This window comes from Hydrocarboniphaga sp. (assembly GCF_028291725.1).
Taxonomy (GTDB): domain Bacteria; phylum Pseudomonadota; class Gammaproteobacteria; order Nevskiales; family Nevskiaceae; genus Hydrocarboniphaga.
The window spans coordinates 57,672-113,986 of sequence record NZ_JAQGNT010000007.1 but is presented as its reverse complement, the minus strand read 5'-3'; the positions used below and the strand labels follow the sequence as shown (position 1 = coordinate 113,986).

At 65.0% G+C, this 56,315-nt stretch carries 53 protein-coding genes and 1 pseudogene (1 of these 54 only partly in view); 33 read left to right on the top strand and 21 right to left on the bottom strand.

What is annotated here, in order from left to right:
- Window positions 1–2,585, top strand: partial view of an EAL domain-containing protein gene (locus JWQ90_RS02040; protein WP_299688596.1) — the 3' portion only. The gene continues 292 nt to the left of window position 1, outside the view; 2,585 of the gene's 2,877 nt are visible here — the last part of the coding sequence; its start codon lies off the left edge, out of view; it ends in the stop codon at window positions 2,583–2,585.
- Between the two features lie 56 nt (window positions 2,586–2,641).
- Complete coding sequence (locus JWQ90_RS02035; RefSeq protein WP_299688593.1) at window positions 2,642–3,649, top strand: SPOR domain-containing protein; 1,008 nt, start codon at window positions 2,642–2,644, stop codon at window positions 3,647–3,649.
- Between the two features lie 98 nt (window positions 3,650–3,747).
- On the opposite strand, the gene JWQ90_RS02030 is transcribed toward JWQ90_RS02035, so the two are convergent.
- Entirely contained in the window at window positions 3,748–4,671 is a 924-nt protein-coding gene (locus JWQ90_RS02030) for a hypothetical protein (protein ID WP_299688589.1), read from the bottom strand.
- A gap of 286 nt (window positions 4,672–4,957) precedes the next feature.
- Here JWQ90_RS02030 and JWQ90_RS02025 point away from each other — a divergent pair, with 286 nt between their 5' ends.
- The 8 genes from JWQ90_RS02025 to JWQ90_RS01990 all read left to right on the top strand — a co-directional run bounded on the left by JWQ90_RS02025 (window position 4,958) and on the right by JWQ90_RS01990 (window position 10,046).
- Window positions 4,958–5,101, top strand: coding sequence for a DUF1674 domain-containing protein (locus JWQ90_RS02025; protein WP_366919412.1), 144 nt, complete (start codon window positions 4,958–4,960; stop codon window positions 5,099–5,101).
- A 96-nt stretch (window positions 5,102–5,197) separates the two neighbouring features.
- On the top strand, window positions 5,198–5,611 hold the full coding sequence (sdhC, locus tag JWQ90_RS02020) for a succinate dehydrogenase, cytochrome b556 subunit (protein ID WP_299688583.1): 414 nt from the start codon (window positions 5,198–5,200) through the stop codon (window positions 5,609–5,611).
- A 20-nt stretch (window positions 5,612–5,631) separates the two neighbouring features.
- A complete protein-coding gene (gene sdhD, locus JWQ90_RS02015) occupies window positions 5,632–6,009 on the top strand; it encodes a succinate dehydrogenase, hydrophobic membrane anchor protein (protein ID WP_299688580.1) in 378 nt (125 codons plus the stop codon).
- A 33-nt stretch (window positions 6,010–6,042) separates the two neighbouring features.
- Window positions 6,043–7,860, top strand: coding sequence for a succinate dehydrogenase flavoprotein subunit (sdhA, locus tag JWQ90_RS02010; protein ID WP_299688577.1), 1,818 nt, complete (start codon window positions 6,043–6,045; stop codon window positions 7,858–7,860).
- A 10-nt stretch (window positions 7,861–7,870) separates the two neighbouring features.
- On the top strand, window positions 7,871–8,419 hold the full coding sequence (locus tag JWQ90_RS02005) for a DUF2939 domain-containing protein (RefSeq protein ID WP_299688574.1): 549 nt from the start codon (window positions 7,871–7,873) through the stop codon (window positions 8,417–8,419).
- A gap of 30 nt (window positions 8,420–8,449) precedes the next feature.
- Window positions 8,450–9,235, top strand: a complete 786-nt coding sequence (locus tag JWQ90_RS02000) for a succinate dehydrogenase iron-sulfur subunit (RefSeq protein WP_299688571.1) — start codon at window positions 8,450–8,452, stop codon at window positions 9,233–9,235.
- Window positions 9,236–9,343: 108 nt separating this feature from the next.
- Entirely contained in the window at window positions 9,344–9,589 is a 246-nt protein-coding gene (locus tag JWQ90_RS01995; RefSeq protein WP_299688568.1) for a succinate dehydrogenase assembly factor 2, read from the top strand.
- Complete coding sequence (locus tag JWQ90_RS01990; protein ID WP_299688565.1) at window positions 9,558–10,046, top strand: protein YgfX; 489 nt, start codon at window positions 9,558–9,560, stop codon at window positions 10,044–10,046. Before JWQ90_RS01995 ends, JWQ90_RS01990 begins: the two co-directional genes overlap by 32 nt.
- A 47-nt stretch (window positions 10,047–10,093) precedes the next feature.
- Here the strand turns inward: JWQ90_RS01990 and JWQ90_RS01985 are convergent, their stop codons facing one another.
- The gene (locus tag JWQ90_RS01985; protein ID WP_299688562.1) at window positions 10,094–11,005 is read right to left on the bottom strand and encodes a TIGR01777 family oxidoreductase; all 912 of its coding nucleotides are present in this window, start codon (window positions 11,003–11,005) and stop codon (window positions 10,094–10,096) included.
- Window positions 11,006–11,008: 3 nt separating this feature from the next.
- The gene (nadB, locus tag JWQ90_RS01980) at window positions 11,009–12,679 is read right to left on the bottom strand and encodes an L-aspartate oxidase (protein ID WP_299688559.1); all 1,671 of its coding nucleotides are present in this window, start codon (window positions 12,677–12,679) and stop codon (window positions 11,009–11,011) included.
- 99 nt (window positions 12,680–12,778) lie between these two features.
- On the opposite strand from nadB, the gene rpoE reads away from it, so the two are divergent.
- The 10 genes from rpoE (at window position 12,779) to recO (ending at window position 22,076) form a co-directional block, all read left to right on the top strand.
- A complete protein-coding gene (rpoE, locus tag JWQ90_RS01975) occupies window positions 12,779–13,351 on the top strand; it encodes an RNA polymerase sigma factor RpoE (protein ID WP_299688556.1) in 573 nt (190 codons plus the stop codon).
- Between the two features lie 156 nt (window positions 13,352–13,507).
- A complete protein-coding gene (locus JWQ90_RS01970; protein WP_299688553.1) occupies window positions 13,508–14,143 on the top strand; it encodes a sigma-E factor negative regulatory protein in 636 nt (211 codons plus the stop codon).
- Between the two features lie 381 nt (window positions 14,144–14,524).
- Complete coding sequence (locus JWQ90_RS01965) at window positions 14,525–16,087, top strand: Do family serine endopeptidase (RefSeq protein WP_299688550.1); 1,563 nt, start codon at window positions 14,525–14,527, stop codon at window positions 16,085–16,087.
- 2 nt (window positions 16,088–16,089) lie between these two features.
- Window positions 16,090–16,338, top strand: coding sequence for a glutaredoxin family protein (locus JWQ90_RS01960; protein WP_299688548.1), 249 nt, complete (start codon window positions 16,090–16,092; stop codon window positions 16,336–16,338).
- A gap of 149 nt (window positions 16,339–16,487) precedes the next feature.
- Entirely contained in the window at window positions 16,488–18,302 is a 1,815-nt protein-coding gene (lepA, locus tag JWQ90_RS01955) for a translation elongation factor 4 (RefSeq protein ID WP_299688545.1), read from the top strand.
- A gap of 38 nt (window positions 18,303–18,340) precedes the next feature.
- Window positions 18,341–19,174, top strand: a complete 834-nt coding sequence (gene lepB, locus JWQ90_RS01950; protein WP_299688542.1) for a signal peptidase I — start codon at window positions 18,341–18,343, stop codon at window positions 19,172–19,174.
- Window positions 19,175–19,179: 5 nt separating this feature from the next.
- Window positions 19,180–19,563, top strand: coding sequence for a DUF4845 domain-containing protein (locus JWQ90_RS01945; protein WP_299688539.1), 384 nt, complete (start codon window positions 19,180–19,182; stop codon window positions 19,561–19,563).
- A 12-nt stretch (window positions 19,564–19,575) separates the two neighbouring features.
- Window positions 19,576–20,259 (top strand): ribonuclease III, encoded by a 684-nt coding sequence (gene rnc / locus JWQ90_RS01940; RefSeq protein ID WP_299688536.1) that lies wholly within the window; start codon window positions 19,576–19,578, stop codon window positions 20,257–20,259.
- Between the two features lie 204 nt (window positions 20,260–20,463).
- Complete coding sequence (era, locus tag JWQ90_RS01935) at window positions 20,464–21,348, top strand: GTPase Era (RefSeq protein ID WP_299688533.1); 885 nt, start codon at window positions 20,464–20,466, stop codon at window positions 21,346–21,348.
- Between the two features lie 23 nt (window positions 21,349–21,371).
- Window positions 21,372–22,076: a DNA repair protein RecO gene (gene recO / locus JWQ90_RS01930; protein ID WP_299688530.1), complete on the top strand. Its 705-nt coding sequence runs from the start codon at window positions 21,372–21,374 to the stop codon at window positions 22,074–22,076.
- 229 nt (window positions 22,077–22,305) lie between these two features.
- Here recO and JWQ90_RS01925 read toward each other — a convergent pair whose 3' ends face one another.
- A complete protein-coding gene (locus tag JWQ90_RS01925) occupies window positions 22,306–22,983 on the bottom strand; it encodes a hypothetical protein (protein ID WP_299688527.1) in 678 nt (225 codons plus the stop codon).
- 88 nt (window positions 22,984–23,071) lie between these two features.
- On the opposite strand from JWQ90_RS01925, the gene JWQ90_RS01920 reads away from it, so the two are divergent.
- A complete protein-coding gene (locus tag JWQ90_RS01920) occupies window positions 23,072–25,993 on the top strand; it encodes a tetratricopeptide repeat protein (RefSeq protein ID WP_299688524.1) in 2,922 nt (973 codons plus the stop codon).
- A gap of 36 nt (window positions 25,994–26,029) precedes the next feature.
- The gene (locus tag JWQ90_RS01915) at window positions 26,030–26,716 is read left to right on the top strand and encodes a hypothetical protein (RefSeq protein ID WP_299688521.1); all 687 of its coding nucleotides are present in this window, start codon (window positions 26,030–26,032) and stop codon (window positions 26,714–26,716) included.
- Between the two features lie 757 nt (window positions 26,717–27,473).
- Here the strand turns inward: JWQ90_RS01915 and JWQ90_RS01910 are convergent.
- The 9 genes and pseudogenes from JWQ90_RS01910 to JWQ90_RS01870 all read right to left on the bottom strand — a co-directional run.
- Window positions 27,474–27,854, bottom strand: a pseudogene (locus tag JWQ90_RS01910) (HlyD family efflux transporter periplasmic adaptor subunit); the annotation flags it as partial.
- Between the two features lie 129 nt (window positions 27,855–27,983).
- Window positions 27,984–28,409: a hypothetical protein gene (locus tag JWQ90_RS01905; protein ID WP_299688518.1), complete on the bottom strand. Its 426-nt coding sequence runs from the start codon at window positions 28,407–28,409 to the stop codon at window positions 27,984–27,986.
- A gap of 410 nt (window positions 28,410–28,819) precedes the next feature.
- Window positions 28,820–30,277, bottom strand: a complete 1,458-nt coding sequence (locus tag JWQ90_RS01900) for a hypothetical protein (RefSeq protein WP_299688515.1) — start codon at window positions 30,275–30,277, stop codon at window positions 28,820–28,822.
- Between the two features lie 37 nt (window positions 30,278–30,314).
- Window positions 30,315–31,106: an outer membrane lipoprotein-sorting protein gene (locus tag JWQ90_RS01895; protein WP_299688512.1), complete on the bottom strand. Its 792-nt coding sequence runs from the start codon at window positions 31,104–31,106 to the stop codon at window positions 30,315–30,317.
- On the bottom strand, window positions 31,096–33,393 hold the full coding sequence (locus tag JWQ90_RS01890; RefSeq protein ID WP_299688509.1) for an MMPL family transporter: 2,298 nt from the start codon (window positions 33,391–33,393) through the stop codon (window positions 31,096–31,098). Before JWQ90_RS01890 ends, JWQ90_RS01895 begins: the two co-directional genes overlap by 11 nt.
- A 28-nt stretch (window positions 33,394–33,421) precedes the next feature.
- Window positions 33,422–34,279, bottom strand: a complete 858-nt coding sequence (locus JWQ90_RS01885; protein ID WP_299688506.1) for a lipase family protein — start codon at window positions 34,277–34,279, stop codon at window positions 33,422–33,424.
- Entirely contained in the window at window positions 34,276–35,613 is a 1,338-nt protein-coding gene (locus JWQ90_RS01880; protein WP_299688503.1) for a hypothetical protein, read from the bottom strand. The genes JWQ90_RS01885 and JWQ90_RS01880 overlap by 4 nt, the downstream gene beginning before the upstream one ends.
- Window positions 35,541–36,893 (bottom strand): aminotransferase class I/II-fold pyridoxal phosphate-dependent enzyme, encoded by a 1,353-nt coding sequence (locus JWQ90_RS01875; RefSeq protein ID WP_299688500.1) that lies wholly within the window; start codon window positions 36,891–36,893, stop codon window positions 35,541–35,543. Before JWQ90_RS01875 ends, JWQ90_RS01880 begins: the two co-directional genes overlap by 73 nt.
- Before the next feature lie 261 nt (window positions 36,894–37,154).
- Window positions 37,155–38,618, bottom strand: a complete 1,464-nt coding sequence (locus JWQ90_RS01870; RefSeq protein WP_299688497.1) for a hypothetical protein — start codon at window positions 38,616–38,618, stop codon at window positions 37,155–37,157.
- Between the two features lie 212 nt (window positions 38,619–38,830).
- Here JWQ90_RS01870 and JWQ90_RS01865 point away from each other — a divergent pair, with 212 nt between their 5' ends.
- Together JWQ90_RS01865 and acpS are read left to right on the top strand one after the other, a co-directional pair.
- Complete coding sequence (locus JWQ90_RS01865) at window positions 38,831–39,565, top strand: pyridoxine 5'-phosphate synthase (protein WP_299688494.1); 735 nt, start codon at window positions 38,831–38,833, stop codon at window positions 39,563–39,565.
- Between the two features lie 7 nt (window positions 39,566–39,572).
- Complete coding sequence (gene acpS, locus JWQ90_RS01860; RefSeq protein ID WP_299688490.1) at window positions 39,573–40,037, top strand: holo-ACP synthase; 465 nt, start codon at window positions 39,573–39,575, stop codon at window positions 40,035–40,037.
- Window positions 40,038–40,108: 71 nt separating this feature from the next.
- Here acpS and JWQ90_RS01855 read toward each other — a convergent pair whose 3' ends face one another.
- Window positions 40,109–42,409 carry an ATP-binding protein gene (locus tag JWQ90_RS01855; protein ID WP_299688487.1) on the bottom strand — a complete coding sequence of 767 codons (2,301 nt, stop codon included), beginning with the start codon at window positions 42,407–42,409 and terminating at the stop codon, window positions 40,109–40,111.
- A 66-nt stretch (window positions 42,410–42,475) separates the two neighbouring features.
- Between JWQ90_RS01855 and cysM the strand changes: the two genes are divergently transcribed.
- The 9 genes from cysM to JWQ90_RS01810 all read left to right on the top strand — a co-directional run bounded on the left by cysM (window position 42,476) and on the right by JWQ90_RS01810 (window position 49,780).
- Window positions 42,476–43,366, top strand: a complete 891-nt coding sequence (gene cysM / locus JWQ90_RS01850) for a cysteine synthase CysM (protein WP_299688484.1) — start codon at window positions 42,476–42,478, stop codon at window positions 43,364–43,366.
- A 203-nt stretch (window positions 43,367–43,569) separates the two neighbouring features.
- Entirely contained in the window at window positions 43,570–44,358 is a 789-nt protein-coding gene (locus JWQ90_RS01845) for a 3'-5' exonuclease (RefSeq protein WP_366919406.1), read from the top strand.
- A 12-nt stretch (window positions 44,359–44,370) separates the two neighbouring features.
- Window positions 44,371–45,693, top strand: coding sequence for a 23S rRNA (uracil(1939)-C(5))-methyltransferase RlmD (rlmD, locus tag JWQ90_RS01840; protein WP_299688479.1), 1,323 nt, complete (start codon window positions 44,371–44,373; stop codon window positions 45,691–45,693).
- Between the two features lie 176 nt (window positions 45,694–45,869).
- On the top strand, window positions 45,870–46,343 hold the full coding sequence (locus JWQ90_RS01835) for a CYTH domain-containing protein (RefSeq protein WP_299688476.1): 474 nt from the start codon (window positions 45,870–45,872) through the stop codon (window positions 46,341–46,343).
- Window positions 46,324–46,815 carry a L,D-transpeptidase gene (locus JWQ90_RS01830; protein WP_299688473.1) on the top strand — a complete coding sequence of 164 codons (492 nt, stop codon included), beginning with the start codon at window positions 46,324–46,326 and terminating at the stop codon, window positions 46,813–46,815. The genes JWQ90_RS01835 and JWQ90_RS01830 overlap by 20 nt, the downstream gene beginning before the upstream one ends.
- Before the next feature lie 34 nt (window positions 46,816–46,849).
- The gene (gene nagZ / locus JWQ90_RS01825; protein WP_299688470.1) at window positions 46,850–47,833 is read left to right on the top strand and encodes a beta-N-acetylhexosaminidase; all 984 of its coding nucleotides are present in this window, start codon (window positions 46,850–46,852) and stop codon (window positions 47,831–47,833) included.
- Entirely contained in the window at window positions 47,830–48,426 is a 597-nt protein-coding gene (locus tag JWQ90_RS01820; RefSeq protein WP_299688467.1) for a hypoxanthine-guanine phosphoribosyltransferase, read from the top strand. The genes nagZ and JWQ90_RS01820 overlap by 4 nt, the downstream gene beginning before the upstream one ends.
- A 119-nt stretch (window positions 48,427–48,545) precedes the next feature.
- Window positions 48,546–49,319, top strand: a complete 774-nt coding sequence (locus JWQ90_RS01815) for an S-methyl-5'-thioinosine phosphorylase (protein WP_299688464.1) — start codon at window positions 48,546–48,548, stop codon at window positions 49,317–49,319.
- Window positions 49,319–49,780, top strand: a complete 462-nt coding sequence (locus JWQ90_RS01810) for a nuclear transport factor 2 family protein (protein ID WP_299688462.1) — start codon at window positions 49,319–49,321, stop codon at window positions 49,778–49,780. The genes JWQ90_RS01815 and JWQ90_RS01810 overlap by 1 nt, the downstream gene beginning before the upstream one ends.
- Before the next feature lie 118 nt (window positions 49,781–49,898).
- On the opposite strand, the gene JWQ90_RS01805 is transcribed toward JWQ90_RS01810, so the two are convergent.
- The 7 genes from JWQ90_RS01805 to JWQ90_RS01775 all read right to left on the bottom strand — a co-directional run bounded on the left by JWQ90_RS01805 (window position 49,899) and on the right by JWQ90_RS01775 (window position 56,044).
- Window positions 49,899–50,693, bottom strand: coding sequence for a general secretion pathway protein GspB (locus JWQ90_RS01805; protein ID WP_299688459.1), 795 nt, complete (start codon window positions 50,691–50,693; stop codon window positions 49,899–49,901).
- On the bottom strand, window positions 50,690–52,570 hold the full coding sequence (locus tag JWQ90_RS01800) for an ExeA family protein (RefSeq protein ID WP_299688456.1): 1,881 nt from the start codon (window positions 52,568–52,570) through the stop codon (window positions 50,690–50,692). Before JWQ90_RS01800 ends, JWQ90_RS01805 begins: the two co-directional genes overlap by 4 nt.
- Window positions 52,571–52,707: 137 nt before the next feature.
- Window positions 52,708–52,872: a hypothetical protein gene (locus tag JWQ90_RS01795; RefSeq protein ID WP_299688454.1), complete on the bottom strand. Its 165-nt coding sequence runs from the start codon at window positions 52,870–52,872 to the stop codon at window positions 52,708–52,710.
- Entirely contained in the window at window positions 52,869–53,120 is a 252-nt protein-coding gene (locus JWQ90_RS01790; RefSeq protein WP_299688451.1) for an AbrB/MazE/SpoVT family DNA-binding domain-containing protein, read from the bottom strand. The genes JWQ90_RS01795 and JWQ90_RS01790 overlap by 4 nt, the downstream gene beginning before the upstream one ends.
- A gap of 62 nt (window positions 53,121–53,182) precedes the next feature.
- Window positions 53,183–53,659: a GNAT family N-acetyltransferase gene (locus tag JWQ90_RS01785; protein WP_299688449.1), complete on the bottom strand. Its 477-nt coding sequence runs from the start codon at window positions 53,657–53,659 to the stop codon at window positions 53,183–53,185.
- Window positions 53,660–53,705: 46 nt separating this feature from the next.
- Window positions 53,706–55,040: an N-succinylarginine dihydrolase gene (astB, locus tag JWQ90_RS01780; protein ID WP_299688446.1), complete on the bottom strand. Its 1,335-nt coding sequence runs from the start codon at window positions 55,038–55,040 to the stop codon at window positions 53,706–53,708.
- A 164-nt stretch (window positions 55,041–55,204) separates the two neighbouring features.
- On the bottom strand, window positions 55,205–56,044 hold the full coding sequence (locus JWQ90_RS01775) for a DNA ligase (RefSeq protein ID WP_299688443.1): 840 nt from the start codon (window positions 56,042–56,044) through the stop codon (window positions 55,205–55,207).
- Window positions 56,045–56,315: the final 271 nt, after the last annotated feature.

Sequence of the window (56,315 nt, the reverse complement as noted above, 5' to 3'; positions counted from 1 at the left end):
TGCTGCCCTATCTGCTCGATGTTTCGCCGGCACCGCGGATCTGGGTGCCTTGCTGCGCCAGCGGCGGCGATGTTTATTCGATCGCGATGCTGCTGGCCGAGGCGCAGGCGGCGCTGGAGGCACCGGAAAGCTTCGAGATTCTCGGCACCGACATCGATGCGCAGATGCTCGCCGCCGCCGGCAGTGGCGGTTTCAGCGCCAGCGATGCGCAGCAGGTGCCGGCGCATCTGCGCGAGCGCTACCTGAGCTTTGTCGACGGCGAATGCCGGGTGATTCCGCGGCTGGCGGCGCGCTGCGAATTCCGGCTCCGCGACGTGACCAGGGAGTTGCCGGTCGGCGGCTTCGATCTGGTCGATTGCCGCAACCTGATCGGGTCGCTGCAACTGCCGGTGCAGCGCAGCGCGCTGGAGCATTTCCGTGCGGCGCTGCGGCCCGGCGGCCTGTTGCTGGTCGGCCGCGGCGAGCTGATGGCCGCGCATGTCGATTTGTTCAGGCGCGTTGCTCCGCTGCCCGGCCTCTACCAGCGCGTCGAGCCGCAGGCCAGGCCCAGCGATCCGCCGTCCGAGGCGTATCGCACGGCACTGCTGAGTTCGACCACACCGGGCGCAGTGCTCGACGCCCAGGGGGGGCTGATCGAGATCAACCCGACGCTGCTGCGCCTGAGCGGACGCCCCGCTCCGGAACTGCTCGGCCAATCCGGCGCGGTGTTGCTGCAGGCAGCCGATGAAACCGCATTCGATGAGACGATCGCCCTGCTCGCCGATGGTCAGAAGCACGAGATCGCCGTGCCGCTGCGTACACCGACCGCGCTGCTGCCGGCGCGGCTGATGCTGAGCCGCTGGCAGTCCGGCGAGGCCGCCTTCGTGCTCGCCGAATGGCGGCTCGAGGCCTTGCCGGCGGATAACCTGGCCGCGCAGGCGGCGACGCTGCTCGCCGCGAGCCTGCGGCTGATGAGCGAGAGCCTGATCGTCACCGACACCCACGGCCGCATCGTCGAGTTCAATCGCAGTGCCGAGCGGCTGACCGGCTGGCCGCGCGCGCAGGCGATCGGTCTGGGGCACGAGAGCGTGCTGCGCCTGATCGGCGCGGCCGGAGCGGTCGAGACCAGCCCGGTATCGCTGTGCCTGCGCGATCCCAATGCGATCCGGCGCGGCGAGGAGCATCAGCTGCTCAGCCGCGACGGCCGCCGTCTGCGCGTGCGTCTGAGCTATTCGCCGCTGATCGGCGATGGCGAGATCAGCGGTGTGATCCTGATGCTGGAAGACACCACCGAACAGACGCTGCTCGCCGACGAGCTCGAGTACCGCAGCTCGCACGATGCGCTGACCGGCCTGTTCAATCGCGGCGAGTTCGAGCGCCGCGTGTCGGCGGCGCTCACCGAAGCGCGCGCCGGCGCCGCGCCGCAGATGCTGTGCTACATCGACGTCGACCAGTTCAAGGTGATCAACGACACCCTCGGCCACTATGCCGGCGACGAGCTGCTGCGTGATCTGGCGACGCTGCTGCGAGCGCATCTGCGCCCGGACGATGCGCTCGCGCGGCTCGGCGGCGACGAGTACGGCGTACTGTTGAAGGATCTCGAAGGCGAGGCCGGGCGTGCGCTGGTCGAGACGCTGCTGGCCGCAGTACGCGGCTTCCGCTTCCAGTGGGAAGCCAAGACCTACGCGATCACGGTCAGCATCGGCGTCGTCGAAATCGACCGCCGCAGCGGCGACATCGTCAGCACGCTCGCCGACGCCGACGCCGCCTGTTACGCGGCCAAGGACGGCGGCCGTGATCGCGCGCGCTGGGTGTCCGACGGCCACGATGAAATCCGTGCGCGGCATGCCGAGATGACGATGGTCGGGCGCATCGGCAAGGCGCTGGACGAGGGCCTGTTCCTGCTGTTCTACGAGGACGTGGTTGCGACCACCGCGACCACCCAGGTGTGCTACCGCGAGCTGCTGGTGCGGATGCGCGGCGACGACGGCCGGCTGGTGCAGCCGGGCGGCTTCATCGCCGCCGCCGAGCGCTACTACCTGATGGCCGCGCTAGACCGCTGGGTGCTCAGCACTGCGTTCGCCGGTATCGCCAGTTTGCCGGCCGACGGCATCATTTACGCGGTCAACGTCTCCGGCATGTCGCTGTCGGACGATCAGTTCCTGAACTACGTGGTCCGCGCGATCGAGCGCACCGGCGTCGCTCCGGAACGCATCTGCTTCGAGATCACCGAGACTTCCGCGATCTCGCATTTGTCCGAGGCGGTGCGTTTCATCAGCCACCTGGCCGAGCTCGGTTGCCGCTTCGCGCTCGACGATTTCGGCGCCGGCATGGCCTCGTTCTCGTACTTGAAAAATCTGCCGGTGCAGTTCGTCAAGATCGACGGCAGCTTCGTCCGCAACATGCAGGGCAGCACCGTGGATCGAGGCATGGTCGAGGCGATCAACCGCATCGGCCACGACATGGGTCTGTGCACGATCGCCGAGCATGTCGAGGATGCCAGCGCGCTGCAGATGCTCGCCGCGATCGGCGTCGACTGGGTGCAGGGCACGGTGATCGGCGAGGGCCGGCCGTTCGACGAGCTGCTGGCCCACGCCAACTCCTGAGTCCGTTCAGTGGTCGAGCCTCTACACTGTTGGCGTCCCAGGCTATCGCCGATCGCATGAAACGTTTTGCTGAACCCGCTCTGTTGACGATGCTGATCGCGCTGCTGCCTGCAGTCGCGGGCGCGCAGATGCTGCGGCTGGACAGCCAGCAGGGCAGTGTCGAACTGACACGCGGCAAGGAGCATCCGCTGCTGAAGGCCGATACCGCGATCCTGGCCGACGACGTGATCAAGGTCGGCGCCGATTCGTCCCTGTCGCTGCATCTGGGGCGTCACGGCATTCTTGAGATGGGGCCGGGCAGCGAACTCGAAGTCGAGCGCCTGCCGTTCGCCAGCTATGCCGACGATCTGCGCACGGTGCTGCGGCTGCGCCGCGGTTTTCTGCGCGTGATCTGGAAGCAGCCGCCGCTCGACATCAGCTGGCCGCTGTTCGTCTACATGGACAGCGACCGTGCCAGCCTGGCGACCGGCGAGTATTTCTTCGAGCTCGGTACCGAGATCAACGCGATCTGCGTGGCCGAAGGCGAACTCGCCCTGGCCGGCGGCGGCCGCGACGATGCGCAGCTGCTGCAGGCCGACACCTGCTATCGACTGGTCGCCGGCATTCCGCCGCAGCCGCGCGATCAGCAGCCGGACGACTGGATCGCGGTGCGCGAACATCTCGCGCTGGATCGCGGCATGTGGGGGGCGCCGAAAGCCGCAGCGCCGGCGGTCGTGGCCGCTGCTGCGCCGAAAGTGGACAAGGCAGCCAAACCGGCACCGACGACGCCCAATCCGGCAGAAAAGCCCGCCGTGGTTCGTGCGCCGCCGCCTGAAACCGCTGTCGCCCGCGCTGGCGCCTGGACCTTGAACCTGGCCTCGTTCCCCGACCAGGCCTCAGCCGACAAGGAACTGGCGCGGCTGAAGAAGGCCGGGTTCCCCGGCGTCGTGCAGCCGGCAGACGTCAAGGGTCGCAACTGGTACCGCGTGCAGATCCAGGGCCTGGCCAGCAAAGAGGAAGCGCAGGGCATGAGCGGGCAGCTGAAGGCCGCCGGCTTCATGCAGGCCTGGATCATGAAGCCGTAAACCGCGGCGTAGGTTGGGGTGAGCGCAGCGATCCCCAACAGTCGTCCGCGCTGATGTTGGGGATCGCTGCGCTCACCCCAACCTACGACCGCCCCGGATCAGTACTCGTAGCTCTGCGGCACACTCAACGCGGTATCGCCGACCCGCAGTGTCGCCGATTGCGACTGGCTGATCTGCAGCACCACCGCCGCCGCGAAGCCCGCGCCGTCCGCCGCCGACAGCGCCACTTCGCCAACCGCCTGGCCTTCTCCGCCGTCGTGCACCGCCGTGCCCGGCTCCGGCGGCGCACCGGTGCCGCGGCACAGGAACATGCGCCGCTTCAGCTGGCCGAGGTAATGCAGCCGCGCGACGATTTCCTGGCCGGTGTAGCAGCCCTTGTCGAAACTGATGCCGCCGAGGCGGTCGAGATTCGCCATCTGTGCGACGAAGTGGTCCTGGGTCTGCGGCAGCACCGTGGTGACGCCGGCGATCACATCGTCCAGCCGCCAGGCATCCGCGCCCAGGCGTTCGGCCGTGGCCCAGACCCTGAGCAAGGCGTCGAGCCGCTCACGTGGGGCCTGCAGCGTGTAGCGGGGCAGAACGCCGAAACGGCGCAGCACGCGCACACCGTCGGCCTCGGCCGCCTCCATCGGCTGCTGCGGCGCGGGCAGGCCGGCCGCCGCCAGGGCGGCGTCCGCGCCGCCGCCGCGCAAACCGAGCAGCGCGTCCGGGGATGGCGCGATTTTCAGCTTGGAGCGCAGTACGAACATGCGCAACCGTTTGGTGATCGCCTCGGCCAGACCCCGAGGCAACTCGATATCGACGGCATCGTTGCCGGCGCGGCTCAAAGTCATCGCCGCCAGCATCCGGCCCTTGGGGCTGCTGTAGCTGCTGATCTGCGCGCACGCTGGCGTCAGTTTGCGCAAATCATTGCCGAGCTGGCCCTGCAGGAAGGCGTCGACATCGGCGCCTTGGGCGCGCAGCAGCGCCCACTCGGGCGCGAGATCGACCAGGCTGTAGCGGGAAAGCAGGGTGCCAGACATGGATGATTACTTTTCCTGGGCGGTTTGATCGGGAAAGGCGATGGGTGCCCGGGTGCCACCGCATTGCCTTGGATTGCTTAACTTTGTCACACTATGTCGGTTGCGCTATCCAAGAACGCAATTCAAGAACGTATTTCAGACCGTCCACAACTTGTCCAGCTCCGTCGATCCTTCGGTTCAGCAGTCCCAAACGGCAAGTCCGGTAGCGGAGACGATCGTGCGTTTCGATCCCAGAGCCCAGGCTGTGCCGGCCCGGCCTGCGGAGCGCGTTGCAAAACCGGTGGCAGTGACCGGTTGGGAGCCGCCGAAGTCGGTTCCCAGTTTGCACGACGGCATCGAGGCCGTTCGCGAGATAGGCGGTCGCAAAGACGGGACCGAGCCCACGCGTTACGGCGACTGGGAAAAGAACGGGCGCTGCATCGATTTCTAAGCATCGGCATCAACGACAATTCAGTTTGGAAGTGGCAGCACCTGCGCGCGACAGCGCGTGGCTGCTTTCACGTCCCGGACCTCAAAGGGAGTCGGAATGAGCACGAACAAGGCGGTCGCCAGCAAGGCGACGAATCGACCGCTGTCACCTTTCATGATCGGGCCCTTCTACAAGCCCCAGCTGACGTCGATGCTGTCGATCACGCATCGTCTCACCGGCCTTGTGGTCACGCTCGGCTCGCTGTTCATCGCCGGCTGGCTGATCTCGCTGGCCGCCGGGCCGTATTGGTACGAAGGCTACGCCCACCACATGCTCGCCTGGTACGGCCAGGTGCTGCTGTTCCTGTGGAGCTGGTGCACGCTGTTCCATCTGTGCAATGGCGTTCGTCACCTGGGATGGGATGTGGGCTTCGGCCTGGATCTAAAGACCGCGTATCTGACGGGCTATTCCGTGGTGATCGTGTCGGCGGTGCTGACCATCGCCGTGTGGATTCTGGCCTACGCCGCCTGATTGCCCCGGAGCAATAGACAATGAGCTTACGTTCCCCGCTTTCCCGCGCCCGCGGCCTCGGCAGCGCCAAGTCCGGCGTGCATCACTTCTGGGTGCAGCGCCTGACCGCGCTGGCGCTGATCCCGCTGACCCTGTGGTTCGTGTTCTCGGTCGCGCGTCTCGCTGGCGGCAGCTACGAAGCCACCTATCTGTGGGTGCATTACCCGCCGTTCGCGGTGACGCTGGTGCTGTTCCTGGCGATCGCGTTCTGGCACGCGGCGCTGGGTGTGCAAACCGTGATCGAAGACTACGTCGGCCACGAAGGCTGGAAGCTGACGATGCTGGTCGCCGTCAAATTCGGCCTCGCGATCCTCGGCGTCGCCTGCATCTTCGCCGTGCTCAAGGTCGCGCTGTCCTAAAGCGCACCTGAATAAAAAATCCAGAGACAGACCATGGCTCAACCCGACATTCAATTCCCGAAGTCCCGTCCCGGTTACGAAATCATCCATCACGAATACGACGTGGTGGTGGTGGGCGCCGGCGGTGCCGGCCTGCGCGCCACGCTCGGCCTTGCCGAAGTCGGCCTGAAGACGGCCAACATCACCAAGGTGTTCCCGACGCGTTCGCACACGGTGGCGGCGCAGGGCGGCATTTCCGCCGCGCTCGGCAACATGGGCCAGGACGACTGGCGCTGGCACATGTACGACACCGTCAAGGGTTCCGACTGGCTCGGCGATCAGGACGCCATTCAGTACATGTGCCGTGAAGCGATCCCGGCGATCATCGAACTCGAGCATTACGGCTTGCCGTTCTCGCGCACGCTGGAAGGCAAGATCTACCAGCGTCCGTTCGGCGGCATGACCACGCATTGGGGCGAAGGCACCGCGCAGCGCACCTGCGCCGCCGCCGACCGCACTGGCCACGCGATGCTGCATACGCTGTATCAGCAGAGCCTCAAGGCGCAGGCACAGTTCTATATCGAATACTTCGCGCTCGACCTGATCATGGAAAAGGGCGAGTGCAAGGGCGTGATGGCCTGGGACATGGCCACCGGCCAGCTGCACCGCTTCCGCGCGCAGAGCGTGATTCTCGCCACCGGCGGCTACGGCCGCGCGTATTTCTCGGCGACTTCGGCGCACACCTGCACCGGCGACGGCAATGCGATGGCGCTGCGCGCCGGCGTACCGCTGCAGGACATGGAGTTCGTGCAGTTCCACCCGACCGGTATCTACGGCTCGGGCTGTTTGATCACCGAAGGCGCGCGCGGAGAAGGCGGTTATCTGACCAACTCCAAGGGCGAGCGCTTCATGGAGCGCTATGCGCCGAACCGCAAGGATCTGGCCTCGCGCGACGTGGTGTCGCGTTCGATGACGGTCGAGATCCGCGAAGGCCGCGGCGTTGGCCCGGAGGCCGACCACATCCATCTGCATCTGGAGCATCTGGGCCCGGAAGTGCTGCATGCGCGTCTGCCCGGCATCTCCGAGACGGCGAAGATTTTTGCCGGCGTCGACGTCACCAAGGAGCCGATCCCGGTGCTGCCGACGGTGCACTACAACATGGGCGGCATCCCGACCAACTTCTATGGCGAAGTGGTCACGCTGCGCGACGGCAATCCGGACAGCGTGATTCCGGGCCTGATGGCGGTCGGCGAAGCCGCCTGCGTGTCGGTGCATGGCGCCAATCGTCTCGGCAGCAACTCGCTGCTCGACCTGGTGGTGTTCGGCCGCGCCGCGGCGCACCGCGCCGCCACCGTGGTCAAGAAGGGCGCGCCGCACAGCACGATTGGAAGCAGTTCCGAAGACATGTGCCTGGACCGTCTCGACAAGCTGCGCAATGCCAAGGGCAGCCGCAAGACCGCCGACATCCGCCTCGAAATGCAGAAGACCATGCAGACCCATGCGGCGGTGTTCCGCACGCAGGAGTCGATGGACGAAGGCCTGGTCAAGCTCAAGCAGACCATAGTCTCGTTCAACGACGTACAGGTTTCGGATCGCTCGCTGATCTGGAACAGCGATCTGGTCGAGACGCTGGAGCTCGACAACCTGCTCGGCCAGGCCCTGGTTACGCTGTCCTCGGCTGCGGCACGGCATGAATCGCGCGGTGCCCATGCGCACGAAGATCATCCGGATCGCGACGACGTCAACTGGTTCAAGCACAGCCTGGCCTGGCGTACCGGCGAAACGGAAGTGAAGCTCGACGGCCGCCCGGTACACATGAACACGCTGGACGACGAGATGCAGGTCGTGCCGCCGCAGAAGCGCGTTTACTAGGCACGCGCCGATGAATGCCGCGTCGCGCAAATGGCTGTTGGTTCTGCTGGTGACGGTTTTTACCGTCGTCGCCTGCAGCAGCATCGCGCCGCTGCGCACGCTGAAGAAACTGCGCGATGCGCTGCAGGCGAGGGATGAGACCACGGTCGCCGCGCTGGTCGACTTCTCCCGCGTCAAGGCGAGTTCGCAGCTGCGCACCGAGGCCCGGCTCAAGCAGGCGAATGAAGGGCGGCCGCTGGGCGGCCTGCGCGCCGCGATCGCCGACCGCTTTGCCGATCGCGTGATCGACAAGATCGCGACGCCGCGGGGCCTGATCGGCATGGTCTGCGACGGCTCGCTCAAAGCCCCGCCGTCACCGCCGCCGCCCTGCGCGCTGAAAGGCGAGGTCAGCGATCACCACGCCGAATCCGACAGCCGTTATGTCGCCACGCTGGCGCTGCCCGACGGCAAGAAAATCACGCTGACGGTCGAGCAGCAGCCCGATTCGGCGTGGCGCGTGGTCGATATCGAGATGTCCCCCGAATCTTTTGAACAACTGCGTCAGTCCATCACGGACTGACGCGCAAAAGTCTCAAGAAGGAAGCCGAAAATGGTTCAGTTGACGCTACCCAAGAACTCGACGATCGACAAAAAGGCCGGCAAGAAATTCGCCGCGCCTGCGGGCGCCAAGAACGTCCGCAGCTTCAAGATCTATCGCTACGATCCGGACACCGGCGCGAACCCGCGCATCGACACCTACGATCTGGACATGGACGCCTGCGGCCCGATGGTCCTGGACGCGCTGATCAAGATCAAGAACGAGATCGACCCGACCTTGACCTTCCGCCGCTCCTGCCGCGAAGGCATCTGCGGCTCCTGCGCGATGAACATCGACGGCACCAATACGCTGGCCTGCACCAAGGGCTGCGAAGAGGTCAAAGGCGACGTCAAGATCTACCCGCTGCCGCACATGCCGGTGGTCAAGGATCTGGTGCCGGACCTGACGCATTTCTACGCGCAGCTGGCCTCGGTCGAGCCCTGGCTCAAAACCGACAGCCCCGCACCGACGCGCGAGCGACTGCAGAGCGAGGAGGATCGCGCCAAGCTCGACGGTCTCTACGAATGCATCCTCTGCGCCTGCTGCAGTACCTCCTGCCCGAGCTACTGGTGGAACGGTGATCGCTACCTCGGCCCGGCGGTGCTGCTGCAGGCCTACCGCTGGATCGCCGACTCGCGCGACGAGGCCACCGGCGACCGTCTCGACGCGCTGGAAGATCCGTTCAAGCTGTACCGCTGCCATACGATCATGAACTGCACCAAGACCTGCCCCAAGGGTCTGAATCCGGCAGAGGCGATCGCCAAGACCAAGAGGTTGTTGGTCGAGCGGCAAGGCTAAGCCTGTAGCGCGTAGGTTGGGGTGAGCGCAGCGAACCCCAACGTGTGTCCGCGCCGATGTTGGGGTTCGCTGCGCTCACCCCAACCTACGCTCTCAGCCACTACCGCCGTGACGACTCCCACCGAAAACCCGCGCCTGCGCTGGCTGCTCCGCCGCGGCATGAAAGAGCTGGACGTCGTCGTCACGCGCTACTACGAGCGCCATTTCGCCACTGCCAGCGAAACCGAGCGCGCCGCCTTCGTTAGCCTGATCGAGACCGCCGAAGACCCGGATATCTGGGCCTGGGTGATGGACTACCAGGCCGTGCCCGCGGAGTACGCCGATGTCGTCGAGCGGCTTCGACTCTACGCTTGACCTGAGGCTTGCGCCTTCGCAGCGGGCATTGCGCTGGCTGTACGCGATCCATTTCGTTCCGCTGGTATTGATTGCGTTCGCGATGCGGCCGGGTCCCGGGATGATCGTGATCGCAGCGGCGTTCGGCATCTCCTGGTTCCGGCTGCGCCGACATCGCGCTTTTGGTTTCGGCCCGCGTGCGCTGGTGCGTGTGCTCTGGCAGCCGGAGAGCGGCTGGCGCGTCTGGCAAAACAACGGCGCCGAGGCACCGGCCAGCCTGCAATCCCATAGCTACGTGCAGACCCGCCTGCTGGTGCTGAACTTCCGCTACACCGGCGGTGGCGCCGCGGGACGGCGCAATAGCCGCGTACTGCTCGGCGATGAATTGCCGGAGGACTCGCTGCGTCGCCTGCGCGCCTTGTTGCTGTCGACCGACACAAACGCGGCCGGTGCATCGCCGCCGGACGCATCCACTTAGGGTGGATGTTCGTAAACCATAGCGCGCAATCCGGGGTTTCACCCGGGCTAGGGGTTGATGATCGCGGCAAGTGCCTTGCGCAAATCCGGGTACCTGAACGCGTATCCAGCCTTCAGCGCCAATACCGGCAGCGCGCGCTGGCTGATCAGGAACAGCGCCGACATTTCGCCTGTCAACTTCAGTGCCGGCCTTGGTACTCGCAGCCACAACGGTCGATGCATCTCATCGGCAATCGCTCGCATCAATGCTCGCTGTGTCACCGGCTCGGGTGCCACGGCATTCAGAGGTCCGCTGATCGTGGGATGGTCCAGCAGATGCAGGATGATGCCGACTTCGTCGTCGAGATGAATCCACGGCTGCCATTGGCGGCCGTCGCCCAGCACGGCGCCCATGCCGAAGCGGCTCGACAGCAGCAACGGCGGCAGCAGGCCGCCGTTGCGACCGAACACCAGGCCGGTGCGCAAAAGGCAGACCCGTACGCCGAGCCTGCTTGCACGGAGCGCCTCGGCTTCCCACAGCACGCACAACTCGGACATGAACTCCGTGGTCGGCTCGTCATGCTCGGCCAGCGCGTGGTCGCCGCGATCGCCGTAGTAGCCCACCGCCGACCCGCTGACCAACACGTCCGGCTTCTTCTGTAGGCGCGCGATCAAGGCGACGACAGCGGCTGTGGTGTTTACGCGGCTGTCGATGAAGCGCTGCTTGCGTTGCGGGCTCCAGAGTCCGCCCGCGAGCGGTTCGCCGGCCAGGTTCACTACCGCGTCGATCACGCGCGTCGCGTCGAGAGCGTCGAGGCTATCGACGATTTCGATATTCGCGCCGAGTTTTGCTCGCGCCCTTATCGCATCGCGCGCCAGCGCAACGACCTGGTCGCCCCGAGCGAGCAGCGCGGGGATCAGCGAGCCGGCGATGAAGCCGGTCGCGCCGGTGACCAGGATGGTCCGCGGCGCGCTGTCCATGGTCTACCGTGCTCCGATGCCGAGCACGCGGCCCGGCAGGATCGTCGGCACGGCCTGGGCCAGGGTCTGCGGATAATCCAGCGTGTAATGCAGGCCGCGCGACTCGTGCCGCGCCAGCGCCGAGCGCACGATCAGATCGGCGCAGGCGGCTAGATTGCGCAACTCGATCAGGTGATGATCGACACGGTAATTGCCGTAGAAATCCTGGATTTCCTGCTGCAGCAGCGTGATGCGATTCAGTGCGCGCACCAGGCGCTTGGTGGTGCGCACGATGCCGACGTAGTCCCACATGAAGGTGCGTAGTTCGAGCCAGTTGTGCGACACAACAACGTCTTCGTCCGAGTGCGAAACCCGCGATTCGTCCCAGGGCCGCAGCTCCTGCATCGGTGGCATCACCAGCAGCGAGTCGGCGATGTTGTCGGCGACCGCTTCGCCGAACACCAGGCATTCGAGGATCGAATTCGAGGCCAGGCGATTGGCGCCATGCAAGCCGGTGCAGGCGGTTTCGCCGGCGGCATACAGGCCCTCGACGTCGGTGCGCCCGGCCAGATCGGTGAGCACGCCGCCGCAGGTGAAATGGGCCGCCGGCACCACCGGGATCGGCTGTCGGGTGATGTCCAGCCCGAGTGCGGCGCAGTGCGCGTGGATGCTCGGAAAATGCTCCTCGATGAAGCTTGCATCCTTGTGGCTGATGTCCAGGTGCACGTGCGACAGACCGAGGCGCTTCATTTCATGGTCGATCGCACGGGCAACGACGTCGCGCGGCGCCAGTTCTTCGCGCGCGTCGAAGCGCGGCATGAAGCGTTCGCCGGTGGTCGGCAGACGCAGCACTGCGCCTTCGCCGCGCAGCGCCTCGCTGATCAGGAACGAGCGCGCGCCCTGCGCCGGCACGCTGCTGCCGCCGTTGCCGCCGCTGTTGGTCAGGCCGCTGTTGGTCAGACCCGGGTTGTACAGGATCGTCGGATGGAACTGCATGAATTCCATGTTGGCGATGCGGCAACCCGCGCGCCAGGCCATGGCGATGCCGTCGCCGGAGGCGCCGAAGGGATTGCTCGAGTACAGGTAAACCTGATTCGCGCCTCCACTGGCCAGCACCACGCACTGCGCCGGTACCGCATCGACGCGCTTGGTCCTGCGGTCGTACAGATACGCGCCGATCACGCGCTTGCGCTGCTCGTCGAGAATCAGGTCCAGCGATATGGTGCGCTCGCGGACCTGGATCAGCGGATTGGCCGCGGCCAGGCCGGCGAGGGTGGTCTCCACCGCGTGGCCGGTCGAGTCGGCCGCGTGGACCACGCGGCGGTGGCTGTGGCCGCCTTCGCGGGTCAGGTGGAGCTTGCCGTCGGCACCGCTTTCGCGGGTGAAGTCGACGCCGGACTCCTGCAGCCAGCGCACCACGCCGGGGCCGCGCTCGACGGTGAAGCGCACCGCCTCGTCCTGGCACAGGCCGGCACCGGCGACCAGCGTGTCGCGCACATGGGCTTCCAGCGAGTCGTTCTCGTCGAACACTGCGGAGATGCCGCCCTGGGCCCACAGCGTGGCACCCGATTCGAGCTGGGCCTTGGAGACCACGGTGCTGGCGATCCCATGCCGCGCCAGCTTCAGCGCGCAGGTCAGGCCTGCCGCTCCGCTGCCGATGATCAGTACTTTCGGGGATGCCGCGGGTCCACTCATGGTCTGGATTCGTTAGACTAGTGTGCTGGCCGCCCGGGGCGCGCGGTCTCCAAATCTTATTTTAGCGTTATAGACAAGGCGAAGGCCGCGCGGCCGCGCATGAGCGAAGAACTAGTAGACGAACAGTTGGTCGAGCGCGCCCAGGCAGGCGACAAGCGCGCCTTCGAACTGCTGGTCCGTAAATACCAATACAAGATCATCCAACTGGTCAGCCGCCTGGTCGGCGACGCGGACGCGCCCGACGTTGCCCAGGAAACCTTCATCAAGGCGTATCGCGCCCTGAACGGTTTCCGTGGCCAGAGCGCGTTCTACACCTGGCTGTACCGCATCGGCATCAACACCGCGAAGAACTACATCGTCGCCCGTGGCCGCCGGCCGTCGAACCAGGACATCGACGTCAACGACGCCGAGCAGTACGGCCATACCGAGCAGCTGTCGGATTCGGACACGCCCGAATCCCTGCTGCTGTCCGACGAGCTCAAGCGCAAGGTCGGCGAGACCATCGCCAAGCTGCCGCCGGATCTGCGCCAGGCGATCACGCTGCGCGAGCTCGACGGCCTGTCCTATGAGGAGATCGCCGAAGTCATGAACTGCCCGATCGGCACGGTGCGCTCGCGGATCTTCCGTGCGCGTGAGGCGATCGACGCGGTGGTCCAGCCTTTGCTGGGTTGATGCTGGGCTGAAAAACAGGCCGGGCACGGGGTAAAGTTTGGCCACACGGTGCCAGTACAATTTGTAACAAGTCGGAACTAAGCTCCGTAAAAGTGGTTTAGCCTGTATCCACGCTTAATCGCGAACCGTCGTACGAGTCCCACAGGTCCCGAACCCATGTCGCAAGAATCTCTGTCTGCTCTGGTTGATGGCGAATGCAGCGATGCCGAGCTGGATCGGCTGCTGGCTTCTTTGGATCAGGACACCGATCTGGCGCGGCGCTGGAGCCGTTGGCACCTGCGCCGCGATATCGCCGAAGGCATCGGCTACCTGGCCGGGCAGCCTTGCATCTGCGCCGACGTGATGGCCGCGCTCGAAGAGCCCAAGAAAAGCGGCCGCGTGGTCGACCTGGTGGCCTTCCGCCGCCGTATCGTCGCGCTGCCGTGGAAGCCGGCTGTCGGCTTCGCCGCTGCCGCTTCCATGGGGGCTGCCGCGGTGCTGTTCCTGGCACCTCAGCAGCATGGCAACGAGTTCCGCGGTGGGTCCGGCGATAGCGAAGGCAACAGCGTCCGCGTCAGCAACCCGCTGGGCAATACGCTGAGCCTGCCGGGCACGCGTGCGATGGGGCGCCTGCAGTCGGTGTCCCTGAGCGGCGGCGACAACTCCGGGTCCACTTTCGCCGACGAAGAATACGCGGCGCTGCTGCGCGACTATGTCGCCAGCCGCAACAACGCCGCCTATGCCGATGCCAGCGGCCAGCGTTACGCCCGCTTCGACTCCTCCGCGGCGGCGGACGCCGCACCGCGCCAGTAAGGCCCTGCTGCAATCCTCGATCTGCCGCGGTTGTCGACGCCGTGGCTGATGCGGGATGGGTGGATCGCGGTCAAGGACCGCTCCTACGGGAATGTTGCGCACCCCTGGTTACGCGACCGTAGGAGCGGACCTTGTCCGCGATTGAGGGCGGTAGGCTGGGTTGAACGTAGCGAAACCCAGCTTGGCGCTCGTATGGCAGCTCTGCCGCTGGGTTTCGCTACGCTTCAACCCAGCCTACGGCAGCTTAATAAGGGCCATTCGCTTCTGAGCCCCTACCCCGGCCCGCGTTTTTGGGTCGGCGGGTTTCTTTCGTGGCCGACTCCCCTAGAATGGCGCGACATTTTGCGTTCGCCCCAAGCCGGATCCGGGAGTTTGATCCCCATGATTGAAGTTGCACGCCTGTCGCGGAGGTCGATGACCGCGACGGTCGCGTCGATGTTGCTACTCTTCGCGGTCTCCGGCTGCTCCAGGCCATCCTCGACCGGCGGTTATCCTGATTTTGCCGATCTGGTCGAACGTGCCAGTCCCTCGGTCGTCAATATCAGCACGGTCAGCGCCGCGCGTATGCCCGATCCGCTAGCGCCCGGCAGTGGCGAGACTCCGGACGGCCTGCAAAATGCGCCGGAATGGTTCCGCCGCTTCCTGGAACAGAACGGCAATCAGGGCAGCGCACCCGGCGTACCGGACAACTCCACCGACGCCGATCCGGGTGACGCGCCCGGCGACAGCCAGCAGGATGAAGGCGAGGCCGCACCCGGCGCGCCGCAACCGCTGGGCTCGGGCTTCATCCTGTGGGAAGACGGCTACATCCTGACCAATTACCACGTCGTGCAGGACGCCAAGGAAGTGATCGTGCGCCTGCTCGACCGGCGCCAGTTCACTGCCCAGGTGGTCGGCTCCGACGAGCGTGCCGATCTTGCGCTGTTGAAGATCGACGCCAAGGGCCTGCCGGCGGTCAAGCTCGGCGACTACGCCAAGCTGCGCCCGGGCCAGTGGGTGCTGGCGATCGGCTCGCCGTTCGGCTTTGATTACTCGGTGACCGCGGGCATCGTCTCGGCCAAGGGCCGCAACCTGATTTCCGAGCAGTACGTGCCGTTCGTGCAGACCGATGTCGCGATCAACCCGGGCAATTCCGGCGGCCCGCTGTTCAATCTCGAAGGCGAGGTGGTCGGCGTCAATTCGCAGATCTACTCCCAGTCCGGCGGTTATCAGGGCGTGTCGTTCTCGATCCCGATCGACGTCGCCGCCAAGGTCGCGCGCCAGCTCAAGGAGCACGGCCGCGTCACTCGCGGCTGGCTCGGTGTCGTGGTGCAGGAAGTCGATCGCAACCTCGCCCAGACTTTCGGCATGGAGCGCCCGGTCGGCGCCCTGGTCGCGCGCGTGATGCCGGGCAGCCCGGCCGAAAGCGCCGGCATCAAGGCCGGCGACGTGATTCTGAGTTTCAACGGCGAAGAGCTGCAGGTGTCGGCAGCGCTGCCGCCAATGGTCGGCAATGCCGATCCGGGTTCGATCGTGCCGCTGGTGATGCAGCGCGACGGCAAGCAGGTGACGATCAAGGTCGAAGTCGGCCAACTCGACAACCAGGACCGCGAAGTCGCCGACGGCAGCCAGGTTCAGGTGCCGCCGGCGACCAGGCCGGCGCCCGGTGCTCCATCCTTGGGCCTGACCGTCAGCGAGATTCCGGACGAGATGCGCCGCCACGCGCACCTGGTCGGGGCCGGTGTGGTGGTCGAGAGCGTCGCCGCGGGTGCGGCTCAGCAGGCCGGCATCCGCCGCGGTGACATCCTGCAGTCGATTGCCGGCCAGGAGGTCGGTACGCCGCAGCGCCTGGCCGAGATCGTCAGCCTGCTGACGCCGGGCGTGACCGTGCCGGTGCTGATCAACCGCGGTGGCGCGCCGTCGTTCCTGCCGCTCGAGGTTCCGGCGGCCGCGGTCCCTCGCTGAGCGTGGGTCTATTGCTGCTGAGCCGGCCCGGCTGCCATCTGTGCGAGCAGATGGCGATGGAGCTGCTGACCGCGTATCCGCAACTGGCCGGGCAGGTCGCCGAGGCCGATGTCGACAGCCGCGAGGACTGGCAGCGGCGATACGGGCTCAAGATCCCGGTGCTGCTGGATACCGGCGACGGCGGCGTGGTGTGCGCAACGGTGTTCGACTCCGCAGCGGTCGCGGACTGGGTCCGGGACCGCAACCTGTAGGTCGGCAATCCCTTGCCGACGTGTGGCCCGCATTGCGCATCGGACCTTACACGTCGGCAAGGGATTGCCGACCTACCCGGTATACTGAACACCATCATCTTGTCTTCATGTTCCGCTGTCCTTCGGGAGCGGGCACTCCCTAGCGGTCTATGAAACAGTCGAACATCCGCAACTTCTGCATCATCGCGCACATCGATCACGGCAAATCGACGCTGGCCGACCGCTTCATCCAGATCTGCGGCGGCCTGGAGCTGCGCGAGATGCAGGCGCAGGTGCTCGACAACAATCCGATCGAGCGCGAGCGCGGCATCACCATCAAGGCCCAGGCGGTGTCGCTGGAATACCAGGCCAAAGACGGCGAGACCTACCAGCTCAACCTGATCGACACGCCCGGCCATGTCGATTTCAGTTATGAGGTCAGCCGCTCGCTGGCGAGCTGCGAAGGCGCACTGCTGGTAGTCGATGCCAGCCAGGGTGTCGAGGCGCAGTCGGTGGCCAACTGCTACACCGCGCTGGAGCTGAACCTCGACGTGCTGCCGGTGCTGAACAAGGTCGACCTGCACAACGCCGAGCCCGAGCGCGTCGCCAAGGAGATCGAGGACGTCATCGGCATCCCGGCGCACGACGCGCTGCGCATCTCGGCCAAGACCGGCCTGAACGTGCCGGACGTGCTCGAGGCGGTGATTCACACGCTGCCGCCGCCCAAGGGCGACCCGAATGCTCCGCTGCAGGCGCTGATCGTCGACTCCTGGTTCGACAATTATCTGGGCGTGGTGTCGCTGGTGCGCGTCATCAACGGCCGCATCCGCAAGGGTCAAAAGATGCGGGTGATGTCGACCGGCAAGGATTACGAAGTCGGCTCGCTCGGCGTGCACACACCCAAGCGCCTGTTCAAGGAGGCACTGGAAACCGGCGAAGTCGGCTTCCTGATCGCCGGCATCAAGGACATTTTCGGCGCGCCGGTGGGCGACACGCTGACCGATCCGGCGCGGCCCTGCGAGCAGGCCCTGCCGGGCTTCGCGAAGGTGCAGCCGCGCGTGTTCGCCGGCATGTTCCCGATCGACGCCGACGACTTCGAAGACTTCCGCGAATCGCTGTCCAAGCTGCGCCTGAATGACTCGGCGCTGCAGTACGAACCGGAGAATTCGACCGCGCTGGGCTTCGGCTTCCGCGTCGGCTTCCTTGGCATGCTGCACATGGAGATCGTGCAGGAGCGCCTGGAGCGCGAGTACGACATCAGCATGATCACCACCGCGCCGTCGGTAGTCTACGAGATCCTCGGCAGCGACGGCGAGTTGCGCAAGATCGACAACCCGGCCGAGCTGCCCGAGGGCAGCGAGTTCTCCGACATCCGCGAGCCGATCATCAATTGCCGCGTGCTGATGCCGCAGGACTATGTCGGCCCGGTGATGCAGTTGTGCATGGAGAAGCGCGGCGTGCAGCGTAACCTCAAATACTTCGGCAACCAGGTGCAGCTCGAAGTCGAGATGCCGATGGGCGAGGTGGTGCTCGATTTCTTCGACCGGTTGAAGAGCGTCAGCCGCGGCTATGCCTCGTTCGAATACGAATTCCTGCGCTTCCAGCCGGCACCGCTGGTCAAGCTCGACGTGCTGGTCAACGGCGACCCGGTCGACGCGCTGGCCACGATCGTGCATCGCGACGCCGCCTATGCGCGCGGGCGGGATTTGTGCGAGCGTATGCAGGAGCTGATACCCCGGCAGATGTTCGACGTCGCGATCCAGGCCGCCATCGGCGCCAAGATCATTGCCCGTTCCACGGTCAAGGCCTTGCGCAAGAACGTGCTGGCCAAGTGCTACGGCGGCGATATCAGCCGTAAAAAGAAGCTGCTCGAGAAGCAGAAAGAAGGCAAGAAGCGCATGAAGCAGGTCGGCGCCGTGGAGATCCCACAGGAGGCCTTCCTGGCGGTGCTCGGGGTCGAGCGCAAGAGCAGCAAGGCCGATTAGATTAGTTGTCGTAGTTCGACGGGAGGCGGGGCAACACGATGTCCGACGTACATTTTGATTTTGCGGTGCTGTTGACGGTTCTCACTTTCGTCACCGGCCTGGGCTGGTTGATCGACAAACTATGGCTGGCCGGGCGCCGCCGCGCGCTGATCGGCGGCGACGACAAGCCGGGCTGGATCATCGATTTCTGCCGCTCGTTCTTCCCGGTGATCTTCGCGGTGCTGGTGCTGCGCTCGTTCGTCGCCGAGCCGTTCCGGATTCCGTCGGAGTCGATGCTGCCGACGCTGATCAAGGGCGATTTCATCCTGGTCAACAAGTTTACCTACGGCCTGCGCGACCCGGTGTTTCATTACCGGTTCTTCGGTGACGGCGGCCCCAAGCGCGGCGACGTGGTGGTGTTCCGCTGGCCGCGCGATCCCTCGACCGACTTCATCAAGCGCATCGTCGGCGTGCCCGGCGATCACCTGGTCTACAAGGACAAGACGCTGTACGTGAACGGCGAGGTCGCCAAGCTCGACGCCGACGGCGTCTACGCGGCCTCGGGCTCCTCGTCCGACGTGCGTTACCGGCTGCTCGAGAACCTCGGCGGAGTCGAGCACCATATCCTCACCGATCCGAACCGCCCGAGCGACGGCCTGTGCGGCCCCGGCAGTTCCGGCGCCAACGAGGCGCTGTGCTCGGGTGGTGAACTGGTGCTGCCGCCCGGCCAGTACTTCGGCATGGGCGACAACCGCGATGGCAGTTTCGACAGCCGCGGCTGGGGCACGATCCCGGAGAAGAACCTGGTCGGCCGCGCGTTCTTCATCTGGATGAGCTGGGACGCGCAGAGCAAGCGCCCGTTCTTCTCGCGCATCGGCACGCCGATCCACTGATCCGCATGCGATCCCCACGCAAACAGGCTGGCCTCACGCTGATCAGCATGCTGTTCCTGTTCGGCCTGATCGCTTTTTTTGCGACGCTGGTGATCAAGTGCCTGCCGCTGTACCTGAACCAGATGAAGATTGCACGGGCGCTCGACGGCGTGTCTGAAGATCCGGAGGTCAGCGCGTCGGATGCCGCGAATATCCGCATGCATCTGCAGCGCCGCTGGATCATCGAGAGCATCGACACGGTCAAGCCCGAAGACGTGAAGATCCGTCGCAACGACGCCGGCCGCGCGATGGTCTACGACTACGAGGCGCGCGCGCATCTGTTCTACAACATCGACATCGTCGTGCACTTTGTCGGCGACGTCCCGTTGCGCACCGCGGTCAACGACTGACGATCCGGCTTGATGACGTCCAGACTCGTCAACCATCTCTGTGCGGCACTCGGCTACGAATTCAAGGATCCGACGCTGCTGAGCCAGGCGCTGACGCACCGATCGCATGCGAGCGTCAACAATGAGCGCCTCGAATTTCTCGGCGACGGCCTGATCAATTTCATCGTCGGCGAGAGTCTCTATCGCCTGCGTCCGTCGGCGGAAGAAGGCGCGCTGTCGCGGCTGCGCGCGAGCCTGGTGCGCGAGGAGTCGCTGGCGCTGCTCGCGCGCGACCTGAAGCTCGGCGAGGCGATCAAGTTCGGCGAAGGCGAGCTCAAGAGCGGCGGCTGGCGGCGTGACTCGATCCTGGCCGATGCGTTCGAGGCGATCGTCGGCGCGATCTATCTGGACGGCGGTTTCGAGGCCGCACGCAATGTCTGCCTGCGCCGCTTCGACGAGCTGCTGAAGCAGCTGCCCGATCCTGAGACATTGAAAGACCCGAAGACGCGGCTGCAGGAATGGCTGCAGGCGCGCGGCCGGCCGCTGCCGGTCTACGAAGTGCTGTCGGAATCCGGCCCGCCGCACCGCCGCCAGTTCGTCGTGCGCAGCCGCCTGGTCGACGCCGAGCTGACCACCGAGGCCTTCTCCAACAACCGCCGCGGCGCCGAGCAGAAGGCCGCGGAACTGCTGCTGCAGCGCCTGATCGCGACCGCGTAATCGCACCCCGTAGGTCGGCAATCCTTTGCCGACGTGAGGCCTACGTTGCGCATCGACGGTACTCATGTAGGTTGGGGTGAGCGCAGCGAACCCCAACATCGGGTCGCTCGGCGCCGGGAATGTTGGGGTTCGCAAGCTCACCCCAACCTACGAGGTGGCTACCTCCGCGCTACAATCCCGCTTTGAACTTGCGTCCCATAGCTTATGCAAAGCGGCATCGTCACCATCATCGGCCGGCCCAACGTCGGCAAAAGCTCGATCCTGAATGCGCTGATCGGGCGCAAGGTCAGCATCGTCTCGCACAAGCCGCAGACCACGCGCCATCGCATCCAGGGCGTGCTGCACCACGAACGCGGCCAGATCGTATTCGTCGACACGCCCGGCCTGCATCGCGGCGAGAAGAAGGCGCTGAACAAACTGATGAACCAGGCCGCGACCGGCTCGATCCACGACGTCGACCTGGTGCTGTTCGTGGTCGAGGCCGGTGGCTTCCGTGACGAAGACCAGGCCGTGATCGAGAAGCTCAAGGACGTGAGCGGCCCGGTTGCACTGCTGGTCAACAAGATCGACCAGATGAAGACTCGCGAACAGCTGCTGCCCGAGCTCGCCAAGCTCAGCGCGCTGCGCGATTTCGCCTTCGTGATGCCGGTGTCCGCGACCAAGGGCAGCAACCTCGACGCGCTGGTCGCCGAGATCTTCACGCGCCTACCGGAAGGCCCGGAGCTGTATCCGCCCGACATGGTCACCGGCTACGACCACGGCTTCGAGGCCAGCGAGCTGATCCGCGAAAAACTGACGCGCGGCCTGCACCAGGAGCTGCCGTATTCGCTGACCGTGTCGATCGACAGCTACGAGCGCGAAGGCCGGCTGCGCCGGATCAACGCCACGATCTGGGTAGAGCGTGAAGGCCAGAAGTCGATCGTGATTGGCGAAGAGGGCGCGAACCTCAAAAGAGTCGGCACTTCCGCGCGCCGCGAGCTCGAACAGATCACCGGCGACAAGGTGTTTTTGAAGCTCTGGTGCAAGGTCAAGGAAAACTGGAGCGACGACATCAAGGCGCTGCGCCAGCTCGGCTTCGACGCCGAGTAAGCCCTCAATAATTCCCCGGCTTCATGACCCGCGCACGCATCCAGCTGGCGCCGGGCCATGTGCTGCGCACCCAGCCCTATCGCGAAACCAGCCTGCTGGTCGAGGCCTGGACGTATGAGTACGGGCGCATCGGCCTGGTCGCCCGCGGCAGCCGCGGCGCCAAATCGAAAACACGCGCGCTGCTGCAGCCGTTCCAGCCGCTGCTGCTGTCCTGGAACGAGCAGGGCGATCTCGGCGCGCTGACCAGCGTCGAAGCCGATGGTTTTGCGGCGACACTCAGCGGCGAGGCGATCTTCAGCGGCTGGTATTTGAACGAGCTGCTGCTGCGCCTGCTGCAGCGCCACGACCCGCATCCGGCGCTGTATGCCGAATACGTCAGCGCGCTGGCGCGCTTGCCGAGCGCGCTGGAACCGGCCTTGCGGATCTTCGAAAAGCATCTGCTGAGCGAACTGGGTTACGGCCTGCAGCTGCCCGATGACATCGACGCGCAAGCCGCATATCGCTACGACGTCGAGCACGGACCGATGCCAGCTGATGCCGATGCCGGCACGTTCAGTGGCGCCAGCCTGATCGCGCTGCGCGACGAGGCTTTCGATGCCGATGATGTCTCGCGACGCGCCTTGAACGATGCGCGCCGGCTGCTGCGGCTCAACCTGAAGCCGCTGCTTGGAGATCACGAGTTGCAAGCGTCACGGTTGCTGAGGGCACTCCGCGCACGCGCCAAGTAGGTCGGCAATCCCTTGCCGACGTGTACCGTCGATGCGCAACGAAGGCCTCACGTCGGCACGGGATTGCCGACCTACGAGGCCCGAACCGCCAGTTCAGCCTCCAATTTCCGCCAGCAGCGCAACATCAAGCTTGAGGATGAAGCTCGGCACGGCCGGCTGATACGGTCCGGCCATGTTCGATGATCCTTCCCGACTGCAGACCCGGAACCGTGTTCGGCCCCGGCTGCATTCAAGCCGCCCCGCTGAGCCAGGTAAAGCGATGCAGAAATTCGCGCTGATCCTGGCTGGACGTTTTAGCCAGCACCTGCCGGATCTGGCTCCTGACGGTCGCCAAGCTGACATCGCGCTTGCTGGCGATCTGCTTGGCATTGCGGCCGCTGGCGATCGCCACCGCGACGCAGGCCTCGGCCTCGGTCAGGCCGTAGACCACCATCAGCGCGTCGCGCGTGGTCGCGCTGCGCACCGGCTGCGGATCGCGGATCAGCACCAGCGCGAACCCGCCGCTGGCGTTGCCGATATCGAAAAGATCGAGCTTCTGCTCGGCCAGCGGCAGCGCCTCGATCAGCAGCGGCAGGGTCGCGTGTTGCCGTGTCACCGGTGCGAGCCCGCCGGGGCCGCCGATCAGCGCGCTGCCGATGACGGTGCGCAGTTGCTGGGCCTCGTGCGGCTGCGTCGTCGCCAGCCCGTAGCGCCCGCTGCAGGCCGTCAACCCATCCTTGCGCGACAGCAGTTCTTCACCAGCGTCGTTGACGAACGCGATGCCGCGCGGGCCGACCAAGACCAGCGGCAGCGGCATCGCCGACAGCGCGGTAAATCCCAGCGCCGCCAGCAGCCCGTTGCCGGGTATCGAAGCCGCAAGCGGCTCGATTCGTACTGTCCCCTGGCCTGACGACATGCTTCCGTCCATGTTGCCTTCCCCTGTGTTCAATCCCCGCCGCCGTCCCGGCGCTCTGCGTACCGCCAGAGGCCGTCGGCTGGAGTTGAAGTTAGGGCCGATGCCGGCTGACGTTCCTGACCTTTTCCTGATTTCGTCTGACTTTTTCGATTTTTATGATGCCACCGTCGTAAATCCACTACCCCCCGGCACCGCGACCGGCTATGGTCCCTACAGGGAGCGGCGCGGTTCTGGCCGTATGGGGACGATGGGGACTATCGAAATCGCAGAAGGAGCTGTGCCGGCGCCGGCCGTCCGCTGGCTGTTCACCGGCTTCGTGCTCGACGAATCGACTCTTGAACTGAGTCGCGACGGGCGCCTGCTGCCGATCGAGCGCAAACCGCTCGAAGCCCTGCTGTTCATGCTCCAGCACTCCGGCGAAGTGGTGACCAAGGAGGAACTGCTCGCCGCGGTCTGGCCGGGCCGCATCCTCAGCGACACCGCGCTGGCCAAATGCATCAGCCGGCTGCGCGAGGTGCTCGGGGACCAGAATCAGACGCTGATCAAGACCGCGCACGGCTATGGGTATCGGTTCGCCGGCAGCCCGCGTACAGAAGTGATCGCGCGCGAAGCGCCGCCGCTGCTGGCGGAGCTGAAGGCCGGCGATCATCCGCCGCTGCGGCCGTTGTGGACGCTGGAGGAACGTATCGGCGGCGGCGGCATGGGCGACGCCTGGCGGGTGCGTCACGACAAGACCGGCGAAGTGCGCGTCTTCAAGTTTGCCCGCGACCCTGGCCGGCTCACCGCACTCAAGCGCGAGATCACACTCTATCGGCTGATCAAGAACACGATGGAGGATGAGGCGCCGATCGTTACGCTGCTCGATTGGAACCTCGAACAGCCGCCGTACTTCATCGAGAGCCGGTTAGCGGACGGCGGGAGTCTGGCGGACTGGTGGAACAAGATTGGAGGCGCAGCGGCCGTGCCGATGGAAGAGCGCATCGAGTTGATCGCCCGCATCGCCGACGGGCTAGCTGCGATTCACTCGATCGGTGTGCTGCACAAGGATCTGAAGCCGTCGAACGTGCTGCTGGAACTGGGCGCGGACGGCCGGCCCTCGCGCGTGCTGCTGGGTGATCTCGGTAGCGGCGGAATCACCGACCCGGCGCGCATGGAGGCGATGGGCATCACCCGGTTGGGCTTTACTAGAACGATCGCGAACTTAACCGGCGCGTCGGGTACACCGATGTATCTATCGCCGGAAGTACTAAGGGGCCAGCCACCAACGATACAAGCCGATCTCTATGCGCTCGCGGTGATCCTTTATCAGATCGTGATTGGCGATCTGGCTCAGCCGCTCGCCCCGGGCTGGGAGCGTGGGGTCGCAGATCCGCTGCTGCAGGAAGATATCGCACTGGCCGCAGACGGCAATTCCGCAACACGGCTCGCCGATGCAAGCGAATTCGCACGTCGTTTGCGTGCTCGGCCCGAGCGTTTGCTCCAGCGTGAGCAGGAACTCGAGTCCCTGGAAGCGGTGGACCGCGCTCAGCGCGCTTTGGAGCGCTCGCGGGCACGCCGGGCAGGACTGACCATCGCGTTCATAGCACTGGTCGTGGGATTGATTGTCAGCACTGTGCTCTATGTCAGGGCCCGCGATGCGCGCGACGAGGCCAAAGCCCAAACCGCCCGCGCGACGTCCATCAGCCATTTCCTTGCCGGCGACGTCTTCGCCGCGATCGATGTCGGCGAGCGCCCGGTCAAGGATATGACAGTCAAGGAGCTCCTCGACCAAGCGGCCAGCAAGGTCGACCAGCGATTCGACAAGTCGCCAGCTGAAGCGGCCGAGATTCTGTCGGCGCTTGCAGGGGGCTACGATTCGCTTTCGCAGTTGGGCTCAGCCGAAAAGCTTTACGAGGAGGCCATCAAGCGCTACGACCTCGTCCGTGGCGTGGGGGATGAGCCACAGCTGGAAATCAGCTCCAAGCTCATCGTTCTCAAATATAGTCTCGGGCACCTTCCGGCCGCCTTGCCCGCCCTCGAGGATCTGGCACGGAGCGCGGGCGAACGGCTGGGGACGACGTATTCCGCAGTGGTTCAGTTGCGGCTAGCAATCGGGCGTGCCGAGGCCATCCTGGCCGATTGGCCTCGGGCACGGCTGAGTTTGGTTGCGCTGGAAACCGACATGCGGCGCTCCGGTGAAGTGCCCAAAGATGTGCAGAACACGTTAGATGCGTTTCTGGGATACACGGAAACCAGGTTGGCCCAATACGCCGATGCAGAGATGCGACTGCGCCGTTCGTTTGCCTACGTTCTGCAGGTACGCGGCCCTGAGCATATGAGCACTGCAATGGCTCGTCTGAAGCTAGCGGAATTGCTGATCGCCACCGGCCGCTATGCGGAGGCTGAAGGCCAGTTAACGCTCGCAATGCCAGTAGCTGAAAAATGGGTCGCTCAGGGGACCGGCAGTGACCAAGCGTTGGTTGAAACCTTGGGTCTGTTGAGAATTCATCAACAGCAACCCCAGGAGGCACTGGAATTATTTGATCGGGAATATTCGACTGCGCTTGATAAAGATGAGCCGGGGCCGGACGAATTTGTGCCGATGCGCTACTACCAAGGTTTGGCTTATCAGCAACTGGGCAAGCTGGATGAAGCCGAGCAGAAGATGCGCAACGCAGCGTCCATCGGTACAGCGAACTTTGGACTGCACAATCCCGATACTGAGAACGCCCGGATTGGTCTTGCGGATGTCCTTCAACAACAGGGACGGTTTGATCAGGCATGGCGAGCACTGAATGATCCCGAGCCGGTCGCAACGACATTGTTCCAATCACCTCATCCGGTGCTGGCAGAACTGGCCAGAGTGCGCGGCCTCGTCGAACTCGGCAAGGGTGATCGTAACCAAGCCTGCCGCGACCTGCGCTCGGCTGCCGAGATGCTCGGCGCGCTGGTCCCGCCGGACGATTGGCGGGCCTTAAAGGTGCAGGCAGCGCTCAAAAGTCTGGTCCAAAAACCCGAGGATCCGAAGTCCGAATGCCCATAGTCAACCGTGTTTCTTAACAAAATAGGGAGTAACGAGATGGAAAATGACAGCGGTAGCAGCAGTGAGATTCCAGGCGACGATGATTTTTTCATCCCGACGACGGGCGGGTGCAACAAATCAATCTGTACCGGGGCTGTGGGCGACGACGGCTATTTTTTAGTAACAGTTTCGGCGCGGACATGGATAGTGAAATCCACCGATGAAAGTCAGGTCTCGGCGCTGAAAGGATTGGTGAATGCGAGCGACGCGCTGCTGGGGGCCATCGAGGCGGATACTGAAACCTTGTCCAGACAGTTTTTCAGAGTGAATAGCAACTTGTATCGCGTCGGCATCAGTACAACGGCCTCTTTGGATGACACAGATCCGTTTCACGGTTCCTGCAACAAGTCGATCTGCACTCCGGGCGTCGGGGCTAATCAAACCCGGGTCTATCTATCGGCACGCAGTTGGTTCGTAAATCCAGCGCGTCAAATCGAGATGGCTGCGCTGGGTGTGTTGCAGAATCTGCTCGGGGCACTGATAGCCACTACGCTGATCCAGAATGGCTCTTGGATTGAAGTCGATGTCAGCGAAGCCACATGGCTGGTTGACAATGGCACAGCACAAGATGACCAGCTGACCGCACTAAAAAACGGGTATAGCGACTTCCTGAGAGTTCTGGATATTAATGTCGGCACCTCTGCACGGCAGAACATCCAACCGCCTAGCAGCGATGCTCCCTAATAAGTGGTGATGGTACTAGTGGGGGAGGCCACCGAAGGTAAGCGTCTGCCCTCCTCATCTACCGGCCTGTTGATCTGAGCGGCAATCTTGCCTCTTGCACAGGCGAGGAGGCGGGACGGTGAAGAGGCAGTCGAAGCAGGCGTTGTGGAGGCGGCGGGTTCGGGCGTTCGAGGGGAGTGGACAGACACGGCGGGCGTACTGCGAGCGGCGGGGTCTGGCGGTACGCTCGCTGGACTACTGGCGACGACGACTGTCGTCGGTGTCCTGCACGGCTGCGGAGGTTCCGGCGTTCGTGCCGCTGCAAGTTCGCTCGGTCGAGCGGTGTGCTGAAGCACTGCTGCTCGAGTGCGCCGGCGGAGCGCGGCTACGGCTACCGCGCGACTGCGATCCAGCCTGGCTGGCTCAGGTTCTGTCGGGGCTGCGCTGATGCTGCGCCCCTCGAGCCCCCGGCGATCATTTCATCCGCGATCTGCAGCGACTCCTGCACGGCGATCTTGGGCCGGCACGCACCGCCGCTCGCGACATCGCCGGCGACTTGGCCATCCTCATCGAGCATCGTCAGTGGGCGACCTCCGACTGCGACCAGCGCATCAAAGAGATCGCCGAACTCCTGCTCATGCTCCGCGACGACTGACCTCCGCCATCGTCTCAACACAATCCGTCGCCGAAAACCGCGCCGCACCACCGAAATGACGCGGTTCCAGACCGCCGTTAACAATTAGGCAGTGCTGGACCTGGGGCATCGTCCACGACAGCTTCAGGGGGCGAAAAGGACTGCCGTCACGCGCAGGCCCAACGGGAGATGCGACTGAGGCCCGACGTCGAGATCGATCAGTGTTTCGCGCACATCTGTGTCGCGGCGACTGGAAGGATCGGTATTGATCACCTTCTTGCGCCCCATGTCGGGCGACAGCCAGGTAACGCTGCCGCTGCCGGCGCTGGTCAGGCTGCCGTCGCCGCGATCGACGCGAATGTCGGCGCGTGCGCCAATGGCAATCCTGGCCACGTCACGCTCATCGATCTCGGCCCGCACTCGAAGCCGGCTCAGGTCCGCCAGATCCATAACCGCGGCTGGGAACGTCTCGCTGACGGCTTCGCCAGCGTGGACATGAATGCGCAGCACCGTGCCAGCACCGGGGCTGCGAAGTTCGCAGTAGAGTACCTTGGGGACAGACCACGATTAGTCTGCCCGGTTGAACATAGTGCTCAAGCTTTCACACGATCTGCTGCAGCAGCAAGGCTATCGATCCGAGCCGCGGGTTCCCACTCATGGCGCCCACACCGCTGCAGGAACGGGCGGCTCCGGAGGTTGCGCGCTGGACTTGCCGCCCAGACGCACACCCTTATGGACCCACCAGGCGCGGACTTTGGGCATGCCGTCTTCGATGCAGATGTCGCGCAGCTCGTCATCTGCGGCTTCGCGGTGAATCTGGTAGTCCAGATGCTCCATCCGCATGAGCTGATACAGCGCGTCGTGTACCAACGAACCGCGCATGAAGTTGAGCGTGTCAAAGCTCGGTCCGCTGGGGCCGTCCCAGGCGTAGTCTTTCCCGATCTTCAGAAGCCCATCTGCGGAGAGCTTGATGAACGGCGTGGCAATCGGGTTCCTTGGACGGATGCGGATCATCTGTTCGTGGTCAACGACGAGTTGGTATTTGTACTTGGGCAGCGGTCGATACTGGATTCGGGTCATGACGGCTCTTCTTGGTGGTTACGCGGCGCTCGGCGGGAGGGGCTGAGCGGGTCCGCGTCGATGCATTAGGGACCGGAGGCCACCACGACCCCGCTACTTCGCGGGGTCGCACGCCCGCAGACTGCCCGATCCGGCGTCCGATGCGTCTGGAAGCGTGAGCACACTGCTGAAGATTGCGATGACCGCCGCCCGAAACGATATGCACGCTTGTCCATGACGTTCCCGATGTGCTGCGTATCACTACCTTATTGGCCCGACCACCCTGAATTCATCATCAAGACTGATGAAGCTCAGCTCCCAAGACAGGAGTGCCGCGCCAGCGTCGGTCCAAGAGCCATAGGAGGTGCCAGGCAACGATCCAATGCCGCGAATATCACTCACTCGATTTCCTGAAGAGCCAAAAAAAATCATCATCGGCTGCTGTCCAATGCGTTGACGCTAAAACCCAACCAGCCGGCCGTGTTATCTGCGAGCCGGCCCAGTGATGCTGTCGACGGACCCCGTAGGTAGTCAGCGCCAATCCACAACGAAACCGCGTCGCTGACTTGGTATCGCAGACGCGGGCGTATCGAAAAATCTTCCGTCGCTGGAAAGTAAGCAAGGTCCGCCGCGGCCGACCAGCGCAGATCGCTGGTATTCAAAGCAAAGCCGGTGCCGAAGCCGAGTAGCGATTGCGCCGTCTCTGCGTTAACCGTGGCATTTGCGAGTGCGAGTTCTCGGAATGGTTCCTGCATCTCGTACGGATCTATGAAGTCGAATATCCGTCGATAGGTGATTTGGAAGAACGCCGATGCCTCGCCGAAACTCCGCTCGACGCCCAGTACGCCGAGCGCGAACGATTCGCGGCTGGCCAGCGGGTCGCTGTCGGAGCCGTCAACGTGGTTGTACGCGGCTTCGCCGCGCAGCACCCAGCGGCCGGCGAGAGATTCAAAGTCCAGGCCGTAGGTCGAGACGATGGGATGGTTGGTGTCGAGAATGCCTTGCGCCACCCGTGCCGGAGCGAGCGCCAGGTTCGGAGGTTTGGATGGGCCACGAAAGTACGAGAGCGACCACGCGATCGGTTCGCCGCTCACATCCAGCCGGATGCCAGCCGAGGCCTGCAGACCTTCTGGTTTGTCATCGCGGTACCGCGCGCCGCTGATCGGCGGAAGCGGAATTTCGCTGGCGCGGAAAAATGGCTGCCATAGCGTCTGTAATGACGCGGACTCCATCCGGTAGACCAGGCTCGCGGTGGGGACGCCGAGCCGCTGTTCGGCATCGTCGGGTACGAGCAGCGTGTAGTCGTAGGCCGATATGTTGTCGGTCGGGTTCACCACGTCGGCGCGGCCCCAGGGGATGATCTGCAGGCCGACGCGACCGGATGCAGCGCCGTGCTTGTAGCCGAGGTGCAACTCCCTGATCGCCGTTTGCGCGCGCGGCTTGTCCGACTGCAGGCTGTATTCGTCGCCGACATAGCCTTCGGCAAACAGGCTGACGCCGGACGGCATTTTGTGGGCGGCTTTTACGTTCACGCGGGGATAGACGACGCCGGTCTGATCGTCCAGCTTGCGATTGCCCGACCACACCGATGTAGAGACGCGTACATCGAGCTCGGACTGGCCTTTGCTCGGGGCGCTCGCCGGCTTTTCTCTGGCGGATAAGGACGCTGCCGGCGCGGCGGATGCAACGCCCAGGCTCATCGACATCTTGCCAATCAGGCAATTCCTGGGCAGCATCGAATTCAGCAGCATTGCGCAAGAGGGTTGCTGTTCGTCGCCGAACGTGTGATCGGCCTCCGGCACTGCCAGCGCTTCGCAGCGCTGCACTCCACAAGCAGTTAGCAACAGGCTCAGCAAGCCGACCTTGCGCAGTCTGCGGTCGCTGGTCATAGGCTGCGGCCTGCCAAGTGTCAGCAAAGACCGGGGATCAGGGTTCGAGCGCCAATGGCGAGAACACATCTGCACTGATGCCGACGCTCGCTTTGTACCCGTCGAAGCTCATCGTCGTACGGCTCCCGCTCTGCTGGTTGCTGGCCTCGATCCGCATGAACTGGGTCTTGCCGGGTGCGCCATCTACGGCGCGCACGTCGCTGACGGTGACGGTTTTCAGAGCCTGGCCGGCCTCGTCGAAGTAGTCCGTTCTCAGCGCCACGGCAGTGTCGGCTGCCAGCCACAGCTTGCGTAGCGAGTAGCCGGTGTTTCTGGCGACCTCCGAGTTTTTTGGCGTGGCTTCGATCACCGCTGTCGCTACGCCGTCCAGCATTTCTTCACCGACCTTTTTGAACGTCCAGTCCTGCGGCTTGTGGCCGAGGATGTCGCCAAAGCTCAGGTCGGAGCCGACGAAGCTGTCGCGCTTGTTCTGGGCGACCAGGCGGCGCACCTTTTTCAGCGCCGGCAGGTAGATCCACATGTCGTCGTCGCGCCCTGTCTGCTCGACGAGCAGCGTCGTGGTGCCCTTGACGTCGGCGGGATAGCTGAAGGTCAGCAACCGCATGTTGTCGATGCCGTCGGCCTTGAGTTTGGTAGTGGACCTGAGCTTGCGCACGCGCTGATCGCCGGCCTTGTTGGCCAGCGTCATCGTCAGATCGGCGGTCGAGTCGAGCACGCGGTTGTGCTGGTAGTTGCGTTGCGCCAGCTCATCGGCCGTTTCTGCAAACACGCTCGCGGACCAGCTCAGAGCAATCGAAAACAACACCAGCCTGCGGATATCAGCGGCCATAGACGAACTCCGGACGGAAGCGCGACAGCAACGCAGGGATCAGCGTGATGGCGGCTGTCGCACTGCAGAACATGGCCGACGCAATCAGCAACGCCATCCACTGGTGGATGTGGAACCCGGACGACAGGCCGAGCACGCCGTAACCCACGCCGACCGCGGTGGCGACGTACAGGCAAGCCTGCCCGGCCGACGTCAGCGTGGCGGTCACAGGGTCTGGCGTGCCTTTGCGCACCTCTTCGCGATAGCGCGCGATCACGTAGATCGCATAGTCGGCACCGATGCCCACGGCCATCGCCGAGATCAGCGACGTCGGCACGTTGAGCGGGATGCCGAGCCAGCCCAGCAGCCCGAAGTTCACCAGCACGGCGATGCCCAGCGGCAACAAAACCAGCAGGCCGGCAACCAGCGACCGGAACACCAGGCACGAGATCAGAAACACGACCATGCCGATCTGCGCGATGTTCAACAACTTGTCGTGTACCAGCACTTGATTCAAGGCGGCCGCCTCAGCTACGCCGCCGCCGATAGTCATCGTCACACCGGCAGGCAGTTCTCGCCGGGCCTGCGCCTGCGCGAACGTGATCAGCTGCTGGATGTAGGTGCTGCCGTCCTGTTTGACGAACACCTTTACGTTCGCGCGGCGGTAGTTGAAGTCGACGTAGCTTTCCAGATCCCGCGCATCGCCCGAGAGCGAATACAGCAGAAAATACTGGGCGACCAGGTCGCTGGACTCGGGCAGGGCATCGGCGTCGGCGCTGCCGCCCTGCATCGACTTGTTCATGCGTCTAAGCAGATCCACGATCGAAACCACTTTGCCGACGCCCGCATGCACGGCCAGCGCAGCTTGAATCCGCCCGATCGCGCGCAACACCGCCGGGTCCTTCAAGGCGTCGTCCCTGCCGCCGTCGAACATCAGGTACAGCAGCTGCGTGCCGGCGAGAGCGCTGTTGATCGCGGCGTCGTCTTTCCTGACTTGGGTCCAGTCGGCGAAGTTGGAGCTGTTGGAATTTTCCAGCTTTACCATCGTTGCTCCCGCGAGGGCCATAACGCTGACGGCGGTCCAGACCCAATAAGGATTGCTGCCGGGCAGATACGCCGCCAGCCATCGCGTCAGCCGCAGCCACAGGGACGGCTTGTTGGCGCCGATCGTGCGCGGCTTCGGCGGCGGCAGCATTGAGCGCAGCGCCGGTATGAAGGTCAGCTCGATCACCAGTGCGCTGACGATGCCCAAGCCGGTGAAGAATCCGAACGTCTTGACGGTCCTGATCTCGAACACCATCAGTGACAGAAAGCCCAGGGCCGCCACCGTGCTAGCCAGGATCATGTAGCGGCCGACTTTGTCGATCGCTGTCACGATCGCCTCGTTGTTCGCCTGGATCGGCGACAGGCCACCGATGGCCGAGAGCCGCTCGTATTCTTCGTAATAGCGCTTGAGAATTTGCACCGCATGCCCGGCCGCAACCGCCAGGATCAGGATCGGCGTCGTGGCGTTGAAGACGTCGAGCTGGATGCCGCTGGCGCCCATGATGCCCAGCACCCAGATCAAGGCCAGGTTCGCCGTTACCAGCGGCAGGATCAGGCCCTGGATACTGCGGAACGCCTCGAAGTGCACCAGCGCAATCAGCACGATCGCCAAGGGCAGCAGAAAGATGATCCGCTCGGAAAATAGTTCGATCTCGCCGAGTATCAGCACATGGCCGCCAACGCTTACATCGACACTGTCGTCGCGTATCGAATCGATGGCCGGCTGCACTCGGCGCAGAATCGCGCCGTAACCCTGCGGGTCGGCCTCGAACTGCGCGAACACCGCCAGCGTGCGAGTGTCTTCGGATGCGATGAAATCCCGGTACACCGGGTTCTGCGCCAGCAATTCCGTCAGCGGCCGGCCTTGATCCAGCGACCGGCTGAAAGGCTGTACCACCAACCCGTCCACACTGGCGTCGATCGCCTTGGTGTTGGGAGACGCTACGCTCTGCAGCGTGTGGCGAATGATGCCTTTCTGCTTCAACAGCGCATCGCTGAGTTGGGTCACCTTGTGGCGCACGGTCGCCGCATCGGCGCGGCCATCCCTGGGTGCAACGGTGACGATCAGCGCGTACTTCTCGCCGAACACATTCTCCAATACGCCCTTGGACGCAACGAACGGGTGCGACTGCGGCAGGATCGCGGCGGGATCGATCACTATGCGCAGGCTGGTGGCAAGCGCGCCCGCGCCGAGCGTGAGCAGCGCTGCTGCGGTGATGACCGCCCAGCGAAAGCGGATGACGGTGCGGACGAATTCAGTCATGGCTTGATCGATCGCGGGCCGTGGCCGCTCACATCAGCGCCCGCAGATAATTGATCGGTGCGTGATCCGCAAGGTCACGGACCGGGACGCTGAGGGGCCTCAAAGCGTGGTCGATCGGATACCGGATGCGAGCGCGCAGTCGGTCCCAGAAAGTCGCCATGGCGATGGGCCTGTCATGAACGCCACCATCGCGATCGATGTAAGTGGCAGGACCGGCGTCGGCATAGTCGAGCGCGGTCGGCGGCACCGTGGTGACGAAGTCGCAGCAGTCGACGTAGCGCGTGATGCCGCACTGAAGCGATGCGACGAAGGCCTGGTTGCCGACGCGCGGCGATCCAAAAGTTACCAGCCGCTTGAACGGCCAGCGCGCAGCGGCGAGTGTGGCCAGCGCAGCGCCGAGGCTGTGCCCGGTGACAATCAGCTCCGCGCCCTCGACATCCTTCAGCCATTGTTCGATCGGTTGCAAGACCGAGCGCAGGGCCTCGGAAAAACCTCGATGTACCTGGCCGCCGGGTATCGATTGCGGCTCCCAGTCCTCGGGCAGAAACTGGAAGTTGGTCCAGTACGCGAGCACATCATCCGACCCGCGAAAAACCAGGAAAGCGCGGCGGGTGTCGCGGCTCATCACGCCCATGGCCTGCGTCCCGGATTCGGCGTCGCACAGCAAGCGCTCGGACTTCAGCAGGCCCATCGTCTTGAGCGTGTTCTGCAGATCGCTGTCGCACTGATGGTCCAGCTCAAACTTCCGGTACACCAGCCGGGATAGTTCCGCACACAGCGCCTCGATCGACGGATTGACAGCGGCGGTAATGAAACCATTCGCCAGACCAGGGCTCAGCAAGGCGTTCAAAGATGCGTCGTACGCGATGCCGCGCGGCTTACTCATGGTGAGCCCAGGGTCTGCGCAATATCTTCGAGCTTGAAGCCGGCCAGGATGCTGATGCGGAACTCGGTGTCGCCCTTGCCGGTGACCGGCATGCTGGCGAACAGGCGCGTGGCGATCGTCGCTTTCTCGACCTGGAACAGTTCCAGCAGGCCCGAGAACACGACGCGGTCGTAGCGGTTCTTGGAATCCCCCGTCAGATCCTTGTCCCAGCGATAGTCGCGCGAGTAACCCAGGAAGATCTGCCCCAGCGAATGCTGATCGGTGTAGATCGTGCGCGTGACCAGGCCGAAGGAGACGAAGGGCTTGAAGGTATTGAGGCCGCTGCTGCCTTCCTCGGTCGGCAAGCTTTCGTAGCCGAGCCGCCCGCTCAGCCCGAGCCAGTCGTACGGAGGATCAGAAAAAGGCATCCAGTTGCCGCCGGTCTGAATGTTGACGATGCCGCCCTTGGCATCGAACGGGCTGACGAACTCCGGTGCGGTCTCGCCGGCCTCGGTTTCGGCGCCGTCGTCCGGCTCACCGTCCTCAGCCTTGGGGCCTCCGCGCGTGGTGTAGCTCAGCTGAAAGTATCCGCGGAACGCACCCTTCGGCGCGGTTTCGGAGCGGAACACCGTATCGACGCCACTGCTCCAGCTACCGTCCGGCGTCAGCGTATAAGCCGGCCCGGCATAGATGCTATAGCGCGCTCCGTCGCCGAGGAAGTTGCCGACTGTAGCGCCGGCACCGCCGGCGCTGGCTTCGGTAGACCTCGCCACCTCGGCCTTTTCGTTGGTGCTTTTTACGAAACTGTTCCCTGTAGTCGTGCCTGTAACGGCGTCTTGCGCACTCCCCACCTGCTTCAGGTCGAGGTTCCTCTTTTCCGCCTGTTTACGCTGTTTTCCCGCGCCTTTCTGGATGATCTGCAAAGCTTGATGAAGGTCTTTTGCGTCGTTCGGCGTCAGATCCAGTGAATCGACGAATGCTTGGCTGTTCAAAGGTTCGGTGAGCTTCTGAACGTCGTCCAGGCATAGCGGGTTGCCGGAATTTTGGACGTTGTAGGCGGCGGCCCGGAGGTAGCGCTTGCCCTCCTCGACGAATTTCCGCTTGCTGGTCTCATCTGCCAAAGCGGATGCGGGGTCCGGCGCCGCCACGCCGCAGGGCGTTCCTTGCGCGAACGCAGCGGGGCTGAGCAGCGCCGGTAGCAGACCGACGGTGAGCAATGAAACTTTCATGGAAGATCTCCCTGGATTAAAACGGTGGAATTGCAAACGGCCTATGACACGGCCTATGACAGAGCGAAGCCGGCCGCCGAACTTCTGGCAACGGCCTTTGCGATGGCCCGTGCTGCGGCCCGGCATTGCTCCGGTTCGTGCGCGCTCATTACCTGAAGTCGGAAGCGCGATCGATCAATCGGCACGGCGGGAAACTCAGCAAGATTTACCAGCACGCCTTCGCGTGTGGCCTCCAGCGCAGCACGCCGGCCGACGGCTTCGGTGCCGACGATCATCGGAACGATCGCATGCGGCTTGCCCAGCAGAGCGAAGCCGCAGGTGGTCAACTCGTCGCGGAGTGCGGCGACTGCCACCGATAGCCGCTTGCGCAGACCCTCGCCTTCGAGCGATCGGATGATCGCGATCGCAGTGCCGACCGCGGCGACCTGTACCGGCGACAAGGCGTTGGAGAAAACGCAGGTCGGCGCGAACGCACGCACAAATTCCTTGACTGCCGTTCTGTTCGTCGCAATGAAACCGCCATTGCTGGCAAAGGTCTTGGAGAACGAACCCATCACGATATCGACTTCGCCGAGCATGCCCTGGAGGCCGATCTCGCCAGTGCCACCGGGGCCGGTGCAGCCGAGGTCGTGCGCCACGTCAACCACCAGCGTGGCGCCGAAATGGCGGCACATCGCCTGCAGCGCACTGATGTCCGGCGCGTCCGCGTCCATCGAGAAAATGCCTTCGGTGACAACCAAAACGGTATTCGCGGCATCTTTCTCGCGGATCGACGCGAGTGTGCTGTGCACATGCGCCAGATCCAGATGCCGGGTGCGATACACGTTGCGTGTGGCGGCCATCGCGCCTTCCTGCAGGCAGTTGTGCGCCAGTGCGTCCAGCACCACATGGTCTTGCTGCCGGACCAGGCCCTTGACGATGCCGAAGCCTGCGGCCCAGCCGGTCGGGAACAGCAAGGCATGCTTCATCTGCAGCATGTCGGCAATCGACGCCTCCAGCGCCAGACTTTCATGGACGTTGCCGGCCAGCGCCATGGAACCCGCGCTGTGCACGCCGAAGCGCTCGATCGCCGCAGCGGCCGCGGCTTTTACTGCCGCATGCGTGGACAGCGACAGGTAGTCCTGCGTCGCGAAGTTGACGCCCGAGTAGCGGCTGCCGTCGGAGTGCTGCAGCGTGGTGGTCGCGCGCGGCGGTTCCACCAGGTATTTGGCATACGGCCAATAGCCCACGTTTTCCCGCGCCGAGCGCCATGCTTCAAAGTCGGCCGCGCGGTCTTCCACGCGCTGGGGGCGGGTATGGACGAAGTCGCGCAGGCTGCCTGCAGCGGGGTCGAAACCTTCCAGGCCACTGGCCGCAGCGGCGATGCCGTTGAGCACGGGTGTATTGGTTGAAGCGCTGGAGGCCATCGTGCAAGTCCCTGCGGTTGTCGTGGAGAGAGGGTCAGGGCACGCGCTTTCTGCGTGATCGACCATGCTTCAACGATGGGCGAAGCAGGCAAGCGGATCATCGTCAAGGTTGATGACGAGTCGCGGGAGTCGCTAGGGAAGCTGTGCGCCTCGGCTCTTGTAAAAAGCCGATGAGCCATTGGTTGCCGCGCACGCAAAATCCTCCCCGCGAGCGGGGAGGGAGGCCTGAAAAATCGGCGCTAGCCTGTGTTGCGCCAGCGGCTAGATCCCTTTCAGGAACGTGAGGCTCGGCGAGAAAAAGTATTCGCCGCCTTTCATTTTCACGAATCCCGAGAAGTGGATGTCGGCGCCATCCTTTTTGTCGGGCATGTCCCATTCGACAGGTATCCGTTGGCTGCCCACCACTGCCGCTTGGCCGATCACCGGGTCGATGCCGTTTGCTGCGTCGGGCTTGCCCACAGGGAAGCGGTCGGAATTCGCCCAGAACCGCTGGGCGAACTTGAACTGGTCTGCAATCACGCTGTTGTAGGCCATGAACAGAAGGCCTACGCCCCGCTCCGGCAAATGAGGCGCCACATGCTCGTCGAACTCCGCCGAGCTTTCTACTTCTGGCAATTCTTCCGGGTGCACGTCACGCGCGATGTCCTCGTACGTGATCCCTCGACGTGCCATCAGGTGCAAGCGTTCCTTTTCTTGCTGCTCCGCTCCGCCGCTGCCACGCGGGTTGGTCTTGCGAATGTGGCTGTGGAATGGGCAACGGGAGCCGTTGTCGCCGTCGTAATTGAAGTCGTTGGGTGGCGAAGTCCCCCTTGCACTGTTGGACATCGTGATCGGGGTTCCATCCTCGAACCGGCCGACGAGCATTGCACCGGGTAGTTCGCGGTTACCGCCTTTGGGGATCAGAGCGTCGGCGATGTCCTGCTCGCGCTTTTTGAACCCACGCACATTCTGCTCGAGCTTTCTGAAAATAAAGTAGCTGCCGAAACTGTAGGTGTTCTCGGGCTGAGCCAACACGCCGGGATCGGCGACCAGCGCCGTGCCGAGGCCAAAACTCGGATCCCAAAGAGCGGTGCCTGTGATTTCTGCCTCGTGCTCGATATCTTCGACCAGCATCAGCGGCTGGCTGCGACCGTCGATGTAGCCGAAGTGTTCGATACCCTCGCCAGCGGCGTTGATCAGCTGCTTGCCGCGCTGGATCTTGACGACGGTGGCATCGCCGGCTTCGACTCGGGACTTGATACGGCTGGCCAACATACCGCATGTGGCCTCGGTATCCGACGCCACCAGCACGATTGCATGCAGGGCTTGGCGGAACTCCGGTTCCCATTCACCGAGTTCGGGATCGTGAAGATCCGTTCTGCTGCCTGCCGAGCGCATGCCGTCCTGTTGTCTGAACTCTTCGTCGCCGGGTGCGCTGTCTGCAAGCCCCAGCACCACGTAGCCCTCGAATGCCAGCGCGACATGGCAGAAGTCGCCTCCCGACTTGCCGCACTTCTTGAAATCCCGCGCCGCGAGCAACTGCGAATAAGCGTCGGTGACGTGATGGTTGCCCAGGTCACGGAGCAAGCGGCGCGACTTGCCTTGATCCTTGCCGAACCTCAGGAAAATATTCGCCGTGAAGTGGCGTCCGTGACCTTTCAGGATGTTGCCCTGCAGTGCGCGCAGCATCTTCAGTTCATCAGGCTTCGCTTCGGTCCATTTCAGTGGTTTGTCGAGATCGGGCATGTTAGGTCCTCACGTGCTGTGGTTGCTTGGGAGCGGCATCGCGCTCTGCAAGCTAGGGGACCTCATCATTGGTAGCGGGCCAGTCTTGGCGCATCCTCAACAGTGAGGACGGCGCCCCGGATCAGAAAATGTGCGGTATAGCGCTGCGCCAGCTTGGGTCCTGCCGTCGGCACAGCGGCTACAATGCCGACTTACATCAGAGCCCAATTTTCATGGTCCCAGCACTGCGCCTCGGCATCAACGTCGACCACGTCGCCACCGTGCGCCAGGCGCGCGGGGCGCCGTATCCCGATCCGGTCGAGGCCGCGCTGCTGGCGGCCGAGGCTGGCGCGCATTCGATCACCGTGCATCTGCGCGAGGACCGCCGGCACATCCAGGATCACGATGTGCAGCGCCTGCTCGCGGTCAGCCGGGTGCCGGTGAACCTGGAGATGGCGGTGACCGACGAGATGGTCGCGATTGCCTGCCGGCTGAAGCCGGCCTTCGTCTGCCTGGTGCCGGAGAAACGCGAGGAGCGCACCACCGAGGGCGGGCTCGATGTCGCGGGGCAGTTGGCGCGGATCAAGGATGTCTGCGCCCGGCTGGCCGATGCGGGTATCCAGGCCAGCCTGTTCGTCGATCCGGACCCGCTGCAGCTTTCGGCCTGCGTCGCCAGCGGCGCGCCGCACCTGGAGATTCATACCGGCCGCTACGCCGATGCTTCGCATTTCGAGACCGCCGCCGGCGAGTTCGTCGTCATCGACCAGTTTGCGCGCGCCGCGCATGCCGCCGGTATCGAGGTGCATGCGGGCCATGGGCTGAATCTGCATAACGTTGGTCCAATCGCCGGCATCAGCGAGATCGTCGAGCTGAACATCGGCCACGCGGTGGTGGCGCGCGCGCTGATGGTCGGCATGCGCGAGGCGGTTGCCGAAATGCTGGCGGCGCTGCACGCGGGCCGCGGGTGAAGCGGCGATGAGCGGCGGCTCGTTTCGTCGCGGCGGCACCTATGCCGGCGGCGTGCCTCGCGCGGCGGCAACCGCAGCGCCGGCGCGCAGCGCGATCTACGGTGTCGGCATCGACCTGCTGCACATCTCGCGGATGGCCGAGGTGCATGGCCGGCATGCGGAGCGTCTTGCCCAGCGCATCCTGCATCCGCTGGAGCTGCAGCGGCTGGGCACGGTCAAAAACCCGGTCAATTACCTGGCGAAGTGCTTTGCGGTGAAAGAGGCCTTCGTCAAGGCGCTGGGTACCGGCTTTCGCGGTATCGCGCATGACGAGGTCGGCTGGACGCGCATACAGCACGGCCGCCCGGAACTCTGCGTGACACCGCGCGTGCAGGCGATGCTCGCGAGCCGCGGCATCGGCGCGATGCACCTGAGCATCACCGACGAGCTCGACCTGGTCTGCGCCGTGGTGACGCTGGAGCGCTCGACGTAGGTCGGCAATCCTTTGCCGACGTGTGGCCTTCATTGCGCATCGACGGTACACGTCGGCAAGGGATTGCCGACCTACGTCGGGTTTTCGCTGTCGGTACGGGCACCGATCACTTCGAGGGTTTCATGCAGTGCCGCGCGCAGACGCGGCAGGCCGCCGGCGACGACGCCGCTGAACGCCGAGGCCGCCAGCTGCTCCTCCATGTCGCTGGCGGCGGCCTTCAGCTGGGCCAGCTGATAGAACGCGGCGCTGCCGTTGAGCGTATGCGCCGCGGCGCGTGCTGCCACCGCATCGCCGCGCGCGAACGCGTCTTCCAGGTCCTTCAGCTGCAGCGGCAGTTCTTCGCACAGCAACTCCAGCAGCTCGGCGTCCTGGGCCAGCCGCGAAGGGCCGGGCGGCAGCAGCAACTCGCGCGCCAGCCGCGGCGTCAGCGCGCGCAGCAGCTGCGCCTCGTCGAAGGGCTTGATCAGCACCTCGTCGGCGCCGGCTTCGCGCAGTGCCTGGCGCTCGTGCGGCGCCAGGTGCGCCGAGGTCGCGACCAGACGCGTGCGCTGCTCGGCGGGCTTTTTGATCTCGGCCGAGCGGATCAAGCGCACCACACCCAGGCCGTCGAGCCCCGGCATGCGGTAGTCGATCAGCGCGAAATCGCAGCCGCGCTGGCGCCAGATGGCCATGGCCTCGTCGCCGTCGCGTGCCTCCAGCACGCTGGCGCCGAGTTCGCGGCCGAGCGCGGCGAGGTAGCGCAGGTTCGACGGATTGTTGTCGGCGATCAGCAGCGTCTGGCCTTCGAGCATCGGCTTGGTGTGGCCGCTGCGCACCAGGTCGCAAAGCTCGCGATACAGCTGCAGGCGGCCGACCGATTTCGGCAGCGCGCGAGCGGCGCCGAGGTCGATCGCCTCCTGCTGATCGGACGGCGAAGCCGAGGTCAGCAGCGCCAGCAGCGGCGGATGCGCGTCCATGCACAGGCTGCCGAGCGCCTGCATCGCTTCCAGTAGCAGATCGGCCGGCTTGACGCCGACGATCACCAGGTCCGGCCGGTTCTGCCGCGGCGCGTGGCGCAGGCGCGACACCAGCGGCGCCAGCTCGTCGAAGCTGGTGACCTCGATGCCCCAGAACTGCAGCGAATGGCTCAGCGCCAGGCCGGCGGTCGGGTGCGTCTCGCAGGTCCAGATCGTGCGGTTGCGCAGGTGCTCCCAGGTCTGTACCGGCGTCGGCGACGCGCCGAATTCCAACAGCACGCTGAAAGTGCTGCCCTGGCCGGGCTCGCTCTCCACGGTGATGCTGCCCGACATCAGGTCGACCAGCTTCTTGACGATGGTCAGGCCCAGGCCGGTGCCGGGGTGGCGGTTGCCGCCCTGGAACTGTTCGAAGGGCACGAACAGCCGCGCGCGCTGCTGTTCGGTCAGGCCGCTGCCGCTGTCGGTGACCGAGGCGCGCAGCCACACCCGCTTGCCCTGTTCGCGCTCCTTCATCACGCGCAGCACCACTTCGCCGTGCTCGGTGAACTTGATCGCGTTCGACAGCAGGTTGGTCAGGATCTGGCGCAGGCGCTGCGCGTCGCCGTCGAGTTGCAGCGGTACGTCGTGATAGATGATGTGGACCAGCTCGAGCTGCTTCTCGTAGGCCAGCGGCGCGAGCAGGGCGACCACGTCCTCGACCGCGTCGGCGAGGTCGAAACGTTCCAGGTTGAGGCTCAGCCGCCCGGCCTCGATCCGGCTCCAGTCGAGCACGTCGTTGAGCATCGACAGCAGGCCGCGCGCAGACCGGTCCAGCGTCGCCAGGTAGTCGTCCTGCAGCTCGGTGAGCCGCGTTTTGCGCAGCAGATCGGAGAAGCCGAGGATCGCGGTCAGCGGCGTGCGCAGCTCGTGGGTCATGCCGGAAAACAGCTCCGACTGCTGGCGGAAATTCTTCTGTACTCCGCCCAGATTCTGTTGCGCCAGCCGCAGCTCGCTCTTGGCCTGGTCCAGGTCCGCGCGCAGCCGGCCGACCGCGGCCTGCATGCGCCGCTCGAGCTGGTCGCGATAGCCGAGCATCTGCTGGCTGACCAGGTTCATCTGCACGCCGATCTCCTGCAGACCGGGCGGCAGCCACCCCGGCAGGCGCGCCTCGAGGCGGCCCTGGGCGATGTTGCGCAAAGCCAGTTCCAGGCTGCGCAGGAAGCCTCCCCAGCGCCTGAGCTGCAGCGCATTCAGTACCAGCATCAGCGTCGCGTTGCCGAACACGACCACGCGCATCCAGACCGGCACCGTATCCGGCGCCAGAATCCAGAACATCAACGCCACCCAGGCGGTCAGGAACGAGGGCGCCAGCCATACCGCGGCCTGGACGATCCAGCGCATCCGGCCGAGGTGCGGCGGCGGTTCCAGCAGCATCATGGGCTCGATCCTGAGCTTGGTCCTGGGCGCATCGGCTAAACTCCCGCTCCTGAAGACATGGACCCCATGAAGAGCCCCTCTCTGGCCGATTTTATCGGCAATACCCCGCTCGCCGAACTGCGCCGCCTGCCGGGCATCGGCCGCAACCGCCTGCTGGTCAAGCTCGAGGGCAACAACCCGGCGGGCTCGGTCAAGGATCGCCCAGCCTACTCGATGATCCGCCGCGCCGAAGAGCGCGGCGAGATCAAGCCCGGCGACACCCTGATCGAGGCCACCTCGGGCAATACCGGGATCGCGCTGGCAATGGCCGCGGCGATGCGCGGCTACCGCATGGTGCTGATCATGCCGGCGCACATGAGCGCCGAGCGCCGCGCTGCGATGAAGGCCTTCGGCGCCGAGATCGTGCTGGTGAGCAAGGAGCAGGGCATGGAGGGCGCCCGCGACCTGGCGGAAGCGATGCAGCGCGAGGGCCAGGGGCGCGTACTCGACCAGTTCGCCAACCCGGATAACCCGCGTGCGCACTACGAAGGTACCGGCCCGGAAATCTGGCGCGATACCCAGGGCACGATCACGCACTTCGTCGCGACCATGGGCACCACCGGTACGATCATGGGCACCGGCCGGTTTCTGAAAGAGCAGAACCCCGGCGTGCAGATCATCGGCGTGCAGCCGCAGGGCGAGAGTTCGATCCCCGGCATTCGCAAATGGCCGGAAGAATATCTGCCGAAGATCTTCGACCGCTCGCGCATCGACCGCGTGCTCGAAGTCACCGCCACCGACGCCGAGGCGACGATGCACGCGCTCGCACGTGTCGAGGGCCTATTCTGCGGCCCGTCCTCGGGCGGCTCGGTCTGGGCGGCGTTGCAGTTGTGCACGGAGTTGGAGAACGCGACCATCGCCTGCATCATCTGTGATCGTGGCGATCGGTATATTTCGACCGGCGTGTTTCCGGATTAGTCGCTGGCAGTGATGGCACGAATCCAAAATTCATTTCCCTCCCCCGCGTGCGGGGGAGGGCGTTTGGCTTATCCAGGAGTGACATTGAGTCACTCCTGGCCCTTGGCCAAACGCGGGTGGGGGCGGAAGTCGCGGAGCAACTCTTTTTTTGCGAGCGCCCCCATCCCAACCTTCCCCCGCATACGGGGGAAGGAGACAAACCCATGACCGACACCACCCTGGTCTTCGACATCGAGACCATCCCCGACATCGAGGGTGCGCGGCGCATCCACGAGCTGCCGAACGCCAGCGACGAGGAAGTCTGGCTGGCGATGCGCACGCTGCGGCTGGCCGCGCGCGGCAATGACTTCATGCCGGCGCATCTGCAGCGCATCGTCGCGATCTCCTGCGTGCTGCGCACGGCCTCCGACTTGCGCATCTGGTCGCTCGGCGACGAGAGCGCCGGCGAGGCCGAGCTGGTGCAGCGCTTCTTCGACGGCATCGAGCGCTACAAGCCGACGCTGGTGTCGTGGAACGGCGGCGGTTTCGATCTGCCGGTGCTGCATTACCGCGCGCTGGTGCACGGCGTGCAGGCCAAGGCGTATTGGGACAACGGCCTGTTCGACCGCGACAGCAAGTGGAACAACTACCTCAAGCGCTACGAGTTCAAACACACCGATCTGATGGACGTGCTGGCGCTGTACAGCGGCCGCAACAACGCGCCGCTGCACGAGATCGCGGTGCTGCTCGGCTTCCCCGGCAAGCTCGGCATGGACGGCTCGAAAGTATTCGACGCCTGGCGTGCCGGCGGCGTTGCCGACATCCGCGCGTATTGCGAAACCGACGTGCTGAACACCTGGCTGGTCTACCTGAAATTCCAGCGCATGCGCGGCATCCTCAGCGCCGAGGAACTCGACGACGAACTCGACCGCGTTCGCGATTACCTGGCCGCATCCGACGAGCCGCACTGGTCGGAATTCGCCGTCGCCTGGAACCCCGATTTTGATCATTGAGTTTGAAGGCTGATGGCGCGCCACCGCCGCAAGCCGCCGCCCGCCGGCGAATTCTTTGCCGATGTGAGCGACCTCGCCGAAGACGGCCGCGGTGTCGCGCGCATCGATGGCAAGGTGCTGTTCGTCGCCGATGCGCTGCCGGGCGAGCGCGTGCGCTTCCGCTACACGCGCATGTCGCGCGAAATGGACGAAGGCCAGACCCTCGGTGTCGAGCAGCCGTCGCCGGACCGCGTCACGCCGCTGTGCAAACACTTCGGCGTATGCGGCGGCTGCGCGCTGCAGCATCTCGCACCGCAGGCGCAGATCCGCTACAAGCAGAAGCAGCTGATCGAGGCGCTCGCGCGGATCGGCAAAGTCACGCCTGACGTGGTCGCCGAGCCGCTGACCGGGCCGATCTGGGGTTACCGGCGCCGCGCGCGGCTGGGCGCGAAGTACGTCACCCGGCACAACACCGCGCTGGTCGGTTTCCGCGAACGCGAGAGTTCGTTCCTGGCGGCGCTGGAGTCCTGCGTGGTGCTCGATCCCAGAGTCGGCGAGAAGCTGCGCGATCTCGGCAAGCTGATCGCCGGTCTCACGATCCGTTCGCAGTTGCCGCAGATCGAAGTCGCCACATCCGCCGAGACCGTCGCGCTGGTGTTGCGCGTGATGTCGCCGCCGGACGCGCAGGACCTCGAGCAGCTCCACGCGTTCGCGCGTGAACACGATGTCGATCTGTATCTGCAGCCCGGCGGCCCGGACACGGTCGCGGCGCTCGGTGTGCCACGCGAACTGAGCTATGCGCCGCTGCAGGAGCCCGATCGCCTGCATTTCCGGCCCACCGATTTCATCCAGGTCAATGCCGAATTAAGCCGCAAGGCGGTGGCGCAGGCGATGGACTGGCTGGCGCCGCAGCCCGGCGAGCACGTGCTCGAACTGTTCAGCGGCCTGGGCAATTTCTCGATTCCGTTGGCGCGCGCCGGCGCGCGGGTGCACGCGGTCGAGGGCGAGGACGCGCTGGTGCAACGCGCTCGCGACAACGCGCAGCGGCTGGGGCTCGAGATCGAATTTTCGCGCGCCAACCTGTTCGAGCCGCAGGCCGAGGCGCCGTGGGCGCATGCGCAGTACGACGCCGTACTGCTCGACCCGCCGCGCGCCGGCGCGCAGGAGATCCTGCCGCTGCTCGGCAAACTCCGGGCACCGCGCCTGCTGTACGTATCCTGCCACCCGGGCACCTTGGCGCGCGACGCTGGCCTGCTGGTGCGCGAACACGGCTACCGCCTGGTTCGCGCCGGCGTGATGGACATGTTCCCGCACACCGCGCATGTGGAAAGCATGGCGCTGTTCGAACGGGTTTGAACGCGCAAAATCCCAAATGAAATTCCCTCCCCCGCACGCGGGGGAGGGCTAGGGTGGGGGCATTCGTCGCGGCGCTGCTCTTTTTCGGCACGCCCCCATCCCGGCCTTCCGCCGCACGCGGGGGAAGGAGGCCCGCAAAGCCTTACAATGGGCTTTCGCCGCCACGATCCTTTCCCATGCCGCTTGAAATCGAACGCAAGTTCCTGGTCACCGGTGACGGCTGGCGCGCGCAGGCTCACAAGCGCATCGCCATGCGCCACGGCTACCTGACCGAACTGGATGCGCCGGCCTCGGTGCGCGTGCGCGTTGAGGGCGACATCGGCAAGCTCAACGTCAAGCAGGCGATCGTCGGCATGTCGCGCGCCGAATACGAATACACGATCCCGGCGATCGAGGCCGAGCAGATGATCAACACGCTGTGCCGCGGCCTGATTCTGAAAACGCGCCACTACGTGAACCATGCGGGCCATCTGTGGGAAGTCGACGAATTCGAAGGCGACAACGCCGGCTTGGTGGTGGCCGAGATCGAATTGGATTCCGAGGAGCAGGCTTTCGACCGGCCGGCATGGATCGGCAGCGAGGTCACGCAGGAACGCCGCTATTACAACAACGCGCTGGCCAGCCACCCGTATGCAAGCTGGCAATCCTGAGATTCATATCGACCTGAGGCGCCAGCGGCTCCGGCTGCTGCGCGAAGGCAGGACGCTGCATGACTTCGCGGTGTCCAGCGGCGCCAACGGCATCGGCGAGATCCAGGGCTCCGGCATGACACCGCGGGGCCTGCATGTGGTGCGTGCGCGTATCGGTGCCGGTGCTCCCGGCGGCAGCGTGTTTCGCGGCCGCCGCGCGACCGGCGAAGTGTGGTCGCCCGAGTTGCACGCGGCCTATCCGCAGCGCGACTGGATACTGACACGCATCCTGTGGCTGTCGGGCCTGGAGCGCGGCCGCAACCGTCTTGGCTGCGTCGATACGTTCCGCCGCTACATCTACCTTCACGGTGCACCCTCAGTCTGCGCACTGGGCACGCCGGGCTCGCATGGCTGCGTGCGCATGGCCAACGACGACATCATCGCGTTGTTCGATCAAGTGACGGTCGGAACGTGCGTGCTGCTACACGAATAACGAATCAAAACGATCACCACCGAGCCGCACTGGTATGCCCTCACAACTCATCGGCCCGATCATGGCCGACATCCCCGGCCAGGAACTCACCGCGGAGGACCGCGAGGTCTTGCGTCATCCGCTGGTCGGCGGCGTCATCCTGTTCACGCGCAATTATCGCGACCCGGTCCAGCTCGCGGCGCTGTGCAAGGACTTGCTCGCGCTGAAGTCCGCGCCGTCCGCGCCGCGCCTGCTGCTGGCGGTGGATCACGAAGGCGGGCGCGTACAGCGCTTCCGCGTCGGCTTCACCCGCGTGCCGGCGATGGCGACGCTGGGCCGCCTGTATCTGGAAGACGCACCGCGCGCCTGCATCGAGGCACAACACTGGGGCGCGACTCTTGGCCGTGAACTGGCGGGCTACGGCATCGACCTGAGTTTCGCTCCGGTGCTCGACGTCGACACCGGCATCAGCCAAGTCATCGGCGACCGTGCTTTCTCCGGCGATCCGCAGGTGGTGATTGCACTGGCGCGCGCGCTGCGCGCCGGCTTGCGCAGCGCGGGCCTGGCGTCCACCGGCAAGCACTTTCCGGGGCATGGCAATGTCGTCGCCGACTCGCATCTGGAGCTGCCGGTCGACCGTCGTGCGATGAAGCTGATCGAGGCTCTGGATCTGGTGCCGTTCAAGGCGCTGATCGACGACGGCATCGAGTCGCTGATGATGGCGCACGTGCGCTACACCGCGCTGGATGCGACGCCGGCCTCGCTGTCGCGCAAGTGGATCATGAGCGTGCTGCGCCGCAAGCTGGCTTTTCGCGGCGCGATTTTTTGCGACGACCTGTCGATGAACGGCGCTGCCGTCGTCGGCAACATGGAGGAGCGTGCGCGACTGGCGCTGCATGCTGGCTGCGACATGCTGCCGGTATGCAACGACCGCGCGGCCTGCGTCGCGCTGCTCGACGCATTGAAGGATGTGAAATCGAGGCGCAGCAGTTCGCAGAGACTGGCCGCGCTGTATCGACAGGAGACTGGCAGCACATGAAACCCAAAACCCCGCATGTCGATCTGCAGAAGCAGACCGAGGCCAATCTCGCAGAAGCGCGCGCGGTACTCGCCGAAGCCGATTGCCTGCAAAGCGCCGCCGCGGTACAGGCCGCGTACGACCGCCTCGGCCACGAGATCAGCGCCAAATATGCCGAGCACAATCCGCTGATCCTGACAGTGATGAATGGCGGCCTGATCCCGACCGCGGAGATCGTCAGCCGCCTGAATTTCGCGTTCGAGCAGGACTATCTGCATGCCACGCGCTATCGCGGCGCGACCACCGGCGGCGGCCTGGTGTGGAAGCGCCAGCCCGAGGCCAAGCGCCTCAGCGGCCGCCACGTGCTGGTGATCGACGACATTCTCGACGAGGGCTATACGCTGGTCGCGATTCGCAAGGCTCTGCTCGAATTCCAGCCCGCGAGTTTTTCGGTCGCGGTCACCTGCGAGAAGCTCCACAACCGGCGCGCGCCCGGCGCGGTCGCGGAGTTCGTCGGCGTGACCGTCGAGGATCGTTACGTGTTCGGCTGCGGTATGGACTACAAGGAATACTGGCGCCAATTGCCGGCGATTTATGCGGTCAAGGGCATGTAGCGAGGGAACTCGCTATCCCAACTGTAGGAGCGGTCCTTGACCGCGATCGAGGCTTCACCGACACAATCGCGGTCAAGGACCGCTCCCACAGGTCCGGAAGTTTTTTTGAGGCAGGACTCATGAGCGAACCCCGCAACAACCCCCGCATCGCCGTCATCGGCGGCACCGGCATGAACCAGTGGCCGGGCCTGGAGATCGACCAGCGCATCCAGGCGACAACGCCCTACGGCCCGCCGTCCGCGCCGCTGCTGTTCGGCCGCGTCTACGGCGTGCGCGCCTGTTTTCTGGCGCGGCACGGCGAGGGCCACAAGATCCCGCCGCACCGGATCAACTACCGGGCCAACCTGTGGGCGCTGCGCGAGGCCGGCATCACCGACATCATCGCGATCGCCGCGGTCGGTGGCATCACGCATTGGTATCCGCCGGCCGCGGTCGGCGTGCCGGACGACGCGATCGACTACACCTCGGGCCGTGAGCACACCTATTCCGACGGCGGCGACGGTTGGGAACTGCATCATGTCGAAATGAACGAGCCCTACAGTGCGCGGTTGCGCAAGCATCTGATCGATGCCGCGCGTACCTCGAACCTGGACGTCGCCGAGCGCGGCGTGATGGGCGTGACGCAGGGGCCGCGGCTCGAGACACCGGCGGAAATCCGGCGGCTGCAGCACGAGGGCTGCGACATGGTTGGCATGACCAGCTTCCCCGAAGCCCCGCTGGCGCGCGAACTCGGGCTGGACTACGCCTGCCTGGCCGTGTCGGTGAACTGGGGTGCCGGCATTGGCGAGGGCGGCATCCATGCCGAGATCGAGAAGTCGGTGGAGCAGGGCATGTCGAAAGTGCGGATGATCCTGTCACGCGCCTTGCCGGCGATCGTCGGCGTGCGCGCCTGATGAAGCGGCTGCGCCGCCTGCTGGTGATCGGCGCCTTGCTGGCTTGCAGCGCCTGCGCGACGCGGCCTGCTGTGCCGGTCGATCGCGCTGCGCTGCAGGCCGAGGTTTTCGCCAGCGAGCGAGCCTTCGCCAAGACCATGGCGGATCGTGATCACGCCGCGTTCACGGTCTTTCTCGCCGACGATGCGGTGTTCTTTTCGGGTGACGAAGTGCTGCGCGGCAAGGCCGCGGTTGCGGCAGCATGGAAGCCGCTGTACACCAAGCCGAACGCGCCGTTCTCATGGGAGCCAAAGCGCGTGGAAGTGCTGGATTCGGGTGACTTGGCGCTGAGCACGGGGCCGGTCATCGGCGCAGACGGCAAGACCGTCGCCACTTTCAATTCGATATGGCGCCGCGAAGCACCGGGCCGCTGGCGCGTGGTGTTCGACAAGGGCAGCGACGTCTGTCAGGGCGAGAAGTAGAACCAAGGTTGGGGGTAGGTTGGGGTGAGCGCAGCGAACCCCAACGATCACCACCAGCGCCGCGACCATGTTGGGGTTCGCTGCGCTCACCCCAACCTACACGCTTAGGGGATCGCGTTCACTGCAGCGAGTACAGCACCCGCGAGCCGCGATATTCCAGCACCAGGCCGTCTTGCGCGATTTCAGCCAGACGCGGGCCTTGTGCCAGCGTTTCGCCTTCCGAATAGCGCCGGCCGTTGACCAGCACGAAGCGCTTGGCCGGATCGCTGTCCCATACGTGCACCTCCACCGTCAGCGCCGGGAAATCGGCGCGATAAGCGGGCGGCATTTCCAATAGCGGGGTCGCGCCGGAGTCCGACGACCCTTCGGTCAACGAGGAAAGCCGCGTCGGCGCCGGCGTCGAGGGCAGGGGCCGTGGCACCACCACCGGATCGATCTCGCTGCTGGATTCCGCGGTCGCCGGCCGCGCGATGAAATCCTGCTCGCGGACGATGTGGCTGCTTTCGTCTGTGGCAGCCGGCTGCTTGCCGCGCGGGGTCTGTGACAGGTCGTCCAGCGAACTCAGGTCCTCGTCGGCAGCCAGAGCCGGCGGGGCGGTATCTTCGGGTTCGGCCGCCGCCGCGGGAGGCGGCGCTTCGACGCGCGCCGGGCCGCGCACGGTGGCGTTGACGACGCCGACCGGCGCCTGCGCAATAGTCGCCGCGGGCTTGGGCCTGCGCAGCAGCAGCATCGTCAGCAGCGCCGCGATCGACACCAGCAACACCAGGCCGACGATCCGCAGCCAGCGCCGCGATCCGGTGCCCGCGTTCGGTGCGCCGCGTTCCTGCGCCAGCGCCACGTCTTCGATACGCGGCGCCTGGCCGAGATTGCGGTCGCGTTCGGCCTTGCGCAGCGCGTCGAGAATGAAGCTCATCGCGGCGCCGCCAGGGTCGGCGTGCCGCTGCTGCGCTCACCCAGCGCGATCAGCGTGCGCGTGCCGATCACGCCATCGGAGTCGAGCCCGCGCTGAGTCTGGAAGTGCTTGATCTGATCGACCAGCGACTGATCGTAGTGATCGGAGACCGGCTCGGAGGCCGGCTCATTGTTGAACTCGGCGAGCCGGCGGCGCACCCAGGTCACCGAGCTGCCGTGCGCTCCGGGTGTCAGGTAGGTCTCTGCGGTTTCGCGCTTCCACAGCAGCAGGAATTCACCGCTCCACAGCGCGTCGAGCTGGTCGAGCGGGACGCCGATCGTGCCGCGCGCGGTGTCCAGCGTCGCGAACGTGGCGGTCAGCCCGCGCAGCAGCACATGCTGGACTTCGCCGCGCCCGGTGGTGAGCGACAGCACGGCCGGGCGGTTCATGTTGCGCAGATCGGCCCATTCGCCATTGGATTTGTAGCACTCGAGCCCACGCGCCGACAGCTCGCGGCAAACGTTGGCGCCCTTGTCGATGACGATGTCGCGATTCCACAGCCGGATCAGTCGGCTAACGACGGTCGGCAGCGGCTGCGTCGATTGCAGCAGCGTGGTCAGATCGGCGTTCGCGGGCAGTGGCGGCAGTGGCGCGGCGGTCTCGATGTCCGTGGCGGCCGCCGGCGTTGTCGCCGCCGCTGTGGCCGGCGGCGTGGTCTTGCTGTTCGGCTTCGCCGGTGGCGGCGTCGCCGCGGCTTTCGGTTTCTCGGCCTTCGGCGAGGGGCTGCCTGCGACGGTGGCAGCCGGCGGCGCTGCAGGTGGCGCGGCTTCCTGCTTCTTGGGTTCCGCGGGTGCCGGGCTGTGGGTTGCGGCGTTGGCCGCTTCTGCCGGCGGCGGTACTGCGGCTTGCTTTGGTTCGGGTGCTTTCTGCGGCTCGGCGGCCGCGACCTGAACGGCTGGCGGGTTCGCGTCGCGCGGGAAGAAGGTTTCGTACAGCAGCAATCCCGCGATGATCAGCGCGACCACGGCCAGCGTTGCCTCCAGCTGCGCCAGTGTCGGCCGCCACGTCAGCCACGCCGGCAGCCTGCGCGGCGCTTGCGTGCTGCCGGTTTCAGCGCTGGCCGTGCCGATCGATTCGACCGCCGCCTTGCGCACGATCTCCGGTGTCACGCGGCGCGTGCCCTGCGCGTAGGCGCCGAGCAGCGAGCGGTCGCAGAGGATGTTGATCAGGCGCGGTACACCGCGTGCGGCGCGGTGGATCTCGCGGATCGCGGCCGGCGCGAACACGTCCTCATTGGAGCCGGCGACACGCAGGCGGTGGCGGATGTATTCGCCGGTCTCGGGCTCGGACAGCGGCATCAGGTGATAGCGCGCAGTGATGCGGCTGGCGAGCTGGCGCAGATCCGGCCGCGCCAGCAGCTCGGCGAGCTCGGGCTGGCCGATCAGCATGATGCGCAGCAGTTTTTCCTTGTGCGTCTCGAGGTTGGTGAGCAGGCGCACCTGCTCGAGCACGTCGCGCGGCAGGTTCTGCGCCTCGTCGATGATCAGCACCGTGCGCCGGCCCGCGGCATGCACCTTGAGCAGATGCGCATTGAGCGCGTCGACCAGGGTTTTCAGCGTGAGATTGGCACGCTCGTAGACCACGCCCAGCTCGTCGCAGATCGATTGCACGAACTGCAGCTCGTTCTGGCTGGGGTTGTGGATCATCGCCACGTCCACGTCGACCAGCTTCTGCTCGAGCAGCGTGCGCACGACAGTGGTCTTGCCGGTGCCGACTTCGCCGGTCAGCTGGACGAAGCCGCCGTACTGGCCGGTGCCATACAGCAGGTGCCCGAGTGCCTCCTGGTGCCGTGGCGACAGGTACAGATAGGACGGGTCCGGGGTGATGGTGAAGGGCATCTCCCGGAGATTGAAGAACTGTGCGTACAAGTTGGGACTTACCAGGACCGGATAAAAACGGGGCATGCAGGCAACCGCAATAATCTTTATCCGCCATGCACGGTATGAGAAGGGTGTCGGCGGACAAAGCGGGTTTCTCAGTTCTCCCCGGCGTCGGCCGTCACGATCCGCATGGGCGGTGCCACGCCTGCATCGCGAGCCGCCTTGCAGAAGCCACGGTCGAAGCTGTACATCATGGCGGTGCCGCATACCGACAGGTGCAAAGCGTCGGCAAAGTCCGCGCCCAACGCATACCAGTTCAACGCATGCAGAACATTGTCGCTGCTCCCGATCTCGGTGTCATTACCGGCGGCGCGCCGTCGGATTTGAGATAGCCGATCAGATCGACAAGCTTGCGAACCCGTCTTGGCGGCTTGGATTGGATCGTCACACCGGAGGCATGCTTGATCAGCGTCAATTCCTCGCCGGCCTCCCAGTGCAGCTCCTCGCGGATATCGCGCGGGATTACCAGCTGCCCCTTACTGGAAAGCCTGATCGTGTAGGCGGGCACCGGCGGCTCCGTAAGACAAAAAGTAAGTCCATTTTCAGTCGGTAGCGGCTACAGCACAAGCATCAGGCGTGTCGGCTCATGTCCACGTGCCAGATGCCGTCTTCCAGATACGGCGGACTTTGCGTTACAAAACCCAGTGAGGCGTAGAAGCGCTCAAGGTGCTGCTGCCCCGACAGCGCGACCGGCTGGCCCGGGTAATGCTCGCCGCAATATTCCAGCGCGCGGACCATCAGCTGCCGCCCCAGGCCGGTTCCGCGCCATTGACTTGCGACCACCACTCGCCCTACGGCCGGACCGGCCGCCGCCGGCGATTCGCTGTGCGGCCGTTTGACGCCGGGCGGTACCAGGCGCAGATACGCCATCAGCTGTCCGTCCGGGCTGCTGGCGCTCAGGTGCTCGCAGAGCGGGTCGATCCCGTCCATCTCCGGGAACACGCAGTTCTGCTCGACGACGAAAATGTCGGAGCGCAGCTTCAGGAAGGCGTAGAGCCGATCCGGCGTCAGTTCCGCCCAGCGATGCCAGGTGTAGAGGGTGTCCATCAATTCACCGAGGCCGGCGCGACGGGTTCTTTTTTCACGCGCGCACTCATCGTTGAAACTGGTAAACGCTGCCCAAACCCAGGATCTGCGTCAGACGGTCCAGCGCGGTGCGGCTTTCGTCCAGCAGCTGCGGATCGGCCAGATCCTTCAGTACCAGCCGATCCCGGTAATGCTGTTTGACCCAGGCCACCAGCTCGCCGTGCCGCTCCGGTGTCAGCCAGCTCTGCGGATTGACCGCCGCCCGCTCGGCTTCGGTCAGCACCACGCGCAGCCGCAGGCAGGCCGGGCCGCCGCCGTTGCGCATCGACTGGCGCAGATCGAACACCTGCACCTGGGTCAGAGGATTGCGCTCGTCCGCCAGCAACTGCTGAATCTCGGCCCAGACCCGCGGCTGCTCCTGGCATTCGCTGGACACCACCAGATGCATGCCGCCGCCCGGCGGGCAGATCAGCTGGCTGTTGAACAGGTAGGAACTCACCGCTTCTTCGACGCTGACGCGCTCGCGCGGCACCTCCAGAAATACCGGCGCGCGGCTGCCGCGCCACTGCGTCTGTATCCAGAGCCGCAGGCCGTCGGTGTCGGCGAATGCGTCCTGGTGATAGAGCAGCACCTCGCGGTTGCCGACGGCGATCACGTCGTTGTGAAACACGCCGGCGTCGATCACCGCCGGATTCTGCAACTGGTGGCGTGTGCGCTCGGGTGCAAGCTCGTGCAGCCGCGCCAGGGCTTCGCAGGCGGCTCGCGTCTGGCGCGCGGGAAATGTGGTCGGCGTCGGCTCGTCGGGGCCGCCGCGGCCGTAGACGAACAGCTCCAGGCCCGCCTCACCGTATTCGCTGCACAGGCGCGTGTGGTTCGCCGCGCCTTCGTCGCTCATCGCCGGCGTGGCCGGCAGGGCCTCGTGATGAGCGAAATATTGGGGATCGCGGAACGTCGCGGCCAATACGCGGCCGCTGGTTTCGGGCTCGAAGGAGCGGTGAAGATTGCTGCACAGATTGGCCGGCGTGAAATGCACGCGGCCATCGAGCGTGTCGGCGCTGGGCGAGACCGTGCCGGCATTCGCGGTCCACATGCTCGAAGCGGAACTGACCGCGGCCAGCAGGCCCGGCGCTTCGCGCGAGACTTTGTCCAGCACCGCGCGATCATGCCCGCTGTAACCCAGGCGCCGCAGCGCATGAACGTTGGGCCGCTCCTGCGGCGGCAGCACGCCCTGCGGCAGGCCGATGTCGTGCAGCGCGCGCATCTTGGCAAGGCCCTGCAGGGCCGCGGCACGGGGATTGGACGGCAGATCGGCATTCTTCGCCGCCGCCAGGTTGCCCCGCGCCAGGCCGGAATAGTTGTGAGTCGGACCTACCAGCCCGTCGAAATTCGACTCCAGGTTCACTAGTAAAACGCTCCTTCATTTCGTGGCGCTAGTCTAATGCGGTTCGTCACCAGGCTTTGAATGCGCCATCGCCGCACTGTAGGAGCGGTCCTTGACCGCGATTGAGGCTTCAACAGCACAATCGCGGTCAAGGACCGCTCCTACAGGTGCAGCCAGCCCCCATATCACTCGCGTATGCGCAGAAACCTTGCGAATCTCGGAACGCCATCTTCGGTGGTGCCGGTATAAGCGTAGGTGATCGTGCTGCCGATGGCGGGCGGATGGCGGCGTTGCTCGTCGCTCAGGCCGCTACCGATGGCGAAGCGCAGTCCGTCGGGGCGTTGCACGCGCAGCGCGCCGAGCATGCCGGTGTACTTGCCCTGGCCGGGCAGGTGCTCCACGACCACCGCCTCGGCATCGTCGTAGGGCTTGAGCTTGAGCAGATCGCTGCCGCGGCCGGCGGCGTACAGCGAGTCGCGGCGATGCAGCATCAGGCCTTCACCGCCGGCGGCGACGATCGCGTCGAGGCGTCGGCGCAGCTCGTCCATCGTGGCGACTGGCGTTTGTGGCACCGCTTGCAGCCAGGGATCGCCGGCGCTGCCGACCAGTGTTTTTATTGCCTCGGCCCGTTCGGCAAAGCGGCCCGGATGCTGGGGCAGATCGAAGACCATGTATCGCAGTTTCCGCCACTCGGCATCGTCGGGACTGTTTTTGCGGACGGTGCCGGATGTCGCTTCGAACTGGCCGCGGCCTGCCCAGAGTTCGCCTTCCAGCGTCGTCGAAGGCAGATGCGCGGTGAACCAGCGTGGTGATGCGATGATCTGCCCGCTGCGGGTGAGCAGTTGTTTGCCGTCCCACCAGGCGCGGACGCCGTCGTATTTTTCGCTGACCAGGTAGGCGTCCAGGTCGATTGTCTCGCCAAGGTGATAGACCTTGGCGAGCTGGACGGGTGGGGGTTCACTTGCCGGCGATGTGGAGCTTGAAATCGCCAGCAGTGCGACAGCCAATACAAGGGATCGGGACATGGTGTTCTACGAGTGGGGAGCCTGTGCGCAGTGAAGCCTGTGCTGCTCGCCGAGTCTGCGACGCAGGTCTCGCTGCGCACTCGCGAGAAACGTCCTGTCGATGGAGCGGTAGGAGCGGGTCATACCCGCGACTCAGGCCTTGAAGGGCACAGTCGCGGGTATGACCCGCTCCTACAGTTGCGGTTTGAAGTTCTGTCGTGATCGGAATCTGGGTGGAATACCAGCGCCGGCATGAGGAGAAATCGGGGGGCCATGCCGGGCTGCAGCGAAT

Bases quoted from the DNA above. Each gene is read 5' to 3' on its own strand.
- cysM (WP_299688484.1), top strand. From the start codon at position 42,476: ATGAAGAGCCCCTCTCTGGCCGATTTTATCGGCAATACCCCGCTCGCC.
- JWQ90_RS01875 (WP_299688500.1), bottom strand. From the start codon at position 36,893: ATGGCCTCCAGCGCTTCAACCAATACACCCGTGCTCAACGGCATCGCC.
- recO (WP_299688530.1), top strand. From the start codon at position 21,372: ATGACCCGCGCACGCATCCAGCTGGCGCCGGGCCATGTGCTGCGCACC.
- acpS (WP_299688490.1), top strand. From the start codon at position 39,573: ATGAGCGGCGGCTCGTTTCGTCGCGGCGGCACCTATGCCGGCGGCGTG.
- JWQ90_RS01830 (WP_299688473.1), top strand. From the start codon at position 46,324: ATGCAAGCTGGCAATCCTGAGATTCATATCGACCTGAGGCGCCAGCGG.
- JWQ90_RS02030 (WP_299688589.1), bottom strand. From the start codon at position 4,671: ATGTCTGGCACCCTGCTTTCCCGCTACAGCCTGGTCGATCTCGCGCCC.
- JWQ90_RS01855 (WP_299688487.1), bottom strand. From the start codon at position 42,409: ATGATGCTGCTGGAACCGCCGCCGCACCTCGGCCGGATGCGCTGGATC.
- JWQ90_RS01970 (WP_299688553.1), top strand. From the start codon at position 13,508: ATGTCGCAAGAATCTCTGTCTGCTCTGGTTGATGGCGAATGCAGCGAT.
- JWQ90_RS01815 (WP_299688464.1), top strand. From the start codon at position 48,546: ATGAGCGAACCCCGCAACAACCCCCGCATCGCCGTCATCGGCGGCACC.
- JWQ90_RS02005 (WP_299688574.1), top strand. From the start codon at position 7,871: ATGAATGCCGCGTCGCGCAAATGGCTGTTGGTTCTGCTGGTGACGGTT.
- JWQ90_RS01800 (WP_299688456.1), bottom strand. From the start codon at position 52,570: ATGCCCTTCACCATCACCCCGGACCCGTCCTATCTGTACCTGTCGCCA.
- lepB (WP_299688542.1), top strand. From the start codon at position 18,341: ATGTCCGACGTACATTTTGATTTTGCGGTGCTGTTGACGGTTCTCACT.
- JWQ90_RS01775 (WP_299688443.1), bottom strand. From the start codon at position 56,044: ATGTCCCGATCCCTTGTATTGGCTGTCGCACTGCTGGCGATTTCAAGC.
- JWQ90_RS01965 (WP_299688550.1), top strand. From the start codon at position 14,525: ATGATTGAAGTTGCACGCCTGTCGCGGAGGTCGATGACCGCGACGGTC.
- JWQ90_RS01870 (WP_299688497.1), bottom strand. From the start codon at position 38,618: ATGCCCGATCTCGACAAACCACTGAAATGGACCGAAGCGAAGCCTGAT.
- sdhD (WP_299688580.1), top strand. From the start codon at position 5,632: ATGAGCTTACGTTCCCCGCTTTCCCGCGCCCGCGGCCTCGGCAGCGCC.
- JWQ90_RS01985 (WP_299688562.1), bottom strand. From the start codon at position 11,005: ATGGACAGCGCGCCGCGGACCATCCTGGTCACCGGCGCGACCGGCTTC.
- JWQ90_RS01810 (WP_299688462.1), top strand. From the start codon at position 49,319: ATGAAGCGGCTGCGCCGCCTGCTGGTGATCGGCGCCTTGCTGGCTTGC.
- JWQ90_RS02035 (WP_299688593.1), top strand. From the start codon at position 2,642: ATGAAACGTTTTGCTGAACCCGCTCTGTTGACGATGCTGATCGCGCTG.
- JWQ90_RS01890 (WP_299688509.1), bottom strand. From the start codon at position 33,393: ATGACTGAATTCGTCCGCACCGTCATCCGCTTTCGCTGGGCGGTCATC.
- nagZ (WP_299688470.1), top strand. From the start codon at position 46,850: ATGCCCTCACAACTCATCGGCCCGATCATGGCCGACATCCCCGGCCAG.
- JWQ90_RS01925 (WP_299688527.1), bottom strand. From the start codon at position 22,983: ATGGACGGAAGCATGTCGTCAGGCCAGGGGACAGTACGAATCGAGCCG.
- JWQ90_RS01835 (WP_299688476.1), top strand. From the start codon at position 45,870: ATGCCGCTTGAAATCGAACGCAAGTTCCTGGTCACCGGTGACGGCTGG.
- sdhA (WP_299688577.1), top strand. From the start codon at position 6,043: ATGGCTCAACCCGACATTCAATTCCCGAAGTCCCGTCCCGGTTACGAA.
- JWQ90_RS02000 (WP_299688571.1), top strand. From the start codon at position 8,450: ATGGTTCAGTTGACGCTACCCAAGAACTCGACGATCGACAAAAAGGCC.
- era (WP_299688533.1), top strand. From the start codon at position 20,464: ATGCAAAGCGGCATCGTCACCATCATCGGCCGGCCCAACGTCGGCAAA.
- JWQ90_RS01845 (WP_366919406.1), top strand. From the start codon at position 43,570: ATGACCGACACCACCCTGGTCTTCGACATCGAGACCATCCCCGACATC.
- JWQ90_RS01785 (WP_299688449.1), bottom strand. From the start codon at position 53,659: ATGGACACCCTCTACACCTGGCATCGCTGGGCGGAACTGACGCCGGAT.
- rnc (WP_299688536.1), top strand. From the start codon at position 19,576: ATGACGTCCAGACTCGTCAACCATCTCTGTGCGGCACTCGGCTACGAA.
- JWQ90_RS01990 (WP_299688565.1), top strand. From the start codon at position 9,558: ATGTCGTCGAGCGGCTTCGACTCTACGCTTGACCTGAGGCTTGCGCCT.
- JWQ90_RS01920 (WP_299688524.1), top strand. From the start codon at position 23,072: ATGCCGGCTGACGTTCCTGACCTTTTCCTGATTTCGTCTGACTTTTTC.
- JWQ90_RS01880 (WP_299688503.1), bottom strand. From the start codon at position 35,613: ATGCCGGGCCGCAGCACGGGCCATCGCAAAGGCCGTTGCCAGAAGTTC.
- JWQ90_RS01900 (WP_299688515.1), bottom strand. From the start codon at position 30,277: ATGACCAGCGACCGCAGACTGCGCAAGGTCGGCTTGCTGAGCCTGTTG.
- nadB (WP_299688559.1), bottom strand. From the start codon at position 12,679: ATGAGTGGACCCGCGGCATCCCCGAAAGTACTGATCATCGGCAGCGGA.
- JWQ90_RS01865 (WP_299688494.1), top strand. From the start codon at position 38,831: ATGGTCCCAGCACTGCGCCTCGGCATCAACGTCGACCACGTCGCCACC.
- rpoE (WP_299688556.1), top strand. From the start codon at position 12,779: ATGAGCGAAGAACTAGTAGACGAACAGTTGGTCGAGCGCGCCCAGGCA.
- sdhC (WP_299688583.1), top strand. From the start codon at position 5,198: ATGAGCACGAACAAGGCGGTCGCCAGCAAGGCGACGAATCGACCGCTG.
- rlmD (WP_299688479.1), top strand. From the start codon at position 44,371: ATGGCGCGCCACCGCCGCAAGCCGCCGCCCGCCGGCGAATTCTTTGCC.
- JWQ90_RS01885 (WP_299688506.1), bottom strand. From the start codon at position 34,279: ATGAGTAAGCCGCGCGGCATCGCGTACGACGCATCTTTGAACGCCTTG.
- JWQ90_RS01945 (WP_299688539.1), top strand. From the start codon at position 19,180: ATGCGATCCCCACGCAAACAGGCTGGCCTCACGCTGATCAGCATGCTG.
- JWQ90_RS01915 (WP_299688521.1), top strand. From the start codon at position 26,030: ATGGAAAATGACAGCGGTAGCAGCAGTGAGATTCCAGGCGACGATGAT.
- JWQ90_RS01905 (WP_299688518.1), bottom strand. From the start codon at position 28,409: ATGACCCGAATCCAGTATCGACCGCTGCCCAAGTACAAATACCAACTC.
- lepA (WP_299688545.1), top strand. From the start codon at position 16,488: ATGAAACAGTCGAACATCCGCAACTTCTGCATCATCGCGCACATCGAT.
- JWQ90_RS01820 (WP_299688467.1), top strand. From the start codon at position 47,830: ATGAAACCCAAAACCCCGCATGTCGATCTGCAGAAGCAGACCGAGGCC.
- JWQ90_RS01895 (WP_299688512.1), bottom strand. From the start codon at position 31,106: ATGGCCGCTGATATCCGCAGGCTGGTGTTGTTTTCGATTGCTCTGAGC.
- JWQ90_RS01805 (WP_299688459.1), bottom strand. From the start codon at position 50,693: ATGAGCTTCATTCTCGACGCGCTGCGCAAGGCCGAACGCGACCGCAAT.